Source organism: Soonwooa sp. (assembly GCF_032062245.1).
Classification (GTDB): domain Bacteria; phylum Bacteroidota; class Bacteroidia; order Flavobacteriales; family Weeksellaceae; genus Soonwooa.
Window position 1 is genome coordinate 1 of the sequence record NZ_DAMBQF010000020.1, and the last position, 47008, is coordinate 47008.

The 47008-nt window shown below is 34.9% G+C and carries 42 protein-coding genes; 26 read left to right on the plus strand and 16 right to left on the minus strand.

Translation table 11 applies throughout. From position 1 onward, the window contains the following. Window positions 1-278 precede the first annotated feature (278 nt). The 9 genes from RT037_RS09895 to RT037_RS09935 all read right to left on the minus strand — a co-directional run bounded on the left by RT037_RS09895 (window position 279) and on the right by RT037_RS09935 (window position 7002). The gene (locus tag RT037_RS09895) at window positions 279-1235 is read right to left on the minus strand and encodes a transporter (RefSeq protein WP_313030603.1); all 957 of its coding nucleotides are present in this window, start codon (window positions 1233-1235) and stop codon (window positions 279-281) included. Beyond that, the gene (locus RT037_RS09900; protein WP_313030605.1) at window positions 1235-2317 is read right to left on the minus strand and encodes a cytochrome-c peroxidase; all 1083 of its coding nucleotides are present in this window, start codon (window positions 2315-2317) and stop codon (window positions 1235-1237) included. Before RT037_RS09900 ends, RT037_RS09895 begins: the two co-directional genes overlap by 1 nt. Further along, window positions 2301-3131, minus strand: coding sequence for an MbnP family protein (locus RT037_RS09905; protein WP_313030606.1), 831 nt, complete (start codon window positions 3129-3131; stop codon window positions 2301-2303). Before RT037_RS09905 ends, RT037_RS09900 begins: the two co-directional genes overlap by 17 nt. Window positions 3132-3230: 99 nt before the next feature. After that, on the minus strand, window positions 3231-3599 hold the full coding sequence (locus tag RT037_RS09910) for a hypothetical protein (protein WP_313030607.1): 369 nt from the start codon (window positions 3597-3599) through the stop codon (window positions 3231-3233). Window position 3600: 1 nt separating this feature from the next. Then, window positions 3601-4290: an SCO family protein gene (locus RT037_RS09915; RefSeq protein ID WP_409529556.1), complete on the minus strand. Its 690-nt coding sequence runs from the start codon at window positions 4288-4290 to the stop codon at window positions 3601-3603. Beyond that, entirely contained in the window at window positions 4274-4543 is a 270-nt protein-coding gene (locus RT037_RS09920) for a YHS domain-containing protein (RefSeq protein WP_313030614.1), read from the minus strand. Before RT037_RS09920 ends, RT037_RS09915 begins: the two co-directional genes overlap by 17 nt. Before the next feature lie 49 nt (window positions 4544-4592). After that, a complete protein-coding gene (locus tag RT037_RS09925; RefSeq protein ID WP_313030618.1) occupies window positions 4593-4955 on the minus strand; it encodes a hypothetical protein in 363 nt (120 codons plus the stop codon). Between the two features lie 441 nt (window positions 4956-5396). Next, window positions 5397-6347, minus strand: coding sequence for an alpha/beta hydrolase (locus tag RT037_RS09930; protein ID WP_313030620.1), 951 nt, complete (start codon window positions 6345-6347; stop codon window positions 5397-5399). A 94-nt stretch (window positions 6348-6441) separates the two neighbouring features. Further along, entirely contained in the window at window positions 6442-7002 is a 561-nt protein-coding gene (locus RT037_RS09935) for a sugar O-acetyltransferase (RefSeq protein ID WP_312323875.1), read from the minus strand. A 138-nt stretch (window positions 7003-7140) separates the two neighbouring features. Between RT037_RS09935 and RT037_RS09940 the strand changes: the two genes are divergently transcribed. Continuing rightward, complete coding sequence (locus tag RT037_RS09940) at window positions 7141-7941, plus strand: helix-turn-helix domain-containing protein (protein WP_313030624.1); 801 nt, start codon at window positions 7141-7143, stop codon at window positions 7939-7941. Window positions 7942-8237: 296 nt separating this feature from the next. On the opposite strand, the gene metG is transcribed toward RT037_RS09940, so the two are convergent. Then, the gene (gene metG / locus RT037_RS09945) at window positions 8238-10271 is read right to left on the minus strand and encodes a methionine--tRNA ligase (RefSeq protein ID WP_313030627.1); all 2034 of its coding nucleotides are present in this window, start codon (window positions 10269-10271) and stop codon (window positions 8238-8240) included. A 419-nt stretch (window positions 10272-10690) separates the two neighbouring features. Between metG and RT037_RS09950 the strand changes: the two genes are divergently transcribed. The 11 genes from RT037_RS09950 (at window position 10691) to RT037_RS10000 (ending at window position 27547) form a co-directional block, all read left to right on the plus strand. Continuing rightward, window positions 10691-13378: a SusC/RagA family TonB-linked outer membrane protein gene (locus RT037_RS09950; RefSeq protein ID WP_313030701.1), complete on the plus strand. Its 2688-nt coding sequence runs from the start codon at window positions 10691-10693 to the stop codon at window positions 13376-13378. Window positions 13379-13393: 15 nt separating this feature from the next. Further along, entirely contained in the window at window positions 13394-14995 is a 1602-nt protein-coding gene (locus RT037_RS09955) for a RagB/SusD family nutrient uptake outer membrane protein (protein ID WP_313030630.1), read from the plus strand. Window positions 14996-15014: 19 nt separating this feature from the next. Further along, window positions 15015-16130: a SusE domain-containing protein gene (locus RT037_RS09960; protein ID WP_313030633.1), complete on the plus strand. Its 1116-nt coding sequence runs from the start codon at window positions 15015-15017 to the stop codon at window positions 16128-16130. Between the two features lie 89 nt (window positions 16131-16219). Then, complete coding sequence (locus RT037_RS09965; RefSeq protein WP_313030637.1) at window positions 16220-18379, plus strand: glycoside hydrolase family 97 protein; 2160 nt, start codon at window positions 16220-16222, stop codon at window positions 18377-18379. A gap of 163 nt (window positions 18380-18542) precedes the next feature. Beyond that, on the plus strand, window positions 18543-20393 hold the full coding sequence (locus RT037_RS09970; RefSeq protein ID WP_313030640.1) for a glycoside hydrolase family 13 protein: 1851 nt from the start codon (window positions 18543-18545) through the stop codon (window positions 20391-20393). Window positions 20394-20431: 38 nt separating this feature from the next. Further along, window positions 20432-20956: a nuclear transport factor 2 family protein gene (locus RT037_RS09975; protein WP_312322367.1), complete on the plus strand. Its 525-nt coding sequence runs from the start codon at window positions 20432-20434 to the stop codon at window positions 20954-20956. Between the two features lie 48 nt (window positions 20957-21004). After that, window positions 21005-22384 (plus strand): MFS transporter, encoded by a 1380-nt coding sequence (locus RT037_RS09980; RefSeq protein WP_312322368.1) that lies wholly within the window; start codon window positions 21005-21007, stop codon window positions 22382-22384. Between the two features lie 121 nt (window positions 22385-22505). Further along, entirely contained in the window at window positions 22506-23225 is a 720-nt protein-coding gene (locus RT037_RS09985) for a pirin family protein (protein WP_313030644.1), read from the plus strand. Window positions 23226-23334: 109 nt separating this feature from the next. Continuing rightward, window positions 23335-24573 (plus strand): phosphoribosylamine--glycine ligase, encoded by a 1239-nt coding sequence (gene purD, locus RT037_RS09990; protein ID WP_313030647.1) that lies wholly within the window; start codon window positions 23335-23337, stop codon window positions 24571-24573. A gap of 247 nt (window positions 24574-24820) precedes the next feature. Continuing rightward, window positions 24821-26350: a glutamine-hydrolyzing GMP synthase gene (gene guaA / locus RT037_RS09995; protein ID WP_313030649.1), complete on the plus strand. Its 1530-nt coding sequence runs from the start codon at window positions 24821-24823 to the stop codon at window positions 26348-26350. A 159-nt stretch (window positions 26351-26509) separates the two neighbouring features. Continuing rightward, complete coding sequence (locus RT037_RS10000) at window positions 26510-27547, plus strand: TerC family protein (RefSeq protein WP_313030651.1); 1038 nt, start codon at window positions 26510-26512, stop codon at window positions 27545-27547. Window positions 27548-27632: 85 nt separating this feature from the next. Here the strand turns inward: RT037_RS10000 and gcvT are convergent, their stop codons facing one another. After that, on the minus strand, window positions 27633-28712 hold the full coding sequence (gene gcvT, locus RT037_RS10005; RefSeq protein ID WP_313030654.1) for a glycine cleavage system aminomethyltransferase GcvT: 1080 nt from the start codon (window positions 28710-28712) through the stop codon (window positions 27633-27635). A 125-nt stretch (window positions 28713-28837) separates the two neighbouring features. On the opposite strand from gcvT, the gene RT037_RS10010 reads away from it, so the two are divergent. After that, window positions 28838-29188 (plus strand): MmcQ/YjbR family DNA-binding protein, encoded by a 351-nt coding sequence (locus tag RT037_RS10010; RefSeq protein ID WP_313030656.1) that lies wholly within the window; start codon window positions 28838-28840, stop codon window positions 29186-29188. Here the strand turns inward: RT037_RS10010 and RT037_RS10015 are convergent. Beyond that, window positions 29157-29630 (minus strand): hypothetical protein, encoded by a 474-nt coding sequence (locus tag RT037_RS10015; RefSeq protein WP_313030658.1) that lies wholly within the window; start codon window positions 29628-29630, stop codon window positions 29157-29159. The genes RT037_RS10010 and RT037_RS10015 overlap by 32 nt on opposite strands. Window positions 29631-29681: 51 nt before the next feature. Then, window positions 29682-30602 carry a bifunctional riboflavin kinase/FAD synthetase gene (locus tag RT037_RS10020; protein ID WP_313030704.1) on the minus strand — a complete coding sequence of 307 codons (921 nt, stop codon included), beginning with the start codon at window positions 30600-30602 and terminating at the stop codon, window positions 29682-29684. A gap of 181 nt (window positions 30603-30783) precedes the next feature. Here RT037_RS10020 and atpD point away from each other — a divergent pair, with 181 nt between their 5' ends. The 7 genes from atpD to rplT all read left to right on the plus strand — a co-directional run bounded on the left by atpD (window position 30784) and on the right by rplT (window position 37043). Beyond that, on the plus strand, window positions 30784-32292 hold the full coding sequence (atpD, locus tag RT037_RS10025) for a F0F1 ATP synthase subunit beta (protein WP_079665928.1): 1509 nt from the start codon (window positions 30784-30786) through the stop codon (window positions 32290-32292). Between the two features lie 83 nt (window positions 32293-32375). Next, window positions 32376-32657, plus strand: a complete 282-nt coding sequence (locus tag RT037_RS10030; protein ID WP_079665492.1) for a F0F1 ATP synthase subunit epsilon — start codon at window positions 32376-32378, stop codon at window positions 32655-32657. A 401-nt stretch (window positions 32658-33058) separates the two neighbouring features. Next, window positions 33059-34996 carry a threonine--tRNA ligase gene (gene thrS / locus RT037_RS10035; RefSeq protein WP_313030668.1) on the plus strand — a complete coding sequence of 646 codons (1938 nt, stop codon included), beginning with the start codon at window positions 33059-33061 and terminating at the stop codon, window positions 34994-34996. An 88-nt stretch (window positions 34997-35084) separates the two neighbouring features. Further along, window positions 35085-35615: a translation initiation factor IF-3 gene (gene infC, locus RT037_RS10040; protein WP_312323971.1), complete on the plus strand. Its 531-nt coding sequence runs from the start codon at window positions 35085-35087 to the stop codon at window positions 35613-35615. Between the two features lie 421 nt (window positions 35616-36036). After that, on the plus strand, window positions 36037-36258 hold the full coding sequence (locus RT037_RS10045; RefSeq protein WP_312323973.1) for a hypothetical protein: 222 nt from the start codon (window positions 36037-36039) through the stop codon (window positions 36256-36258). 124 nt (window positions 36259-36382) lie between these two features. Then, window positions 36383-36580 (plus strand): 50S ribosomal protein L35, encoded by a 198-nt coding sequence (rpmI, locus tag RT037_RS10050; protein ID WP_027384637.1) that lies wholly within the window; start codon window positions 36383-36385, stop codon window positions 36578-36580. A 118-nt stretch (window positions 36581-36698) separates the two neighbouring features. Next, window positions 36699-37043 (plus strand): 50S ribosomal protein L20, encoded by a 345-nt coding sequence (gene rplT / locus RT037_RS10055; protein WP_312323975.1) that lies wholly within the window; start codon window positions 36699-36701, stop codon window positions 37041-37043. An 84-nt stretch (window positions 37044-37127) separates the two neighbouring features. Here the strand turns inward: rplT and RT037_RS10060 are convergent, their stop codons facing one another. After that, on the minus strand, window positions 37128-37589 hold the full coding sequence (locus RT037_RS10060) for an FKBP-type peptidyl-prolyl cis-trans isomerase (RefSeq protein ID WP_313030674.1): 462 nt from the start codon (window positions 37587-37589) through the stop codon (window positions 37128-37130). 109 nt (window positions 37590-37698) lie between these two features. On the opposite strand from RT037_RS10060, the gene RT037_RS10065 reads away from it, so the two are divergent. From RT037_RS10065 to RT037_RS10090, 6 genes are all read left to right on the plus strand, one after another. Further along, a complete protein-coding gene (locus tag RT037_RS10065; protein ID WP_313030676.1) occupies window positions 37699-40179 on the plus strand; it encodes a hypothetical protein in 2481 nt (826 codons plus the stop codon). A 142-nt stretch (window positions 40180-40321) separates the two neighbouring features. Further along, the gene (gene lpdA / locus RT037_RS10070) at window positions 40322-41710 is read left to right on the plus strand and encodes a dihydrolipoyl dehydrogenase (protein WP_079665483.1); all 1389 of its coding nucleotides are present in this window, start codon (window positions 40322-40324) and stop codon (window positions 41708-41710) included. Between the two features lies 1 nt (window position 41711). After that, entirely contained in the window at window positions 41712-42302 is a 591-nt protein-coding gene (locus RT037_RS10075; RefSeq protein ID WP_313030682.1) for a hypothetical protein, read from the plus strand. Window positions 42303-42367: 65 nt separating this feature from the next. Continuing rightward, window positions 42368-43255, plus strand: a complete 888-nt coding sequence (locus RT037_RS10080) for a hypothetical protein (RefSeq protein WP_313030684.1) — start codon at window positions 42368-42370, stop codon at window positions 43253-43255. Window positions 43256-43267: 12 nt separating this feature from the next. Further along, window positions 43268-44302: a hypothetical protein gene (locus tag RT037_RS10085; protein WP_313030686.1), complete on the plus strand. Its 1035-nt coding sequence runs from the start codon at window positions 43268-43270 to the stop codon at window positions 44300-44302. Window positions 44303-44337: 35 nt separating this feature from the next. Next, the gene (locus RT037_RS10090) at window positions 44338-45138 is read left to right on the plus strand and encodes a patatin-like phospholipase family protein (protein ID WP_313030689.1); all 801 of its coding nucleotides are present in this window, start codon (window positions 44338-44340) and stop codon (window positions 45136-45138) included. Here the strand turns inward: RT037_RS10090 and RT037_RS10095 are convergent. Together RT037_RS10095 and RT037_RS10100 are read right to left on the minus strand one after the other, a co-directional pair. Then, window positions 45113-45901: a serine aminopeptidase domain-containing protein gene (locus tag RT037_RS10095; RefSeq protein WP_313030693.1), complete on the minus strand. Its 789-nt coding sequence runs from the start codon at window positions 45899-45901 to the stop codon at window positions 45113-45115. The genes RT037_RS10090 and RT037_RS10095 overlap by 26 nt on opposite strands. A 21-nt stretch (window positions 45902-45922) precedes the next feature. Beyond that, window positions 45923-46954, minus strand: a complete 1032-nt coding sequence (locus RT037_RS10100) for a M20/M25/M40 family metallo-hydrolase (RefSeq protein ID WP_313030697.1) — start codon at window positions 46952-46954, stop codon at window positions 45923-45925. Window positions 46955-47008: the final 54 nt, after the last annotated feature.

Here is a 47008-nt window from a genome sequence, read left to right on the forward strand (position 1 = left end):
TTTTCATTGTCTTAATTACGATTTAAAGTTAATTATTTTATACTTTTAAACCGTATTGTTTTCGGGGAAGCTTACAACACTACTTCTGATGTACTTGGCATAACTTTGTGTTTTTGAGGTTAATATATCAAATATACAAAATTTTGAGTATGATTAATACTATTTTAAGTAGGTTGGTTGTGGTAATTATTAGATGCTTGACACTTGTGATGTTGATAAAATAAAAGACACGAGTACTACTAAATTTACTCGTGTCTTATTGATATTAAAATGAAGATTTATAATCCAAAATTCACAAACAAAGAGAATCTTGATTTAGCTTCAATATCTCCACTAGCAAGGTTGGTGTAAGTGGGTAACATTAGTTCGCTTCCTATGCTGATTTTTTTATAGGAAACTTCAAAACCTAATTTGCCATATAGGGCACTTCCTGCTGTTCTTGGCATTATTTCGCCAAATTGTTTGTTCCAGTCGTAGACTTCGCCTTGCAAACCGAGTTTTCCACTAAAAATACTGTTTTCATTTCTCCATAAACTGTAGAATCCTGTAGCTGCGTAGTTCCATTGGTTTCCGAACTGATAATGTTTTTTGTTTTCGGTTTTGATGGTGTAATCGGTATTGAGCGTTAGAGCGAAAATATTTTTCTGAAATTTGTAACTCAATGCCAATTGATAATCCCAACTTCCTGTTCCGAGCTGAAAACTCGGATTAACGCCCGTAATTCCTTTTTCGCCAAATTTTCCAATAGGAATTTTCACTCCTAATCCTCCACTTAACTGGTGAAACGTATTTTTTGATTTTAAAATTTCATAAATTCCCATTACGCTTGCGTCTCCAATACCACTAATTTTGATGTCTCCTTGTTGGGTCTTCTTTTCGTGGAATTGGAATGGAAGACTTCCGTAAATACTTAATTTTTTTGTAACAGGAATTTTCCCCCACAATTGTAAAGTGTTGAAATATTGGTCTTGAGTAAGATCATTAACAAATAGATTTTCTTTGGCTTTGTAATGTTGTGCAAAATATTTGATTCCGATAAATTGTGGATTCAATAAAGACTCAAAGCCTGAAGAACCATTCCCAGCAGCACAACCGCAAGCATCACAGAAAAATTCTTCTGATTTGAAAAGTGTTGTGTATTGGGTTTCGTATTTTGGTATATAAATGCTGTCTTTTTTTGTTGCTAAAACAGGACTGTTTATTATAAAAAATAGTATTAAAATAAACTGCTTCATTATTCTGCAAATTTTGGGTTGGTTATAAAACTTTGGTCACTTAATGTTTTTAAAAAAGCAATGATGTATTGTTTGTCTTGGCTCGTCATTGGTATTCCGATATGACCATTTTGCTTCAACAGAGGATCAAGATTGGGTTGATTTTCAACATTATCGGTATAAAAATTAAGAACTGCTTCTAATGAATATAATCTGCCATCGTGCATATACGGCGCTGTATATTCTACATTTCTTAAACTAGGAACCCGAAATTTCATATTGTCGTTCCAATCTAATGTTACTCGGTATCGTCCTCTATCGTCTAATTGTGCATTGTAATACATCCCTGTGTTTCTGTAACTTTCATCAGTAAATAATTCTCCGGAATGACAACTTGCACATTTGTTCTGAAATAAGGCGTATCCTTGGCTTTCTTCATTAGTAAAAGTTGTAGTTCCTTTTTTCATTTGATCGTATTTGGAATTGGCAGAAACCATTGTTACCATAAATTGTGAAAGTGCTTTCAGAATTCGTTCTCCGGTAATGGTTTCGTCTCCAAATGCTGCTTTGAACATTTTTTTGTAGTTACTATCCGCATTTAGTTTTGCAATTGCTTCGGGAATTGAACTATCCATTTCGAAATCTGTAGTGATAGGAACTAAAGAACGTTCGTCCAAATTATGACTTACTCCGTCCCATGTGTAATTTTTGAGAAAAGCCATATTCTGGATAGGAGGAGCATTACGCAAACCAAGACGATTATCAATCCCATGACTGATGGTATGACCGTGATGTGTGAATGCATTTTCCTGAATGTGGCAAAATCCACAGGAAATAGTATTGTTGCGTGAAAGTTTTCCCTCGTAGAATAATTTTCTGCCAAGTTTAACACCATTTATAGTGACGGGATTTCCTGCAACGTCAAAAGACATTTCGGGGAAACCATTTGGTTTTTCCAAACTGTAGAGTTCGTCTTTTTCTATTGGAATTCCTTCGTATTCATCGGAACAGGAATACAGAAATACAACTATTACAAGAAAAATCCAAAGAGAGCGAATTTGCCCTCTTTTGGATTGTGATAATCTATTAATCATTATGAACATGGTCTACTTTGAACATTTTCGATACATTTTCGGTAACGTTTACCAAATGCACACTGCTTCCCATCGCCATATTATTGGCAGTGTCCAATGTTAAAGGAGTTTGCCCACTAAGATATTGGTTAAGGTCTGCAAGAATGTGAACTGATGGCGTAACATCTTTTGAAACTCTTGCTGTTGTAGGCAAGTCTAAGGTTATTTCACGATATAAATTTGGTGTTCCATTAGCATTTGGATCGCCCATATTTCCTGCGTGATTCATAAATTCGGTGTTTGGGGTTGGTGTTCCGTATTTTCCTTCAAATTTTGTGAAAATATATCCTGCAGCCCAAGACCAAGCCATTCCTTCGGTTTTTGCCGTTTGCCAAAATTCTCCTTGTCCTGATTGTCCCAATAAATAAGCTTGCGGACTGATTCCTAAACCGAATTTGATTTTTATATAATTTCCTTTTGCAATTTCTGTAAGGTTAAGATATACGACACCCGAAGCATCTGCATCGGATTGATCTACAATAAATGCCCCTTTGTCGGGATCGTTGTAATGATACTTGAATTCTCCACCGTTTTTATCAATTAGCGTAATGTTACTTATAATGTACTTTAAAGTTGAAAATTGGTGTTTTTGCCCGTTGCTTGACGTTTGTATAGTTTGCCCGAGAACAATTTGCCCAAGATTATTGAATCCGTTTTCAAATTTTACCTGGAGTTTTCCTGGTGTAGTGTCTTGAACATCGTCATCATCATTGTTACGACATGATGAAACAGAGAATAAAGTGATTGCTATAAGTAACAGAGATAAGAATTTATGACTTTTCATTTTTTAAATATTTAAGTTTTTGTTTAAATGATGAATTAATACGTGTAGTTTCTGCAGAACATTTTGTTCCACAGAATAATGATAAATGCGAAAAAAAACTTAAATAATTGGTGGTCTGAAAATGTGTTTCAGAAAGAGATAAGAATATTCTCTTTTGTAAATGTATAATGAATTGCCAGGAATTTCTTTTATTATAATTTTTACTTCCGAAATTATGGAAGGAAGATAAAAGTCGAGAATTTTTTGTGATTGATTTTTTGTTTTCGATAAAGGAGAGGGATCTTCCTGCGAAGATTTTGCCAATTCTTTACTCAAATAACACTTCCCGTTACAATGCAATTCCTGTTTGGTTTTGTTGATACAAAGAGTGGTTGAAATATATTCGTAATTAACAGCATAATCCATCAATGGCACTAAAGGTTTTAGCACCATATATAAAGCGAGGAATATGTTGAGAATGTATTTCACACTATTTTTTCAGAAGTTTTTGTATATCTTCTATCAGTTTTTCTCTATCAGGATGGTATTTTCCTCTTAGGTCTGTATTTTTACCTTCGGAATCAGAATAATTAAGTCCGGAATAGTAGAGAATAGGAATATTATTTGCGTTATATCTGCAACGAATATTTCCTTCTTTATCTATCAAAGCAATCATTCCGCTGTGATTCAGACTTTCTGCTTCGTCTTCTTTGTCGCCAACATAAATATTGAACTTATCTGCAATTTCTCCAATATAGTCTCTGTTTCCTGTAAGAAAATGCCAATTGTGAGAATTTGCTCCAACAAGTTTTGCGTGCTGTTTTAATACTTGTGAGGTATCGTTTTCGGGATCAATAGAAATAGAAATAATACCGAAATTAGGGTTGTTGATTTCGTCTTGAATGTATTTCATATTCTGATTCATTAACGGGCAAATCGTTGGACAACGGCTATAGAAAAACTCAACGAGATACACTTTTCCTAACATATCTTTATTGGAAATTTTTTTATCATTTTGGTTGGTAAGTTCAAAATCAGGAACTTTCATTACTGTGAATAAACTCTTCTTAAAATAAGAAAATCCAAAACCGATTAATACAAAAAGTAATGCGAAAATGACGATAGGAACAATGATTTTGTTTTTCGAATTATTCTGCTTCTTCTTATTTATTTTGGGCATATTTTGCATGATTTTTTTTAAATTCTTTTTTGCAATAATCACTACAGAATCCATATGTTTTTCCTTTGAAAACAGCCGTATCTTTAAGATATTCTGCGGTCTTCATCTGACAAATCGGGTCCAAAGCATTTACGACTTTTATACCTTTAAGATCTGTTTTAGGAGTCATTTTTTTTACCTGCTTTACTTTGGGTGTTTCTTGTGCGCACGAAATTGTTGATGCAAGTAGCGCCAACATAAAATGTTTTTTCATTTTATTAGATAATTTAATTAATAATGATGTTAAAAATCTGTATTATTAATTAGACTAAAGGTGGGTGAAAAATAGAAGAATTTAAATCAAAGTAATAAAAAGAAGGAATGTAATGTTTTACAACCTGTTTTGTTGATTTCACTTGTGAATTTACAATTATCAAAACATCTTTTATTAAAAAAGTGTCTATATGAATTGTTGATTTTGGAGTTTCTGATTTGGATGTATTATGCGTGTTTTTAGCTATTTCTTTTGTGAGATAACATTTCCCCTTACATAATAATTCGGGTTGGCTTTTATTTTCGCATAATTCTTTAGAAATATAATCATACCTAATTGCATAATCAATTATTGGCACTAAAGGTTTTAGTACCACATAAAAAATTAAAAATAGGTTAAGTATATATTTCATATTATTTACAACCCCAAAAATAGGGATTTTCTTAAAAACAGCGGGTGATAAAAATCAGCTCTTTTGCAAAATAAGAAGATGGTTAGCATTGGCTTTTTGCAAATGTGCTGATGAGCGTTGGCAAAAAAGGTGCTGGAAAAAGAATAAATTTTGGGTTGGGAAAAAGTTAGTCAATTTGTAATTCAGCTTTTGTTGAAATTTGATTTATGAAACCGCTTTGGCAGCACTGCATATAACGGAAAAAGTATTGGCGAAGTGCGGGTATAAAGATGACAAATCTTTAAACTTTGGATGCAAGTAGCAAAACCATTTTCCTTTTTGCTAAAATAAACATTTTGCAAAAAAGAAATGGATTTTGCGGATAAATTTACAAATATTTCTATTATAACATCACCCCGCATTTTAGCAATACGATGTAGCGGATGCCTTTTTTAAGGTATGTTATTTCAAGTTCGATTTAAAAAATGTTTCCAACTTGTCAAATGGAATTTTATCCAATTTGTCGTACAAATCCACGTGAACAGCATTTGGAATAATCATTAACTCTTTTGGTTCAGAAGCGTTGTTATATGCCGTTTCGCTAAAATAACGTGAGTGTGCATTTTCTCCTGTGATTAAAAGCATTGGTCTTGGCGAAATCTCTTTGATGTAAGTCAAAATTGGCATATTCATAAAGGATAGTGGAGTGGTCATTGTCCACGCATTTCCTGAATTTACAGAACGCTCGTGATAACCTCTTGGAGTCATATAATAGTCGTGATATTCAACTAAAAACTGTGCTTCGCCACCACTTAATTTGTTATATGGTGCTTGGTAGGCAGGTGTACCACTTTCTGCATCTTTCCAACGTTGTTCGCCTAACTGTTCCAATGTTTTGGTACGTTCTTCCAATGTTACCACATCATTGTAGCCTTTCGACATTACTCTTGTCATATCGTACATACTTGTTGTTGCAACTGCTTTTACTCGTTTGTCAATGGCGGTAGCGTTTAATGCAAAACCTGCCCAACCACAAATACCGATGATGCCTATTTTATTTCTATCAACGGTTTTCTGTATTCCAAGAAAATCTACTGCGGCACTAAAATCTTCTGTGCTGATGTCGGGTGATGCAACATTACGAGGTTCGCCACTACTTTCGCCTGTGTAAGATGGGTCAAAAGCCAGAGCGATAAAACCACGCTCTGCCATTTGATTAGCATACAATCCCGAAGATTGTTCTTTTACAGCTCCAAAAGGTCCGCTAATTGCCAATGCTGGTAAAAGCTGGCTTCCTACATTTTTCGGGATATACAAATCGCCTGAAAGTGTAATTCCATAACGATTTTTAAACGTTACTTTTTGGCGTGTTACTTTTTCACTTAATTGAAATGTATAGTGTTCGTTTGTCATTTTTTTTAAATTTGATAAGTTCTTTTGAGCAGATAACTGTCCTACAAATGCAAGCAGTAACATGATAATTATTGATTTTTTCATTTTATTAAAATTAAATTGATTTCAAAATTTTTGCTGGTATACCTCCAACAATGGTATTATCGGGTACATCTTTTGAAACAACTGAACCAGCTGCAACTATAGAATTTTCGCCAATAATAACGCCTTGCAAAATGGTTGCACCTGCGCCAATCCAAGCGTTCTTTTTAATGTAAATTGGTTTAGGAACTAATGCGTGTCTGTTTTTGGGTTCTATCGGGTGTCCCTCGGATAGCAAACTAACTTTCGGGGCAATCAATACATTATCTTCAATGGTAATTCCGCCTAAATCCAAAAAAGTGCAATCAAAGTTTATGAATACATTTTTCCCGATTTTGGTGTGCTTTCCATAGTTGATGTATAACGGTGTAAATACAGTTGTGCTTTCGTCAATTTCTGTATTGGTAATTTGACTTAATAAATTTCTTATTTCGTCTGAATTTGTTGCGTTGTTCATTTGATTCAAGATTTTTTTCGTTTCAAATGAGGCTTCTCGCAGTTTATACGCTTCTACATCATTAGTTGCGATGGTTTCGCCATTTCTTAATCTTTCAAAAATATCTATTGCTTTCATTTTTACTATTTTAATAGAGCAAAATTAATTACAATAAAGAACACATTTGTTACAAATAGTACTTCAATAATGTCAAATAATACCTATTTTAGTTTTTTGAAAAAATAGGTACAAATGGAATTGTTAAATCAACAGAAAGTGATTTTGCTTAAATCATTTGGAAGCGAAAACTTTCCGGAAGATTATCAAAATAAGTATCATACACATATCTATTGTCAGAGGGGAAAAATCAATTTTATGTTTAACAATAGATCTATGGAAGCCCAAAAAGGAGAATTTGTTTTTTGGCTTGCTGAGAGTGAAATTGCTGATTTGTGTTTTTCCAAAAGTTTTATGGCGACAATTCTTTTTGTGGAAAAAGATTTGTTATCTAACAATTTTCCCAACCTCAATATAGGCATTGACGCTATTATTCATCACAAAACAAATCCAATTTTGTTTGCAGACAAAAAAAATAAAGACCGAATTTTAAAAAATTTTCAATTACTCTATTTAAAATCGCTTGAAATTCAAAATCGTTTTTTTGATGAAGTATTGAAACTTCAGATGCAACTTTTTATTTTAGAAATGTGGGATATATTTATCGATCAATTGGAAAGAAGAAATCGAAGTTTACAGAGCGGAACTCTTTTTGAGCGGTTTACTCATTTAATAGAAATGCATTGTATGCAAAACCGTGAAGTAAAATTTTATAGTAACCAACTGAATATTTCTCCAAAATATCTAAACCAAATTTGTAAAACAAATACGGGTATTAGTGCATCGAAATGGATACAACGTTACGCCAAAGACCGAATTGTATTGTTGTTAGAAAACAAAAGCTTGAATATTTCTGAAATATCTGATCAAATGGGGTTTTCTAGCCATTCTTTTTTTACAAGGTACGTGAAAAAAGTTTTAGGAATTAGTCCAAGTGAGTTTAGAAATCGTGTGAATTAGTTTATGTAGTCTGTTTTTTTAGGGTTTTCTCTAACCCTGGAATTAGAGAAATAAAACCCAGAATACTCCAAAATATCAAAAGAACACAAATTCAATGTATCATTTTGTAGGTGTGGTTTTGATGACTTTCAGTATATTCTGCAAAGAGTTGATCGATTTTTCTCATGTCGTTTAGTTTTCGAAAATTTACAATTAATAAAAAAGTTCCCAAAACAAAGCGTTTCGGGAACTTTTAAATATTTATACTAAGAAAATTAGAATTTTGATTCTCGGTTCTAGAATCTTGTATCTAAATCCTATCCAACATCAATCCCATTTTCCACAGAATCATCTGGCGTAACGAAAGAAAGCTTTGCATCAGGTTTTGAAGTCAACAATAGCATTCCTTGAGATTCAATTCCACGGATTTTTCTTGGCGCTAAATTCACTAAAACCATTACTTGCTTTCCGATTAATTCTTCGGGTGAAAAACTTTCCGCAATTCCTGAAACCACTGTTCTTACATCGATTCCTGTATCCACTTTGAGTTTCAATAATTTATCAGCTTTTTCTACTTTTTCAGCTTCTAAAATAGTTCCGATTCTAAGATCAATTTTACTGAAATCATCAAAAGAAATCTCTTCTTTCATAGGTTTTGCGTTAGGATTTGTTTTTTTATTATTTTGTTTTGTATTCTCTAGTTTTTGGATTTGTGCTTCAATCACATCATCTTCAATTTTGGAGAAAAGAAGTGAAGCTTCATTGATTTTGTGTCCGCTTTCGATAAGAACTTTCGCGTTTTCGACATCGTTCCAATTCATTTTTTGAACATTAAACATATTCAATAATTTCTCTGAACTGAAAGGCATAAACGGTTCACACAATTGCGCTAAACCAACCGCAATCTGAGCGCCTACAAATAATGATTGAGCTGCTTTTTCTGGATTATCTTTAATGGTTTTCCAAGGTTCTTCAGTTTGAAGATATTGATTCCCGAAACGAGCCAAATTCATTAAAGCTGTTAAAGCATTTCTAAACTCAAATTTTTCTAAAAATTCGTGAATTTCTTTCGCAGATTTCGAAACTTCATTTAATTCAGTAGCGTTTACCTCACCGTTTGGAACAACACCATCGTAATATTTATGAATTAAAACCACAACTCTATTGATAAAGTTCCCGAAAATCCCCACCAATTCTGAATTGTTTTTGGTTTGGAAATCTTTCCAAGTGAAGTTGTTATCCTTAGTTTCTGGAGCAGAAGAAAGCAATGCATAACGCAAAACATCTTGCTGACCTGGGAATTCCTCAACATATTCATTTGCCCAAACTGCCCAATTTCTTGAAGTCGAAATTTTATCGTTTTCAAGATTCAAAAATTCAAAAGCAGGAACATTTGTTGGCATAATGTAATCGCCGTGAGCCTTCATCATTGCAGGGAAAATAATGCAATGAAATACAATATTATCCTTTCCAATAAAGTGAATTAAATCTGATTCTGGGTTTTGCCAATAATCTTTCCAGTTTTTGCCGTTTTTCTCCGCCCATTGTTGCGTGAAAGAAATATATCCAATCGGTGCATCAAACCAAACGTATAGTACCTTCCCATCGGCATCTGGAAGCGGAACAGGAACACCCCAATTCAAATCTCTGGTCATGGCACGAGGTTTCAAACCATCATTCAACCAAGATTTTACTTGTCCGTAAACATTGGGTTTCCAATCGTTTTTATGACCTTCGATAATCCATTCATTTAGGAAGTTTTCGTAGTCATTCAAAGGAAGATACCAGTTTTTTGTGGGTTTCAAAACAGGAATATTACCACTCAACATCGATTTTGGATTAATCAATTCCGATGGTGAAAGTGTAGAACCACATTTCTCGCATTGGTCACCGTAAGCATTGTCGTTGCCGCAATTCGGGCAAGTTCCAACGATGTAACGGTCTGCTAAAAATTCATTCGCTTGTTCATCAAAATATTGTTCTGAAACTTCTTCTGTAAACTTTCCGTTATCGTACAAAGTTTTGAAGAAATCTTGACTAACTTCATAATGCTTTTTGTCCGTTGTTCTTGAATATTCATCAAAAGAAATTCCCAAATCTGAGAACGATTTTTTAATGATTTCATGGTATTGATCAACGATATCTTGAGGTGTAACGCCTTCTTTTTTTGCGCGAATCGTGATGGGAATTCCGTGTTCATCGGAACCACAAATAAAAGCAACATCGTTACCTAATCTTCTCTCGAATCTTGCATAAACATCCGCAGGAATGTAAACTCCCGCCAAATGCCCTATATGAACTGGTCCGTTTGCATAAGGCAAAGCCGCCGTAATCAGTTTTTTGTTTGACATTAAGTATAATTATAATTACTGCAAAAATAAGGAATTATTAGCTTAAAATTTTAGTTAAAATGGAGTTTCTTTTGGGTTCATTTTTTTAAATCGATGATATTAAATTGTCATTTTAAGATTTTTTTTGTTAAACGATTGTTTATGAAACTCATTTTATTAGCTTGAAAAATACTATGTATTAAATAATTATTTCATAATTTTAGGTGTGTTTTATTAGGTTTTAAGTGTGTTTATTCTAGAATTTTAATGAATTATAAAAAAAAAGTGAAGATTTACTTTTGGATATAGTTTTTTTTATAACTTTCTATGCTTAATTTTTCTTAAGTATTTGTTAAGTGAGTGTTAATTTAAAATATACATACGTGAAAGAAAACAAATTTATTCTGAAGATAGCGCCATTCTTCCTATTAGCTGGTAGTATGTTGCATGCCCAACAAAGTGATAGTCTTAAAACTAAGAATATCGAAGAGGTTGTCGTTATTGGTTATGGTAAGCAAAAAAAGTCTGATGTTACAGGTTCGATTACCTCTGTAACGGCAAAAGACTTTAATGGTGGTGCAACAACTGCGGGTCAACTTATCCAAGGGAAGACTCCAGGGGTACAGATTGTAAGCAATAGTGGTGCGCCAGGTGCGGGTACAGCAATTCGAGTAAGAGGTACTTCGTCACTTAATGGTAATAACTCACCATTGATTGTTATTGACGGCGTTCCACAAGATTTTGTTGGTGTTAATGGTATTTCGGATCCATTGTCTTTGGTTAATCCTAATGATATCGAATCGTTTGATATCTTGAAGGATGCTTCTGCAACTGCTATCTATGGTAACAGGGCCTCAAATGGGGTTATCTTGATTACGACTAAAAAAGGTAGCGCAGGAAAATTCAAAGTTAATTTTTCTAGTGTTGCTTCGGTATCAACAAAAATGGGAGAGGTTGATGTATTATCTGCGGATGAGTTCCGTAGTTTTGTAAATGCTCATGCTTCAGATGCTTACAAAGCAAAATTAGGAAATGCTAATACTAATTGGCAGGATCTTATCTATCAAGAAGCTTGGGGAACAGATAATAATGTTGCTTTCTCAGGTGGAATTAAATCGCTTCCGTATCGTTTGTCTATTGGTTATAATGAGCAAAATGGTATTGTGAGAACAAACTCTTTCAAGAGAACTGCGGTTGGTCTTAATTTAAATCCAAAATTTTTGGATAACCACCTAAGTGTTAATGTTAATGCTAAAGGAACATTTACTGATAACCGTTTTGTAGATGGTGGTGTCATTAAGTCTGCAACGTATTTTGATCCTACTCAACCAATCTATTCTGGTAATAGTAAATATGGGGGATACTATGAGTGGCTTTTAAATGGAGATTTGAATGTTAATGCCAATTCGAATCCACTTGGAATTATCCACGGTATTCGTGATATTTCATCTGCTTGGAGAGGTTTGGGAAATATTCAGTTAGATTATAAATTCCATTTTTTACCAGAATTACACTTTAATGTTAATGCTGGTTACGACTATACTAAAAGTGAAGGTCAAAAAAATACAAGCGCTTTGTATAAGCCTGGATTTAACGATAAGGGAAGTAACAACTATTACTCAATGGAGAAAAAAAATAAGTTGTTAGAAACTTATTTTAATTATGTAAAATCAATTTCTGCAATTAATACAAGTGTTGATTTGACAGCAGGTTATTCTTATCAAGACTTCCGAACAATTATACCAGGTGCTGTTACTTACAAAGGAGTAGAGCCTTTTGAAACCCATAATAATGATTTTGAAACTCAAAATACTTTATTATCATTCTACGCGAGAGGAATTTTCACAATTGCGAATCGTTATGTAATTTCTGCATCTATTAGACGCGACGGATCTTCAAGATTCTTTAACGGTACAAGAGATAATGTTTGGGGTAACTTCCCAGGAGCTTCGATAGCATGGAAACTTAATGAAGAAAGTTTTCTAAGAGATGTCTCTGCTATTAGTACTTTAAAATTACGTGCTGGTTGGGGGAAGACTGGACAACAAGAGCTTCCAGGATTAGATGGTAATAGACCTAATAATTATCCAGCATTTGCAGCTTATAGCCCTAGTAATACTGGTGCTTACTACCAATTCGGGAATCAATTTTATTACATGTTCCGACCTACTAATTATAATCCAAATTTAACATGGGAAACTACTGTTTCTAAAAATATTGGTTTGGATTATGGTTTTATGAATAACAGAATTTCTGGTTCGATCGATCTATTTCAAAAAGATACTAAGGATTTACTAGTTTACGTAACAACGGCTGCTGGTGGATTGAGTAATGCTAACTGGATGAATGTCGGTAACATGGAAAATAAAGGTATCGAAGCGAGTATTAATTTAATACCAATCAAAAAAGAAAACATTACGTGGGAACTTAACTTTAATGCAACACATTACAAGCCAATTGTAACAAATCTTTTGGACAGAACGGATGATTCATTTAATATTCCAATTGGAGGAATCGAAGGTGGTTCTGGTAACACAATACAAGCTCATGCAGTTGGTTATGCCCCTAATTCATTCTGGGTTTATCAACAAGTTTACGACAGCAATGGCAAAGCATTAGATGGTGTATTTGTTGACAGAAATAATGATGGTAAGATAGATGCTTTTGATAAGTATTATTATAAATCGACAACGCCTGATGCGATTTTAGGTTTCTCAACAAAATTAAAAGTTAAAAATTGGGACTTCGGACTTAGTGCTAGAGCGGTATTGGGTAATTATGTTTACAATAATATGGCATCTAACAGTTCATTACAATCTGCTTCAACTAACGAATATTTACAAAACGTATATCACACAGCTCCTGTTAATGGATTTGCCGTTCCTCAATATTTCTCAGATACTTATGTAGAGAATGCTTCATTCTTAAGATTAGATAATCTTAATATTGGTTACAACTTCGGTGAAATTTTCTCTAAAGGTAGTAACCTAAGAGTTTACGGTATGGCACAAAATGTTTTCGTAATCACGAAATATAGCGGTGTAGATCCTGAAGTATTTGGTGGGATTGATAATGGTTATTACCAAATGCCGAGAGTGTATTCAGTAGGATTTAACTTTCAATTTTAATTAAAACAATTTAAGATGAAAACTAAACAACTTAAATATAAAAAACTATTCTTCTCAGCTGCAGTTTTGGCTTTGCTTACAACAACATCTTGTATTAAAGATTTAGAAAGAGAGCCAATTACAGATGTGACTTCTGCAAGTGTTTTCAAAGATTTTGCAAATTATCCAACCGCTTTGGCAAAACTTTATGGTGGTCTTGCAATGGGAGGACAAGTAAGTGGAGATGGAGGAACCTATCCAGATTCTGACATTAGTGGTATTAATGGCGGTTTTTCTCAATATACACGCTTGATGTATACGCTCAATGTTATTACAACTGATGAAGCTGTTATTGGTTGGAATGACGGTAACCTCCATACGATGCACAAAATGACTTGGGATTCTTCCAATGAGTTTGTTGCGGCGATGTATTACAGATTGTACACCGAGATTGCTTTTTGTAATGAGTTTCTACGTAATGTTACGGATGAAAAACTTGCAGCAAATGGCATTACGGGCGACAATTTAACAGAGGCTAAATTCATGAGAGCTGAAGCTAAATTCTTAAGAGCGCAGTCTTATCTGCATGCTTTGGATATGTTTGGTAATGTGCCTTTTGTTAAAGAGGACTACTTACCAGGCTCCGCATCTGGACCTCAAAGAATTGAGCGTAAAGAGCTTTTCAAATATGTGGAGGCAGAATTGTTAGATTGCGCTAATAACCTCAAAAATCCAAGATCTAATCAATATGGTCGTGCAGATAAAGCGGCGGCTTGGGCTGTTTTGGCTAGATTGTATCTTAATGCAAAAGTATATTCTGGTACAGAAAGAAATAATGATGTTATCACCTATACCAACAAAGTTATTGAAGCAGGTTATGCTTTAAAATCTGATTATGCATCATTATTTTTAGCTGATAATAACGTTGGTAATTCTGAAGCTATTTTTACAGTTAATTTCGATGGTGTTAATACACAAACTAATGGTGGAACCACTTACATGGTGTGTGCAGCTGTTGGTGGAAAAATGCCAGCTGCTGATTTCGGAATCAACGGAGGTTGGGGTGGTATCCGTACTACTAAAGCTTTTGTTGGACTCTTCCCTTCAAATGGTTCTGACAAGAGAGGTCGTTTTTATACCAATGATCAAAATCTAGAAATTAACGATTTAGGTTCATTTAATGATGGTTATGCTTTTATTAAATATAAGAATGTTAAAAGTGATGGTACAGCTGGATCAAGCAAAAGCTGGGTAGAAGCCGATATCCCATTATACAGATTGGCAGATATCTACCTAATGTATGCTGAGGCTACACTTCGTGGCGGGAATGGCGATATGAGCAAGGCGGTTTCTTATGTTAATAAACTTCGTGAAAGAGCTTATGGTAATACGTCTGGCAATGTATCTAGTATTAACCTAGATTTTATCCTAGACGAAAGAGCTAGAGAGCTTAGTTGGGAGATGACAAGACGTTCGGATTTGATTCGTTTTGGTAAATTCACTACAGGAGCTTATCTATGGCCTTGGAAAGGGAATGTAAAAGATGGTAGAGCAGTTGAAGATTACAGAAATCTTTTCCCAATCCCAGTTAAGGATATTATTGCGAATCCTAACCTTGTACAAAACCCAGGTTATTAATCTTAATTGTTTTTAAATAATGAAAAATATATATAAAATATTATTCGTAGGACTTGTAGTAGCATTGCTTTGGTCATGTGAGAAAAATGATGACTTTGCTACTGCTAACAATTTGACAGCGCCAACACTTAAAGCTTCAAAAGATAATGTAGTGTTACTCCAAGCGCAAGATGCTGACGAAGCAGTGACATTTTCTTATACCAATGCAACTTACTCTGTTAATGTTGTTCCTACTTATGAATTAGAATTTGCAGTTGCTGGCACTAATTTCAAAAATTCTAAATCAGTTGGTGTTGATTCTAACAAAAAAGTATTTACTGTTAAGGATCTTAATACATTAGTTTCTGGCATTGTCCCTCAAGAGGTTGCAACCAAATGTGATGTAAGACTTAATTCTATTTTAGGAAATAATGTGGTTAGCTCACAACCTATTGCTGTGACGATTACTACTTACAAACCTAATCCTGATAATGTGTATCCTAAAATTTATGTTCCTGGTAATTATGCCGGAGCGAGTGGTTATATAGATTGGACACCTACTAATGGTGGATCACCAAATCTTTTCTCTCCTAAAAAGAATGATGTATATTACGGTTTTGTATTTATGAATAATGCTGAACCAGAATTTAAGTTTACTTACGCTGAAAAAGGTTGGGATGATAATAAAGGCGATACTGCAAAACCAAATACTTTTGCAACTTTGAAAGCTAATGGAGAAAATATCCAGCCAACTACAGGAGCAGGAACTTATTATATCAAAGTAGATTGGACTGGTAACACCTATTCAATTAAAAAAATGGATATGGGTATCATTGGTGATGCAACACCGCAAGGTTGGGATTCTGATGTTAAATTAAATTTCAATAAAACGACTCACAAATTTGAAATAACCATGGCTTTAGAAGGAGGGAAACCTTTTAAATTTAGAAATGATTCTTCATGGGGTGTTAAAATTCAACCAACTGGCAAGGACGATCAAGAGCTTGCTTCAGGAGCAGAATATGCGACTTATGTTAGTTCAGAAGGTACAGTGTCAGATGATGCTAGTTACAAAGTAGCTACAACAGGTACTTACAAGATAGAGTTAGATCTTCATAACTCAGCAAATTATACAATTAAAGTTACAAAACAATAGTTTGCAGCTTTAGATTAACCAAAAAAAGTGTTGCATTACCGCAGCACTTTTTTTATATTTATTAGTTTTTAGAAATTAAAAAGAAAATTATGCGGAAAATTAGCTTTGGGATAATATGTTTTTCAATGATGTTTACTGGACTTACAGCGCAATCGCTAAAGTCACCAGATGGACAATTCGAAATGAATTTCAGTCTCAAAAATGGAGTGCCTTTTTATAATCTTAAATATAAAGGGGAAACGGTTCTTGAAGATTCAAAATTAGGTTTAAGACTTTTCAAAGATTCAAATATCAAATTCAATACAGATCTCAGCAATGCCAATGACAAAGCGCAAGATCTTAACTACGGTTTCGAAAAAGTATCAGACAAAAGAGATTCTAAAAACGAAACTTGGCAACCAATTCTTGGCGAAAAGAAAAACTACATCAACAACTATAACGAGCTTGCAGTAAGCCTTAACCAAAAAGCAACAGACCGAAATATCGTTATTAAATTTCGATTATTTAACGATGGTTTAGGCTTTAGATATGAGTTTCCGCAACAGAAGAATCTCAATTATTTTGTGGTGAAAGAGGAAGATTCGGATTTCGATTTTCCAACAGATATGAAGGCTTGGTGGATTGCGGGCGATTACGATTCGCAAGAGTATCAATATCAAACTTCCAATGTCTCAGAAATTCCAGCAAAATGGGCAACAAGTTACGATAGCAATGCATCACAAACGCCAGTTAAAGATGCTGTACAATCACCTTTAATGCTGAAAAAAGAAGGAAAACAACCACTTTATGTTAACCTTGGCGAAGCAGCACTTATCGATTACCCAGCCTCGCACCTTGAGGTTGATGCTAAGAATTTTAAATTTAAAACACATCTTACGCCAGATGGACAAGCCGCAAAAGGCTATATCCAAACACCTTTTAACACACCATGGAGAACTGTAATCGTTTCTAACAAAGCAGAAGAAGTTTTAGATTCAAAAATGATGTTCAACCTTAACGAACCTACCAAGTATAAAGATACTTCTTACATCAAACCTACAAAATACATGGGCGTTTGGTGGGAAATGATTATTGGTAAATCACAATGGGCATATTCGACAGCGGATAATGTACATTTAGGAAAAACAGATTTTAAAACTTTAACGCCAAACGGAAAACACGCAGCTAACAATACGAAGGTTAAAGAATACATCGATTTCGCTTCTGCTAACGGTTTTGATGCTTTACTTATCGAAGGTTGGAACGAAGGTTGGGAAGATTGGTTTGGACATTCTAAAGAATTTGTTTTCGATTTTGTGAGCCCTTATCCAGATTTCGATATCAAAATGCTGAACGATTATGCGCACAGCAAAAACATAAAATTGATGATGCATCACGAGACTTCTGGTTCAGCGACCAATTACGAATTGTGGGCAGATAAAGCCTTCCAATTGATGAATAAATACGATTATCCGTCTGTAAAGACAGGCTATGTTGGTAATATTATTCCGCGTGGCGAGCACCATTACAGCCAATGGATGATCAACCATTATCGCCGAATTGCGGAGAAAGCTAACGATTACAAAATTATGGTTAACTCGCACGAATCTGTTCGTCCAACGGGTTTGTCAAGAACTTATCCTAACTGGATTGCCGCAGAAGCCGCTCGCGGAACCGAGTTCGACGCATTCGGAGGTAACAATCCAGACCATCATACGATTTTGCCATTTACAAGATTTATGGGCGGTCCGATGGATTATACACCAGGTATTTTCCAAACCAAATTGGATTATTACTTCCCGAACGATACACGTTTTGTGAAAACAACTTTGGTGAAGCAGTTGGCATTGTATGTTGTGATGTATTCGCCTTTGCAGATGGCGGCAGACCTTCCTGAGAATTACGCAAAACACATGGACGCTTTTCAGTTTATCAAAGATGTGGCAGCAGATTGGGACGATTCCAAAATTTTGGGAGCAGAACCTGGCGATTTTATCGTGACAGCGCGTAAAGCAAAAGCCACAGACAATTGGTTTGTTGGTGGGATTACAGATGAAAACAAACGAAATTTTGATCTTGATTTTTCATTCTTAGATAAAGGCAAAAAGTACGAAGCTATTTTCTACGAAGATGATGCTGATGCCGATTACGTAAATAATCCACAAGCTTACAAAATCACGAAAAAAGTTATTACAAGCAAAGACAAAATCAAAATGAACATGGTGCGAAGTGGCGGTTTTGCCATTAGCATTAAGCCAGTTTCAAAATAATTAAGAAATCCGATTTGCAAAAGTCGGATTCTTATAATTTTTTTTTGGAGCTATTCCCGCTTTCCGCACTCGCTGTTGTAGCCAAGGCTTTTGCCAAGCTTTACAACGAGCTCAAACAATTGCTACAATCGGGGCTAGTGACTACTACATAAACAATTACTAAATGAAAAAAATATTTACTGCACTTAGCATTTCCGTGGCGACCTTATATTTTGGCCAGATAAAAAAGGTCGAGCCTGCTTTTTGGTGGAAAGGCATGAAGAATCCCGAACTTCAGATTTTAGTCTACGGAAAAGACATTGCAAAAAATGAAATCGAACTTTCGGACAATGTTCAAATCAAAAAAATTACAAAAACCGAAAATCCAAACTACGTTTTTGTAACGGTTAACACCAACGAAATCAACGTTCCGAAATTTAATATCAATTTAAAAAACGGAAAAAAACTCATCAATTCTTATACTTATGAGTTGAAAAATAGAGCAACTAATTCCGCGAATAGAGATTCATTTTCCTCAAAAGATGTATTCTATTTACTAATGCCAGACCGTTTCGCTAATGGTGATCCAAAAAATGATAATACCAAAGACACCTTTGACAAAGCCAATCGACAAGATAAAGACGGTCGTCATGGTGGCGATATTGCTGGCATTATCAAGAACTTAGACTATCTTAATGAGCTTGGTGTCACAACGATTTGGAGCACGCCACTTTTGGAAGATAACGAGCCAAAAACTTCGTATCATGGTTATGCGCAAAGCGATTATTACAGAATCGATCCGCGTTATGGTTCCAACGAAGATTATAAAAAGTTAGGTGACGAACTTCACAAACGTGACATGAAGTTGGTGATGGATTATGTCACCAATCATTGGGGTTCTAAACATTGGTTAATAAAAGATTTGCCAGCAAAAGATTGGATTCATTACTGGAAGGAAGGCGAGAAGGAAAACGGTTTCAAAAGAAGTAACTACCGAATGACCTCTCAGTTTGATACCAATGCTTCGAAAATTGATGCTGAAAATTGTATGGATGGCTGGTTCGATACCACAATGCCAGACATGAATCAAAGTAATCCTTTGGTTTTAAATTATATGGTTCAGAATGCGATTTGGTGGATCGAATATGCAGGATTGGACGGTCTTCGCGTAGATACTTATTCTTACAATGACAAAAAAGGAATTGCAGAATGGACAAAAAGAATCACCGACGAATATCCAAATTTTAATATTGTAGGCGAAGTTTGGATGCATGACCAAGCTCAAATGTCGTATTGGCAAAAAGACAGTAAGATCGCCGCAATTCAGAATTACAATTCTCATTTGCCGTCGGTGATGGATTTTACCTTACACGACGCTATTGGACAGGTTTTCAAAGAAGAATCGGGCTGGGATTCTGGGATGCAAAAAGTCTATGATAATTTTACAAACGATTTCCTTTATCCCAATATTGATAATATTTTAGTTTTTGCTGAAAACCACGATACACAAAGGTTTAATGAGCTTTATCCAGATTTCAAAGATTATCAATTAGCAATGAGTTTGTTGATGACAATCCGTGGAATTCCTCAAATCTATTACGGCTCCGAAATCGGTATGAAAGGTGATAAAAACAAAGGCGACGGCGATATCCGACGAGACTTTCCTGGTGGTTGGTCTGGTGACGCCAACAATGCGTTTACATCTGCTAGAAGAACTGCTGACCAAAGTAAGTATTTTGATTTTACAAAGAAATTACTGAACTGGAGAAAAACGCAAAACGTGATTCACACTGGGAAAACTTTACATTATGTTCCGGAAAATAATGTCTATGTTTATTTCCGTTATGATAATAAAAAGCGTGTTATGGTTATTTTAAACAATAACAAACTTGATCAAAAATTGGATTTAAGACGCTTTTCTGAAGGTCTTGATAAATTTACAAAAGGAAAAGATATTCTTTCTAACACCGAAATATCTTTGTCAGGAAACCTTGAAGTTAAAGGAAAATCCGCAATGATTTTAGAATTAAATTAGTTTTAAAGCCGATGAGGTTTAACCCAAATAACTTAATTATGAAGCACAAGATTTTTTATTTCGTTCTGTTAATAAGTTTGTTTTCGTTTCAAAACATCAATGCGCAGAAGAAAGGATTTTATGAAAATGTTCAGAAGAAAAACATCAATAAGTTGTTAGACGATTTCAACCTGTTTGCGGCACAAGCTGATTATGACAAATATTTTGCGTGTTTCGCAGAAGAGTCAACTTTTATCGGGACGGACGCAACGGAAGTTTGGAACAAGAAAGAATTTATGGCTTGGGCAAAACCTTTTTTTGATTCAAAAAAAACTTGGAATTTCACATCTTTAAAGCGAAATATATACTTCAGTGAAGATGGTAATTATGCTTGGTTTGATGAGGTTTTGGACACACAAATGAAAATTTGTCGTGGATCAGGCGTTTTAGAAAAGATAAAAGGACAGTGGAAAGTCAAGCAATATGTATTGTCGATGACGATTCCGAATGATGTTACTAACGAGGTTATCAAAGTTAAAGCGCCGATAGAAGAGGTTTTAATTCAGGCTTTGAAAGCGAAATAAATTTACACAATAAAAGTACATCGAACATTTTAAAACAATATTTAAAAAATGGCAAAAAAAATAAAACCAAATCTCTCCATGGCTCAGATTATCAACATGAGTATGGGATTTTTGGGAATACAAATGGCGTTCGGACTACAAAACGGAAATGCCAGTCGCATCTTACAAAATCTAGGTGCCGATGTTGATAAGTTATCATTTTTCTGGTTGGTAGCGCCTATTACAGGACTTATTGTTCAACCGATTATTGGACACATGGGCGATAATACTTGGAGCCCATTGGGACGTCGAAAGCCTTATTTTTTAATAGGCGCAATTTTGTGTGCTCTTGGTTTGGTTTTACTACCAAATTCGGCTTCTGCGACAACTTTTTTTGCGGCCAATGTTTTACTTCTTGCAGTTGTTTTCCTAGCAATAATGGACGTTTCTGTCAATATCGCAATGGAGCCTTTTCGGGCTTTGGTTGGTGATATGTTGCCAAAACATCAAGCGACTATTGGCTTCTCGGTACAGACTATTTTAATTGGGATTGGTGCAGTTATCGGATCAGATTTGCCGCGTTGGTTAACCAAGTTAGGCGTTTCGAATGTTGCTGAAAAAGGTCAAGTTGCAGATAATGTGATCTACGCATTTTATATTGGTGCGGCGGTGTTGTTAGTTTCCATTATTTATACCATCATTTCTACTAAAGAATATTCGCCGGAAGAATTCGCTTCTTTTGAAAACGATGACATTGTGCCAGAAAAATCCAAATTTTCTGATATGTTCCGTGATTTTGCGAAAATTCCAAACCAAATGAAAAAATTAGGAATTGTTCAATTCTTCTCATGGTTTGCGTTGTTTACGATGTGGGTTTATACTACGAGTGCTTTGGCAACACATCATTTCGGACTTTCACCTAATGATACGTCATCGCAAGCCTTTAATGATGCTGGAGATACGACGGGTTATTTGTTTGGATTGTACAACTTATTCGCCATTCCGTTTGCGTTTTTGTTAACACCCATTGCAAAAAGAATAGGGAAGAAGAACACACATGCAATTGCTTTGTTGGCAGGAGGATTTGGCTTGATCTCGTTTTATTTCATACAAGATGTCAAGATGCTTTGGATATCGATGTTAGGTTTAGGATTCGCATGGGCCAGTATTTTAGCAATGCCTTACGCCATGTTGATAGAAAGTATTCCGCAACGAAAAATGGGCGTGTACATGGGGATTTTTAATTTCTTTATTGTATTACCACAGATTATCAACGGATTTTTTGGAGGACCAATTGTCAAGAAATTTTTTAATAATTATGCAGTCGATTATATTGTAGTTGGCGGTGCGTGTATGGTTTTAGGAGGTTTAATTACGTTTTTCCTAATTAAGGAAGAAAAAGAAACACCTAAAGAAATAGAACAAGAAATAGAGCAAGTTCATTTTTAAAAATTTTAAAACTAAAAATTAAAGAAAAGTCAGCGTAATGTTGACTTTTTTCTTTTTTATCACACGTCAATGTAGAGGCTGATTTTTTTGCAGAAATTTGTCCTAACAAAATAGAATTATTATGAAAACAATATTTTATAAAGCAGATAGCAGAGGTTACGCCGATCATGGTTGGTTAAAAAGTAGCCATACATTTAGTTTCGCAAATTATTATAATCCAGAACGTATGAACTTCGGTGTGCTTCGCGTTATCAACGATGACTTCGTAGAAGGCGGAATGGGATTTGGTCGTCATCCGCACCGTGATATGGAGATTATTTCAATCCCGTTAGAAGGAAAATTGAAACATGGTGACAACATGGGAAGTGTTGGCGTTGTGGAGAAAGGTGACATCCAAGTGATGTCAGCAGGGACAGGTGTTATGCACAGCGAAGAAAACGGTAGTGATACCGAAGCTGTTAAATTTTTACAAATTTGGGTAATTCCTAATAAGCAAGATGTTACGCCACGTTATGATGAACTTAATTTTGAAGAAAAGTTAGTTCCGAATCAATTATTGCAGATTTTGTCTCCTAATGCCGATGACGATGGCGTTTGGATTCACCAAGATGCCTGGTTCAATTGGGGAAAATTCACAGAAGATACAACGGTTGATTACAAATTCCATAAAGAAGGAAACGGACTTTATGTTTTCGTTTTGGAAGGTGGCGCAATAGTTGATGCGCAACAATTAGACAGACGCGATGCTATTGGTATTTGGGATACCAGCAACGTCGAGTTAAAATTCCAAAAAGGCACAGAAGTCTTATTAATGGAAGTCCCAATGGATTTACCACAATAATTTTAAGAAATATTTAAGCCTTGTAATTTAATTATTATGAGGCTTTTTTGCCGAAAAAGTATTATTTTTGGCAGAATAAATTTATAATAGTAAAATAACAAATAACACAATGAGAGTACTTATCGTTGGAAACGGAGGTCGTGAATCTGCAATTGCACAAAAACTTAGTGAAGATCAGCGTATTACAAAAATGTATTTTGCACATGGTAATGCTACGACAGAGCAATTAGGAGAAAACATTTACGAAAAAGATATTGATAAACTTAAGCATTTTGCTATCCAACATAAAGTAGACATGACAATTGTAGGGCCAGAGGCTCCTCTTGTTGATGGTCTTGTTGATGAGTTCAAAAATGCTGACTTATGTGTTTTTGGTCCATCCAAAAAGGCGGCTTCTTTAGAAGGTTCAAAAGCTTTTTCTAAAAAATTCATGCAGACTTATAACATCAAAACTGCGAGAGCAAAGACATTTGATGCTTATAACGAAGCGGTAGAATATATAAAAGACGAAAAATATCCTTTAGTTATCAAAGCAAGTGGACTTGCTGGTGGCAAAGGTGTTGTAATTTGTGAGAACGAACAAGAGGCAGAAGCAACCTTGCACGATTTCATGATCAAAAGAATCTTTGGTGATGCGGGTATCCAAGTGGTAATCGAAGAACATCTTAAAGGTTTCGAAGCGTCAATTATCGCATTTTCGAATGGCGAAAAATTATTCCCTTGCATCTCTGCGAAAGATTACAAAAAAGTAGGTAACGGCGACAAAGGTGCTAACACAGGCGGTATGGGATCTGTGGCGCCAAGTCCAGAATATACTGCGGAGCACCAAGCTGACTTCGAAAAAAATATCCTTGCACCAACTGTGGAAGGTCTTAAGAAGGAAGGTCTTAGCTTCAAAGGATTTATTTTCTTTGGATTGATGGTGACCAAAAACGGAACTTACCTTTTAGAATACAACATGAGATTGGGCGATCCAGAAACACAAGTTTTGTTACCACTTTTGGAGAACAAATTGTTGGACGTTATCCAAGATTGTATTGACGGTAAAGATGTTGAGCTAAAATTCAAAAATCAAAAAGCAGTTTGTCTGGTAATGTGTTCTGGCGGTTATCCGAAGAACTTCGAGACAGGTTTCGAAATCCGTGGTACCGAGAAAGTTAAACACAGCCAAGTGCTTTTCGCTGGTGCCAGAATGCAAGGTGACAAGATCCTTTCGGATGGTGGACGTGTGCTTAACATCGTGGCGACGGGCGACACTTACGAGGAGGCTCGAAAAAAAGTCTACGAAGATGCCGTACCAGTTGACTTCGACTATGGCTTTTATAGAGACGATATTGGCAAATTCTAAATACAGAATGAGAGATATTGGGCAACCAATGTCTCTTTTTATTTGGAGCTAATCCCGCTTTTCGTTGCAATCTTTTTGGATGCCAAAGCTTTAGGCCATTTCATCCAAAAAGGATTTACACTGCAATCGGGGCTAGTTTACAAAATACCGCCAAACTAAAACTTAGTTTGATACATACTATCAAGTTAAATCGACAAAGTTTAGAAAAACCTAAAAATAAAATTATTTCAAAACAATTATAAAACCTATGCAAAACGGAATTATCATATTAGACTTCGGTTCGCAATACAATCAACTTATTGGTCGTCGTATTCGCGAGATGGAAGTCTATTCAGAAATCATCCCATTCAACACACCTTTAGAAGACATCTTAGCCAAACAACCAAAAGGAATTATCCTTTCTGGAGGACCAAGTTCTGTTAATGCAGAAGATGCCAATCTAGTGGAGAAAGCTTTGTTCGATCAAGGTGTTCCAGTTTTTGGGATTTGTTATGGTATGCAGTTAACGGCACATCTTTTAGGTGGAAAAGTTGACAAAGGTCAAAAAGGCGAGTACGGAAAAGCGAATTTAGAAATCCTAAAAGAAAATGCTTTGCTTAGCGGCGTTTCTCAAAATTCTGTTGTGTGGATGAGTCACTTCGACGAAGTTTCTGCTTTACCAGAAGGTTTTGAACTTAATGCTAAATCTGGCGTTATCGCAGGAATTTCAAATCCTGAAAAAAATATTTACGGCGTACAATTCCATCCAGAAGTTTCGCATAGCGAAGAAGGAGGAAAGATGTTGGAGAATTTTGTTTTCAACATCTGTAAAGCTGAAAAAAACTGGAAATTAACCAGTTATATCGATACAACTGTTGCTACGATTAAAGAAAAAGTTGGCGACCAAAAAGTAATTCTTGGTTTATCTGGTGGAGTAGATTCTTCTGTTGCTGCGGTTTTAATCCAAAAAGCAATTGGCGATCAATTGACTTGTATTTTTGTAGATACAGGACTTTTGAGAAAAGACGAAGCCAAAAAAGTAATGGAAAATTACGGTGAGCATTTTAATATGAACATCAAGTTGGTGGATGCTGCCGATCGTTTCCTATCAAAATTGGCTGGTGTTGATGATCCAGAACAAAAACGAAAAATTATCGGTAACGAATTTATCACCGTTTTCGATGAAGAATCTCACAAAATAGAAGGTGCAAAATTCTTAGCACAAGGAACAATCTATCCAGATGTTATCGAATCTCAGTCTGTAAAAGGACCTTCAGCAGTTATCAAATCGCATCATAATGTTGGTGGTCTTCCAGAAGATATGGACTTCGAATTGTTGGAGCCACTGCGTGAGCTTTTCAAAGACGAAGTTAGAAAAGTGGGTGAGGAACTTGGTATTCCGCATCATTTGGTGTACCGTCATCCGTTCCCAGGTCCTGGTTTAGGAATCCGAGTTTTGGGCGCTGTGGATGCTGAGAAAGTTAGAATCTTGCAAGAAGCTGACGATATTTTTATTGAAGAACTTTACAAAAATGATCTTTACGAAAAAGTTTCTCAGGCATTTGTTGTGTTGCTTCCAGTAAAATCTGTTGGTGTGATGGGCGATGAGAGAACTTATGAATATACAGCAGTTGTGAGATCAGCGAATACGATTGACTTTATGACCGCAACTTGGAGTCGACTTCCTTACGAATTTTTGGATACGGTGTCTAGCCGAATTATCAACGAAGTGCGTGGGATTAACCGTGTGGCCTATGATATTTCGAGCAAACCACCTGCAACCATCGAGTGGGAATAAAAAAACATGATAAAACTCTTAGATTTTTTCTAAGAGTTTTTTGTTATTGTATAATTTTTGCAAGACCTCAAAGATTTTCAAAAAACTAAACCTAGGCATCTTATTTATGTCTAATTTTGTAATCTTAAAATATAGCTAAAAATAAATTTCTTTAAAACAATGCATCATCCACACCAAAGCATAATGGAATTGCATCCCGGATTAATCTGGGGATTTGCAGTGGTCGTACTTATTATGCTATTGCTCGATTTGGGCATCTTTAATAAAAAAGCGCATGTTGTATCTTCCAAAGAAGCAACGACGTGGTCCATCGTTTGGATCTCTCTAGCGATGATATTTTCGGGCGTTGTCTATTGGGTTTTCAACCAAGATGCAGGTGGCCACAAACTTGCAATCGAAAAATTTACAGAATTCCAGGCGGCGTATTGGATAGAGAAAGCCTTGTCTGTTGATAACTTGTTCGTATTTATCATGGTTTTCAACTTCTTTAGAGTTCCGAAACATCTTCATCATAAAGTTTTATTCTGGGGAATTATTGGTGCTTTAGTCTTCCGCGCGATATTTATTTTTGCAGGCGTTGAGATCATTAATATGACGTATTTGCCAGAGTTTAAACTGTTTGGTCACATGGTGAAAATAAATGCTGTTATGACTATTTTCGGATTTTTCTTGGTGTATTCTGGGATTAAATCTTGGGGCGGACATAATCACGACGACGATTCGGCGGAGGATTTTGCGGATAATGCTGGTGCACGATTGGTTAAAAAATTCTATAAAGTTTCTAAAACTTATGATGGTGACAAGTTTTTCACCATCGAAAATGGTATTAAAATGGCGACGCCTTTGTTAGTTGTTGTCGCGGTTATTGAGTTCACCGATGTTATTTTTGCAGTGGATTCTATCCCTGCGATTTTTGCAATTTCGGATGATCCATTTATACTTTATACCTCTAATATTTTTGCGATTTTGGGACTGCGTTCGTTATACTTTTTACTAGCGAATTTTATCTATATGTTCAGCAAATTGTCTTATGGTTTAGCAATTATTTTAGCCTTTATCGGTGTTAAAATGATTATTGCACCTTGGCTTCATATTCCATCGCCTGTTTCTTTAGGAATTGTTGGTGGTATATTGGTGATTGCTGTTGGCTTATCATTATTGTTTCCAGACAAGCCAAAACATGGCGATTCTCATTGATTAGAAAATTGAGTTATATACAAAAATCGCCGGTTCTGAAATTTCAGAATCGGCGATTTTATTATTTATAAAAACTTACTTATTGCTAAACGAAAGGTGTTTTAACAACTTTAGCAGGAATGTTTTTGTTTCTAACCTGGATGAAAATTTCTGTACCAACTTTATTGTGTGATTTGTCAACATAAGCAAGACCAATTCCAATTTTTTTCATTGGTGATTGTGTACCAGAAGTTACTTTTCCGATAACATTAGTGTCGGCATCTACCACAGCATAATCGTGTCTTGGCACGCCTTTGTCAGTTAGCTCGAACCCAACTAACTTTCTCGTAACACCTTCTTCTTTTTGTTTTGAAAAGATTTCTTTTGATATAAAATCTTTATCAAATTTAGTAATCCAACCAAGACCAGCTTCTATAGGAGATGTTGTGTCGTCGATGTCGTTACCATAAAGACAGAATCCTTTTTCCAGTCTCAAAGTATCTCTAGCAGCCAATCCGCAAGGTAGAATCGCAAACTCTTCACCAGCTTCGATTACAGCGTTCCAAAGTGTTTCAGCGTTTTCATTTTTAAAATAAATTTCGAAACCTCCAGATCCTGTGTAACCTGTATTAGAAATAATCACATCACTAACTCCGGCAACTGTACCTACTGTAAAGTGATAGTAAGGAATCTCCGAAAGATTAACCTCAGTCAATCTTTGTAAAGTTTCAACAGCTTTCGGACCTTGGATTGCTAGCAACGACATATCGTCAGAAGCGTTCGTCATTGTCGCACCAATCTCCGCATTGTATTTAGAAATATGATTCCAGTCTTTATCGATGTTAGAAGCATTAACTACAACGAAGTACTTTTCGTCATTCATTTTGTAGATAATAAGGTCGTCAACAATACCGCCAGTTTCGTTAGGAAGACACGTGTATTGCGCTTTTCCGTCTTCTAAAGTGTCCAAATTGTTGGTTGTAACCTTTTGTAAAAGTGCTTTAGCCTGAGGACCTTCCACAAAAAATTGTCCCATGTGTGACACATCAAAAAGTCCCACTTTCTCGCGCACCGCGAAATGTTCTTCTGTAACGCCAGAATATTGTACAGGCATATCAAATCCTGCGAACGGAACCATCTTTGCACCCAAAGCTACATGCTTGTCGTATAATGCTGTTTTTTTCATTTTTAAGTTCTAAAATTCGTGATACGCAAAGCTAATGATTTGTATGCTGAAAATAAAGTTTTTTAGACAGCATTTACTATATCAATTATTTAACTTTGATATTATTGTATTTAAATAAGAAAGTTATGAATTCCGAAGAAATAAGAGATTACTGTTTACTAAAGAAAGGCGTTGAAGAAAGTTTCCCTTTTGACAAAGAGACTTTGGTTTTTAAGGTTGGAAACAAAATGTTTGCGCTTATGTCTTTGGAACGTCAACCTACAAGTCTCAACCTAAAGGCTGATCCCGATTGGAGTCTTAAACTTCGGGAAGAGTATTGGCAAATTGTCCCAGGTTATCATATGAACAAAGTCCATTGGAATACGGTAAATGTTGACGGTCTAAAGCCTAATTTAATCAAAGAATTAATTGACCATTCTTATGATTTGATTTTTGCGTCTTTAACTAAAAAAGTACGCGAAGAAATTTTACTTTAAAACCTTTGAAAGAATCGTAAAAAGTATCTTGTCCAAGCAAAAAATTAAGTCCAAGTGCAAAACCTTGGAAGTCTTTACTTTTATTAAAACCAAAACTATATCCCAAATCCAGGTGTCCGAAATTGAAAATATTGATGCCAAGACTCGGTCTTAGATTTTTTGAACTTAAAGATACTTGATACATAAATGCAGAATCTCTTCCTACAACTTGGTTAAAATGAATTTCGGGAACAACTCCAAATTTGTGATTAACGGAAGTTAAATAAGTCCCAGCACCAACATTAACTGCAGGTTTTCGTGTGTCTGAAATTCGATAGTCGACGCCTGCAAATCCTGCATTTTTACCAATATAATTGTAGCCAACGTTAAGGGCGAAACCTTGAGCTTTGCAAAAACTTCCAGCAAAAATTTTAATTAAAAGAAAAAAAATCTTGATTTTCATGTTTTTTATTACAAATAAAAACATTTGAAATTAAATCGCTTAATTAAAAATTTAAAAATCAAATTCTTGTGTTAATTTTTTATCTAAATCTAACTTTTCTATTAATTTTTCTAAACCTTCGAATTTAATTTCGTCGTGTAAAAAATCACGGAATTTTACTGTAATTATTTTGTCGTAAATATCTTTATCAAAATCTAGAATATAAACTTCGCTACTCAGCTTATCACCATTAACAGTAGGATTGGTGCCAATACTCAGCATACCTTTATAGAATTGATTTTCAATCCAAACTTCAACAATGTAAGCGCCTTTCTTAGGAAGAAGTTTACCTTCAGCGACTTCAATATTTGCGGTTGGATAACCAATGGTTCTACCAATTTTTTTACCGTGAATCACTTTTCCCGATAACATATAAGGATAGCCAAGCATTTCGTTAGCTTCTTTGATGTTAGCTTCTGCTAGAGCGGTTCTTATTTGGGTTGAGCTAATATGTTGGTGGTGAAAATCGACTGGTCCTAGTTGTTCAACTTCAAAATCTAATTCGGTGGAAAGTTGTTTTAATAAACCAAAATTTCCGCTTTTATTTTTGCCAAACGTATGATCGTAACCAATTATTAAGTGCTTGACATTGAGTTTTTTAATTAAAATTTCGCGACAAAAATTTTCGCCCGTTAAATTCCGAAAATCTTCATCAAAAGTTTTTAAAAACAAATTTTGAATGCCTGCTTGATTTAGAAGTTCAATTTTTTCATCCAAAGTATTTAATAATAAAACTTCATCTTGCGGATTTATCACTTTGCGGGGATGCGGCCAAAAAGTAAGAATGCCTGATTCTAGATTCTTTTCAGAAGCAATTTTATTAAGTTTTTCGATGATAGAAAAATGCCCACGATGCACACCATCGAACATGCCTAATGAAAGCGCTAGAGGTGTATTACTATTATAATGATCTAAATCTTGGTTGATTTTCAAAACTAAAAAATTTTGGATAAGACTTTTAATTAAAACTTCGACGAAGTTAATTTTTTGGACTTTCAAAAATAGAATTTTAAGAAGTCAATCTTATTTTATGCAAATATGATAAAAATCTTTATTTGTGACAATGCAGATATACAAAGTTTTATTATCTTTGTGCGCAAGAAAAAATTTAGTAATGGCAAACCAAATTAAAGGAAAGATTTCACAAATTATTGGACCAGTTATCGACGTGGTTTTTAATGATGCTGAAGAATTACCAAGAATATATGACGCTCTAGAAGTTGTTAAAACTGATGGACCTAACCTAGTACTCGAAGTTGAGCAACACATCGGCGAAGATACTGTAAGATGTATCGCGATGGACGCAACAGATGGTCTACAAAGAGGACAAGATGTTGTAGGTACAGGAAAACAAATCACTATGCCAATTGGTGATGCAGTTAACGGTAGAGTATTCAACGTAGTAGGAGATGCTATCGATGGTCTTTCTAATCTTTCTAAAGATGGTGGATTGCCAATTCACAGAGAAGCTCCGAAGTTTGATCAATTATCAACTTCATCAGAAGTTTTATTTACAGGTATCAAAGTAATCGACCTCATCGAGCCTTATGCAAAAGGTGGTAAAATTGGATTATTTGGTGGTGCTGGTGTAGGTAAAACTGTATTGATTCAGGAATTAATTAACAATATCGCTAAAGGACACGGTGGTCTTTCTGTATTCGCAGGAGTAGGAGAAAGAACAAGAGAAGGTAATGACCTTGTACGTGAGATGCTTGAGTCTGGTATTATTAAATATGGTGACGAGTTCATGCACTCTATGGAAAATGGAGGATGGGATTTGTCAAAAGTAGATACAGAATTAATGAAAGATTCTAAAGCTGCTTTCGTATTCGGACAGATGAACGAGCCGCCAGGAGCAAGAGCTAGAGTAGCACTTTCTGGTCTTACATTAGCAGAATATTATAGAGATGGTGGAGAAACAGGACAAGGTAGAGATGTATTGTTCTTCGTAGATAATATCTTCCGTTTTACACAGGCTGGTTCAGAAGTGTCTGCACTTCTTGGTCGTATGCCATCTGCGGTAGGTTACCAACCAACTTTGGCGTCAGAAATGGGTGCGATGCAGGAGAGAATTACTTCAACTAAAAACGGATCTATTACATCTGTACAGGCGGTTTACGTACCTGCGGATGACTTAACTGACCCGGCTCCGGCTACAACCTTCGCTCACTTAGATGCAACAACTGTATTAGATAGAAAAATTGCTTCATTAGGTATTTATCCAGCGGTAGATCCATTGGCTTCTACTTCTAGAATCTTAGCGCCAGAAATTATTGGTGACGAGCATTACAATTGTGCACAAAGAGTTAAAGAAATCTTACAAAGATATAAAGCATTACAAGATATCATCGCGATTCTTGGTATGGAAGAACTTTCTGAAGAAGATAAATTGTCAGTATACCGTGCTAGAAAAGTGCAAAGATTCTTATCTCAGCCTTTCCACGTTGCAGAGCAGTTTACAGGTATCCCAGGTGTATTAGTAGATATCAAAAATACAATTAAAGGATTTAACATGATTATCGATGGTGAGTTAGATCACCTACCAGAAGCAGCTTTCAACCTTAAAGGTTCTATCGAAGAAGCTATCGAAGCTGGTGAGAAAATGTTAGCGGAGAATAAATAATTAGACACAAGATCTCAGATACAAGACACAAGACTTAGTTTGTCTGTAATCTGAAATCTGAAATCTTTAAATCTAAATTAAAAATGACAATTAAAATTATAACTCCAGAATATGTAGTATTTGAAGGTCAAGTTGACTCAATTTTATTACCAGGTAAACAAGGTGAGTTTCAGATTTTCAAAAACCACGCGGCTATTGTTTCGGCTTTAGTTAATGGTCAAGTTAAAATCTACACAGATAGTGTTCCAGAAAAATATTCTAAATATTTCACTAAGGAGAACGAAGCAAAATCTGCATACTCGTTCGCAATTAGAAGTGGTGTTCTAGAATTCAATAACGATAAAGGAATTATCTTAGCAGAATAAGATTAATTTTTTACAGATATTAAAAAAGCTTTCCAATAAATTGGGAAGCTTTTTTTGGATTATTATTTTTAATGGAAGTGTTTTGGCAGATTGATGGTTTTACTTTATACTAAGCCTAACTTCGAGTAACTGAGCATGATGAAGTGTATTGATAAGTGAAGAATTAAAAGTTCTTGATATGATTTTTCCAAAAGCTAAGCAGACTGATGTTTTTTTTATACTAATTTTAAATAATTTAATCATAACCCATCTATTCGATTTTGATGAATTCAGAATTTATTAGACGTTTTTATTCTTATTCAATTTTAAAAACTTTGCGTTTAATCTCAATCTGCTTGGCAATTCCCTTGTTAAATAACTGAAAAAAACACTAAATTTGTACTTTAATTTTTTATATCATTATGCTTAAAATTACGCTTCCTGATGGCAGCATCAGAGAATTTGAAGGAGCAGTATCTCCACTAGAAGTTGCACAAAGTATCAGTGATGGGTTAACTAGAAATACCATCTCTGCGGTCGTTAACGGCAAACAGACAGAAGTCGACACGCCTATAACCGAGGATTCTACCGTGCAATTATTGACGTGGAATGATGATATGGGAAAGAAAGCTTTTTGGCATTCATCAGCGCATCTTTTGGCACAAGCTATTATGGAATATTATCCAGATGCAAAGCTGACAATTGGTCCTGCGATTGCTAATGGATTCTATTATGATGTAGATTTCGGTGATCATCCACTTTCTGAAAAGGATTTCGAAAGACTTGAGAAAAAGATTTTAGAAAACGCAAAAAAGAATTCGACTTTTAATTTAAGAGAAGTTTCAAAAGCTGATGCGCTTAAAGAATATGCAGACAATCCTTTCAAAACTGAATTGATTGAAAACTTACAAGACGGCGAAATCACTTTTGTGACACACGATAACTTTACAGACCTTTGTCGTGGTGGACACATCCCGTCAACTGGGATTGTGAAAGCTGTAAAAATCCTTATTGCTGCTGGTGCATACTGGAGAGGCGATGAGAAGAATAAGCAGTTAACAAGAGTTTATGGTATTTCGTTTCCAAAGCAAAAAGAACTTACAGAATACCTTGAAAGATTAGAAGAAGCAAAGCGTCGTGACCACAGAAAATTAGGTAAAGAGATGGGGATTTTTACATTCTCAGAAAAAGTTGGAGCTGGTCTTCCACTTTGGTTACCAAAAGGAGCGATGCTTAGAAAGAAGTTAGAACATTTCTTATCAGCTGCACAGAAGAAACAAGGTTACGAATTTGTAGTTTCTCCACATATTGGGCACAAAGATTTATATGTAACTTCTGGACATTACGAAAAGTATGGTGCAGATAGTTTCCAACCAATCAAAACTCCAAACGAAGGTGAAGAGTTTTTATTAAAACCAATGAACTGCCCTCACCACTGTGAGATTTACAAAGCGCAACAATGGTCTTATAGAGATCTTCCGAAACGTTATGCAGAGTTTGGTACAGTATATCGTTACGAGCAGTCTGGTGAGCTTCACGGCTTGACGAGGGTTCGTGGATTTACACAAGATGATGCGCATTTATTCTGTATGCCAGACCAATTGAATGAAGAATTTGAGAAAGTAATCGATTTAGTATTGTATGTTTTCGGTTCTTTAGGATTTGAGGATTTTACAGCTCAGATTTCATTAAGAGATCCAGAAAATAAGCAAAAATATATCGGTAGTGACGAAAATTGGGACAAAGCTGAAAGTGCAATCATCAATGCAGCAAAAGCTAAAGGACTTAAAACTGTAACCGAATATGGTGAAGCGGCTTTCTATGGTCCGAAACTTGATTTTATGGTGAAGGATGCTTTGGGTAGAAGCTGGCAGTTAGGTACAATCCAAGTAGATTATAACCTTCCAGAAAGATTCGATCTTTGGTATACAGGTAGCGATAACGAAAAACACAGACCAGTGATGATTCACAGAGCACCATTTGGTTCTATGGAGCGTTTTATCGCAATTTTGCTAGAGAATACTGCAGGAGATTTCCCATTGTGGTTGGCGCCAGATCAATTCATCATTCTTCCAATTAGTGAAAAATATGTAGACTATGCTAAAAAAGTTTCACAATTGTTAGAAAATCACGATATTAGCGGTCTAATTGACGAAAGAAACGAAAAGACTGGTAAAAAGATTCGTGATGCCGAATTAAACAAGATTCCTTTCATGCTTGTCGTTGGTGAAAACGAAGCTGGAAATAACACAGTTTCGGTGAGAAGAAGAGGCGAGGGCGACCTTGGGGAAATGAAGATTGATGATTTTATCAGTTATTTTAAAACTGAAAGCCAAAAAGGTATCAAGTCTTTTGATTAATTTTAAAAATTCAAAAGATTAAAAATAAATAATATTAACATAAAATTTTAAGACAATAGCACTAAGAAGAAACAACAGTAGAGGCCCGATGCGTCGTCCAGTACAGGAGGACTTGCATCAGATTAATGGTAAAATCCGAGCAAAAGAAGTTCGTCTAGTTGGCGATAATGTGGAGCCCGGTGTATATCCTTTAGCTAAAGCCCAACAGATTGCAGATGATCAAGAATTAGATCTTGTTGTAATCTCAGACAAGTCAGAACCTTATATTGCGAGAGTTCTGGATTATAAAAAATTCCTTTACGAACAAAAGAAAAAACAAAAAGAACTTAAAGCTAAGCAAGTTAAAGTTGTTGTTAAAGAGATTCGTTTTGGTCCTCAAACCGATGAGCACGATTACGAATTCAAGAAAAAACACGCTGAGAAATTCTTAGAAGAAGGTTCTAAATTGAAAACTTATGTGTTCTTCAAAGGACGTTCAATCATTTTTAAAGACCAAGGCGAGATTTTACTTTTAAAATTGGCTCAAGAACTAGAGCACGTTGGTAAAGTAGATCAATTGCCTAAGTTAGAAGGTAAAAGAATGATTATGATGATGAGCCCTAAAAAGCCAGCTAAATAAACAATCAAAATAGTGAAACTATTATTTTTGAATTTCATCACTATTATTAAATAAAAAAGAGACTTTTCGAAGTCTCTTTTTTTTGTTTCTATGTTTTAATTAAAAATAATACAGGTTTTTATGTTTTGAATGTATCATTTTATATTTTTGATGAAATTATTAAAATACAAACAGATGAAAAGCGTATTTAAGTTTATTTTTTTATTCGATGATTTTATTCAGTGTATTCAATTGTAAAGATCGTGATGAAATAATACGAGGTACGATCATCAATGTCAAATTTGATTACAATGTTTTAAAAGATGGAAAATTTATTTTTGATGATCCTAGTTTTAAAATAGAGAATATAAGAATTCTTTATTTAAGGGATGGTAAATGGACAGAATATTACCAAGGTAATTTGGATACTGCCTATGGCTAGATGTTTTACGAAAAAGACAATCATAATTATATAAGATTATTTCCTTATGATTATGGTAAAGATGGTCATGAGACTTTCAAAATAAAATATGATGACACTGTAACTGACGAAATAAAGGCGGAATTTACTTATTGGAAAAATGGAGAGTCACTTAGTAAGTTGTGGTATAATGGGAAAGAATTTCTCAATCCCACAAGTTCTAACTTCACAATTGAAAAATAAGTTTATTATTTTACACTAAAGGTTAGCATTGCTAATAGTCTTTTAGTATTTTTCAATATCATATTTTTGTTGTATATTTGCAAACTTGAAATGATATTGATAACAAAATATAAAACGCAGAACAATGCCAAAATTAAAAACTAAATCAGGTGCTAAAAAGCGTTTTGCTCTTACTGGTACTGGTAAGATCAAAAGAAAAAATGCTTTCAAAAGCCACATCTTAACAAAGAAAGAAACTAAACAAAAGAGAAATCTTACGCAAACTTCTTACGTTGCAGCTGTGGACACTAAGAGTGTTTTACGTCAATTAGCTATTAAGTAGTTTTTATTAACCAATATTCGGTTTTTAAGAATTCAACAAATTCAAAAAATTTAACCCTGAAACGGCGCACATAAGAGCAATAACATTGCCGCCCTTTTCAAAAAAAACAATTTACATTATGCCAAGATCAGTTAACGCTGTAGCGTCTAGAGCGCGCAGAAAAAAAGTAATGAAGCAGGCTAAAGGTTTTTTCGGTAGAAGAAAAAATGTTTGGACTGTAGCTAAAAACGCCGTGGAAAAAGCAATGCAATATGCTTACCGCGGTAGAAAAGAGAAGAAAAGAAATTTCAGAGCACTTTGGATTACTCGTATCAATGCGGGTGCTAGAGAGCACGGGATGTCTTACTCTCAATTTATGGGAGCTCTTAAGAAAAACAACATCGAGCTTAACAGAAAAGTTCTTGCTGACTTAGCAATGAATCATCCAGAAGCTTTCAAAGCTGTTGTAGATCAAGTAAAATAATTAATCATTTTTGTTATCAATATAAAACCTGAACTTTTGTTCAGGTTTTTTTATTTTTTATAAATTTTATAGCACAAAATTTTACTATTTAATCCCAATTAATTCAACTTCGAAAATTAAGGTTGAGTTTGGTCCAATTTCTTTTGAAATTTGTTGATCGCCGTAAGCTAAATGTGGTGGAATAACGAATTTCCACTTGCTACCTGTTGACATCAATTGCAAACCTTCTGTCCAACCAGAAATCACGCGGTTAAGCGGAAAACTTGCAGGCTTATTTCTTTGTACAGAGCTATCAAACACTTCGCCAGTTATTGTTGTACCATGATAATGGCAAATAACCGTATCACGAGCTTCAGGACTTCTACCTTCAGATTCGGTCATAACTTGGTATTGCAAGCCACTTTCCAAAGTGATAACACCTTCTTCTTTTCCGAATTCTTCTTGGAAAGCTTTACCTTCTTTTAGGTTTTTCTCTGCTAAAGCTTTTTTCTTTTTTGATAATAAATCAGCAATTCCCATTTTATAAATTTTTACAAATTTAAGCATTTAGAATTTTTAACATTGTTAAAAACTTGATTTTATAACTTCATTAACTAAAGAAGTAGTGTAGAATTCGATATATATATTTATTTTCGCAACATCTTAACGCAAGAATATGATTAAAAAAATATACACTTTATTCCTTATTTGCTTTGCAGTATTCGCATTTTCGCAATCGACGATTAAAGTAACTACAGCTGGAAAAACTGCACCATTGGCACAAGCTTCAGTCTATTGTAATAACAAATTGTTGGGAATTACTGATATCCACGGAAGTTTAAATTTTAAAACTAAATGTGATAAAGTCACTGTTAAACATCAACATTACGAAGATGCTGATGTGGTTGTTGACAAAATTATGGAAATCTCTCTAGAGAAAGAAGAATCTAATGTCAACAAGATAGAAGGGGTTGTTGTTAATGATAAAAGCGATGCTAGAGCACTTGCGATTTTGGATAAAGTCAATAGCAATTTTAAAAATAATTCACCGAAGAGTTTAGAATCTTACGAGTTTAAATCTTACGAAAAAATGTCTTTTGATTTTGATGAAGATTCTGTTAAAATCTACCAAAATTATATGGCTAAACGAAAAGATTCGTTGAACGCACTTCCTGTTAAAGATTTGAAACAAACTAAAAAAGAGAAGAAGGATTCTTTAATGGATAAAGATTTTGAAAATGTCATGATTGACAGCAAACTTTTCCTTTGGGAGCGTGCTAATCAATACTTATATTCAGAAAAATTCGGGGAGAAAATCAATGTTTTGGACAATCGTATTTCTGGACTTAAAGAGCCTATTTATCAACTTTTAGTCATGCGATCTAACCGAAATAAAATACCAAAAGAAATTCTTCCGGAGAACAGAAATCTTTACAGATATTATTTAACGGATTCAATCGAGATTGATGGACGCGAGAATTACGTGATTCGCTTCCGAGAAGTTGGCACCAAAACGCAACCTAACCGCCGAAAATACAATGGTTACCTCTATATCGACCAGCAAAGTTTTGCGGTCAAAAAAATCGAAAGTAATAGTAAAAATAGAAATGATGGAAGCGTAACTTCTGTTTGGATACCAATTAATAACAAATGGTTTCTACAAAAAGAAAATCTAAAATTAAGAGCGGGAAGTCAGTCATTTGATAATACAGATAAAAAACCTGAAATTAAAGACGACATGACGGCGGAAGAAAAGCGGGCAGAAAGACGAAAGTTGATGACACGTTTCGGGAATTATGTCTATATGAAAGTCGATTATTTCGATTTTAAAACGCCTGTAGATTTCACTGCTAAAGACTTCAAAGGTTATACAATGACGGTAAAAAATACGGATGGAAGTCTTCTTGATAAATACCGTACAGATAGTTTAACACCTCGTGAAAAGCTGACTTATGTAAAAGTCGACAGTCTTGGACAGAAGTACAATGTTGACAAAAAAGCAAGTCTTGTTAGTAACCTTATGCGTGGCAGAATTCGCCTTGGGATGGTCGATGTCGATCCTTTTGGTAGCAACTATAACCGTTACGAAGGCATTAGATTGGCTGTTCATGGCAAGTTGAACGAAAATTTTAACAAATACATTTCGCCAGATGCTTATGTTGCTTATGGTTTCAAAGATTCAAAATTTAAATATGGCGTTGGTGTCGATGTTAAAACGACCTTGAATTATAATTCATTTTTCCGTGCAGAATATTATGATGATGTAGAATCTTCAGGGCGATTTAGTCAAAATCTTTGGAGTTTTAAAATGCAGTTTATGAATTCTGGCGTGGATTTACAAAATGATAAATTCTACCGTTTCCAAGGTGGAAAATTGAGTTACGAAGTCGATCTTAATAATGCGTTGACGATGCGACTTTCTGCAAAACGCCAAAATGAAGAAGCGAAATTTGATTATTTCTACAATAATGAAAATCGTTTGTTCAAGAATTTTTCAACGATGTTAACTTTAAAATATTCTCCGAATTCTCAAAATATCATGACGCCGTCGGGTAAGTTGACTTATGATCAAAAGTTCCCTGAAGTTTATTTTAATTTTGAACAAGGTATGAAAACTTTGGGCGGTGAGTTTAACTATTCTCGTGCGGATGTCCTGTTGACGCATCAATTCTCTACTAAATTGGGTAGAACTGGCGTTAGATTATACGGTGGTTTGATGACGGGCGATGCTCCGATTTGGCATCATTTCCAAATGGGCGGTTTGGATTCTTCTAATAACGATAGCTTTTTCTCGCATTTCAATTTGACGACTTATTTAGGTTTTGCAACCATGGAAGCGGGCAAATATTTTAATGATAAATTCATGGGATATTACTTTACACACCGTATTCCTTGGTATTTTAAAAGTTTTGGAAGAAATACGTCAAGTTTTGATTTGGTATACAAAGGGACAATCGGTGATATGAAGAATATGGGGCAACATCAATTTAATTATAATAAACTAGATCATTTATACCAAGAAGTTGGAGTGGAGTATAATAATTTTTTGAGTACAGGATTTAATTTAGGTTTATTTTACAGAGTTGGACATTATTCAACCAACAAATTCAGTGAAAATTTTGCAATTCAGTTAAAGCTTAAATTTTTAGGTTTTTAACTTAAAGTACTTTTAATAAAGACTTTTGTTGAGTTTTATTAAATTATGATTTCAGTGAAAAATTAATAAAAAAAGTACATTAAAATTAATTTGAACACAAAAAGAAAAAAATCCTTATTTTTGATAAAAATTTTTAGATCTAATGAAATACGATATTATTGTCATCGGTAGTGGACCTGGAGGATATGTTACAGCGATTAGAGCTGCACAATTAGGTTTCAAAACAGCAATTGTTGAGAAAGAAAATCTTGGAGGTATCTGCCTTAACTGGGGATGTATTCCAACAAAAGCTTTGTTGAAATCTGCACAAGTTTTCAAATATATCAACCATGCAGAAGAGTACGGACTTAATAAAGTTGATGCTACTTTCGAATTCCCGAACGTAGTAAAAAGAAGTCGCGGTGTTGCTGAAAAAATGAGCAAAGGTATCGAGTTTTTGATGCGTAAAAATAAAATCGATGTGATCATGGGCGCTGCTAAAGTGAAGAAAGATCGCAAAATCGACGTTACAGATAAAGACGGAAAAGTTACAGAATATAGCGCAGATAACATCATTCTAGCGACTGGTGCAAGATCTAGAGAACTTCCTAATCTTCCACAAGATGGCGTTAAAGTGATCGGTTACAGACAAGCTTTGGCGCTTCCAGAACAACCAAAATCTATGATTGTTGTTGGGTCTGGCGCAATTGGAGTGGAGTTCGCTTACTTCTATGCAACAATGGGTACTAAAGTTACTGTTGTAGAATTTATGCCAAACATTGTTCCTGTAGAAGACGAAGAAGTTTCTAAACATTTAGAAAAATCTTTGAAAAAAGCTGGTATCGAGGTGATGACAAACGCTTCTGTAGAATCTGTTGATACTTCTGGCGCTGGTGTTAAAGCTAACGTAAAAACTGCAAACGGAAATATCACATTAGAAGCTGACGTTCTTCTTTCGGCTGTTGGTATTGCTGCTAACATCGAGAACATCGGTCTAGAAGAAGTTGGTATCCAAACAGATAAAGGTAGAGTTTTGGTTAATGAATGGTACCAAACTTCAGTGCCTGGATATTACGCAATTGGTGATATTATCCCAACTCAGGCTTTGGCGCACGTTGCTTCTGCGGAAGGTATTACTTGCGTTGAAAAAATTAAAGGTCTTCACGTTGAGAAAATCAACTATGGCAACATCCCTGGATGTACATATTGTTTACCAGAAATCGCTTCTGTTGGTTTGACAGAAAAGCAAGCTAAAGAAAAAGGTTATGAACTTAAAGTTGGTAAATTCCCGTTCTCAGCAAGTGGAAAAGCGACTGCCAATGGTGATACAGACGGATTTGTAAAGGTAATTTTTGACGCTAAATATGGGGAATGGTTAGGTTGCCACATGATTGGTACAGGTGTTACAGAAATGATTGCTGAGGCGGTTGTTGCTCGTAATCTTGAGACGACAGGTCATGAGGTTCTTAAATCTATTCACCCTCACCCAACATTATCGGAGGCGGTAATGGAAGCTGTAGCTGCAGCTTATGGTGAGGTTATTCATATTTAATATGCGTTTATTATTAGGATTCTTACTATTAGTAAGTAGTTTGTCATTTGCGCAAAAAAAAATTCAGTACAAAGACTATCATTTACCAGTGAAATATGTTCTTAAAAAATCAAGTGATACAGTTAATACTAGAATTGTAGCGCAATGGGCTTTTAAGAAAAATTATTTTTATCCAAGTACAGTAATTAGTAGATTGTATTTTTTAGATAGTTATGGAAAAAAATCAATTGTAAAAGAGTCGCAACTTAATTATATAGAAATAACAGACTTTGATGGTAGCATAAAGAAGTTTACAAACTCTGAGCGTTTTCCATCTTTGAAGTCGGATAAAGATTTGCTTTTGGTTTTGCATGAAGGCACAAAAACAGGCTATTATGTAGACTTTTTTGTAGCAAGCATTTATGGTAATGTCGGTGCAACCGAATATATTATAGATGAAAATGGAACTGCAATTAGTTCTAATTTATTGTCAGGAAGAGAAAAAAAACTCAAAGAACTATTTGCAAAATATCCTGACCTACTTTCTAAAGTTGATTTTGTTAAAACTCGTGAGGACATGATTAATCTTCTTGAGGAGTATGATAAAAAATAATTAATTTTTAAAATATTAAATGCTGTATCTTGTATAAGATGCAGCATTTTTTTATTTTAGTGCTGATGAAAAAAATTCTATTGATTTCAGCAATTGGCTTATTCTGTATTCAGAATGTGTCGGCTCAAGAAAAAATGTCAAAAGATGATCGCGAAAACTTGGCGCGACAACAATTTGACGACGGCGAATATCAAAAATCCTTAACTAATTATGATATTCTTTTAAAAGATGATGAGAATAATGCAAGGTATCTTAATGGTAGAGGATTAGCCTATTTTCGATTAGGAAATTACGCAAAGGCAAAACAAAATTTTGCAATGGCAACTTTGTTTTCTGAGAAAGATGCAACGATTTGGTCTAATCTAAGTGCGGCTTATAACAATCTCAACGAAAACGAAAAGGCTTACGAAACCTCAGTCAAAGCTTTGCGTTATGGTAAATCTGCTTTAACAGTTTTTAATGCGGCATCTAATGCTAATAATGTCGAAAGACTTGACGAAGCGCTTTCTATTCTAGATAATGCAGGCGAGTTTAGAACAAATTCGATGGAAGATTTGTACGCCAGAGTTTACTCCAAAAAAAATGACTACAATAACAGCATTAAGCATTTCGAAGTTTTCTTTAAGAATTTTAATGATAATGATAAAATGACATTCAATATTTTATCAGAAAAAAGATCCTACTTTTTCGCTTTGATGGGAAAATTAGCTGACGAAGCAGCAACTACTCAACCAAAAGAAAATGCTTTACTAAAAGAACTTTTCGAAGAATTAGCAAATAATACAGGTTACGAATTTGATTCTAATTTTCCGTTACATTCTAGTTATGAGATGATTAGAGCAATTAAAAAGAATTGGGCTTATAAAGATTATTTTTTAGAATTTGTAAAATTGATAAAAGATAAAGATAAGGCCTACATTTTGCTAAACGAACTAAATGACACACAGAACTAAAAATAAAACTTAATGGAAGAACAAAATACACAAAACTCTAACGAAACTAATCAACCAACACAACCAACAACACCTTCTAAAACGCCCACTCAACAAGAAGATTTGCAAAAGAAGAACAAACAACTTTACTACATTATTGGAGGTCTTGCAGTTCTTTTACTTGCTGGATTAGTTTACTTTTTCGTAAGTAAAAAAGATTCTAAAAAACCTGAAGTAGTTAGCGCTGGTGTCAAAATGCCTGCAGATAGTGCTAAAGTAGATTCTGCAAGAACTACGGCTGGCTTACCAGAAGGTTACGAAGGTGAGGAAGGCGAGTACGAGCCTTACACAGAGAATTATGTTATTGCAAAAGATGCCAATCTTCGCGACGCTCCTAATGCACAAAACTCAAATATTGCTGGTAATCTAAAATTTGGACAAAGACTTTTTGTTGACAATCAATACGAAAACCCAAGCTTCGCGAAAGTTTATATGGAAAAACCTATTAAAAATGTAGTATCTCAACCTTATTATATGTTGAAATCTAATGTCGTTGAATATTATAATTTTGATGATTTCAAAAAAGCATTTTCTTTAGGAAAATTTTCAGAGTTAGAAGCTCGTGTTAAGCGACTTATTTTGGATAATAAATACAATGATGGGACACCTTACAGCGTAACTCAGAATGCTGATCGTGCTAAGAATACTATTGCATACGGCGATTTCGATGGTGATGGACAAGCGGACGTTGCGGTTATCTTAGACAATAACGAGAAGCAAAGCTCAAGATTATTGATTATCTGTACTAACCAGAATTCTAAAGAACCATATTTGGCTTACGCAGAAAATTATTCTGATAAGATGAGATTAAGCTCTTTCAAAAAGAAAGCATTAATTTATATGAATACTGACAACCTTACTCCTTCGCCTATTGATGGGGTTTTGCTAAACAGTGAAAATGGTAAATTGGTAATTCTGTATGATAAAAATAACCAAAAATACAGAACTTACTACCAAGAAGAATATGCAAGTGCAACTGCTGAAGCAGCTTACGACAGTGCAGATTAATTTTAAGTTTTAAATAAAATAATGCGGTAGAAAATATGTCGAAATACAAAACAGGTTTGGTACTTTCAGGTGGCGGAACAAGAGGTCTTGCACACGCGGGAGCCATAAAGTTTCTAAATGAAATTGGTATTGATGTTGATATTCTGGCGTGCTGTAGCGCAGGTTCTATAGTTGGAAGTTTATATGCAGCTGGACGAAATCCTGACGAAATTTTAGATTTTTTTAAGTCGGTATATTTTTTCAATTGGAAGCATTTTACTTTTAATAAACCGGGTTTTGTATCATCACAATTGTTCACGCATTATCTCGATCCGATTTTTGGAGATTCCAAAATTGGCGGCCTCAAAAAAGAAATTCGGATGATTGCTACTGACCTTATCAGCGGCGAACAAAAGATTTTTGATAAACAAACAAAAGTAGTTGATGCGATTATTGCATCCTCGTCTATTCCTGGCATCGCCACACCTTATATAGTTGGTGATGCCATGTATAGCGACGGTGGTGTTCTCAATAATTTTCCTGCAGATATTATCCTTAGCGAATGTGAAAATATGATTGGCATCTATGTGACGCCAATTCAGGATGTTAAAATGAGTGATCTTAACTCAATCCGAGCTATTACGACAAGGGCTTATGATCTGCTTTCTCACCGAACAGAAATCCACAAATTTGCTTACTGCGACTGGTTTATAACTTCAAAAAAACTGGCACAGTATGGCACTTTTGAACGTAAACCTTCTCGGCTTGAAGAGATTTTTAATATCGGTTACGAAAGTGCAAAAAAAAGCTTCTACGATCAAGAGGAAGATTTTACTTCACTGTTTTTAAAAACTTAGTCAAAGGCTTCCAATATTCTTCGGCATCAGGAAAGTTGCTACTTAATGTAACTTCGCCGTGATAACCTTCCCAATTAGTTGGTAAAAAATCTTGTTTTTTAGTTGATTTTACATTGTTGAAAATTTCAATCCAATGTGACTTTTCATCTTTTGCAGATGACACAAAAGTTGGGATGTTGACATCTTTTGCAAAATCAGCAATTGTTTTGTTTTCGATTTTAAAATATTCTCCAGGCGAAAAAGTCACCAAAGCTGCATAATCTTGAGGATGTTTGCTAACACTATAAAAGCCTAAAGAAGCAGAGTAGGAACTCCCAAAATAGATGACTTTTTTAGCATTTAGATTCTTTTTTGCATAGTCGTATGCCGCTTCAATGTCAGAAACACTATTTTCGAATTGGATTGGCAGATTTTTAGAATTTGCTTCCGCAAAACTTTCATTAAGGACATTTCCAAATTTGTAACCAGAACGCAGATCTACAGCCAAAACATTAAAACCTAAAGCCACCAATCTCGGTGCAATATCTCGATAAACACCACGACTAGAACCTGCTTGATGAAAAGCTAAAATAAGTGGTGCGTTTTTAGAATTTGCATCGTAATAATCTGCATAAACTCTTATTTTACCGTCTTTTGAAGGAAAGCTGATGCTTTTAAAATTAAAATTATTTTGAGAAATATTAGCTAGATTTTTTGGATGGTTTTCACATGAAGTCGTCAATACGCCAAGTCCAAGTAATGATAATACGATTAGCTTTTTCATTTTTTTTAAATTTTATTCTGCTTACTTCCAATATTGATCGACCATGTAGATTAATTGTGTTATAACAGTCGCGCCTAAAAGAAGCTCACGACGATTAACTTTTTCGAAAGTATCTTCTTCTGTGTGATGAATGTCAAAATAACGCTGCGAATCTGGTACAAGTCCAGCAAGATCAGTTCCAGTGTTTTTCATAGGACCAATGTCCGTCCCAGCATAAGTTTCGGTAAAGTCATAGATGCCATACGGAAGGAATAGATCTTTCCAAGATTTAATAATATTACGTTTATCCTCAGACATATCGAGTCCAAAACCTCTTGGTGAAAAACCGCCGTTGTCGCTTTCGATTCCGAAAATGTTTTTTTCACCTTTGTTTACGATGGCTTTTGCATAAGCGGCTCCACCTTTAACACCATTTTCTTCGTTAGCAAAGCAAACTACACGGATCGTATTTTTATTGGGTAAATTTAATTTTTTAAAAGTTCTCAAAGCCTCGATTGATTGTACAATTCCGGCGCCGTCATCATGTGCACCTTCACCAACATCCCAAGAGTCAAGATGTCCACCAACAACTATCACATTTTTGGATTCCTTACCTGTGATCTCGCCGATGACATTGTAAGATTTAACATCAGCTTTCATTGTGCAATTAGAATTAATCTTCGCCGAAAGTTTATTTGTTTTAGCAAGATTCGCTAACTCTATCGCAGATTTTGGACCGATGGCAATAGCTGGAATTTTCTCAACGCCATCCTCATATTTCATCGCGCCTGTGTGCGGAAGATCATCATAAGCTGAACTTATTGACCGAATAATAACCGCTTTGCCTCCTTTTTTTGCAACTTCTGCAGCTGCAACACGTCTCACAGTACCTGCTTTTCCATACGCATGCATTGTTTTAATAAATTCTTGAGGAAATTCATTATTAAAAAGGACAATTTTCCCCTTAATTTCTTCCGCTGGTACTTTATTAAAATCTTCTAAACTGTTAAAAACAAGCAAGTCCCCAACCAAATCTTTTCCTTTTGTTCCTTCAGAATTACCAAGAGAAAGCATTTGGTGGTCTCAAATTGCTAGTGCAACTTTTGTTTTTGTAAAAGTATTATTTTT

Coding starts and splice junctions, on each gene's coding strand:
- RT037_RS09895 (WP_313030603.1), bottom strand. CDS start 1,235: ATGAAGCAGTTTATTTTAATACTATTTTTTATAATAAACAGTCCTGTT.
- RT037_RS09900 (WP_313030605.1), bottom strand. CDS start 2,317: ATGTTCATAATGATTAATAGATTATCACAATCCAAAAGAGGGCAAATT.
- RT037_RS09905 (WP_313030606.1), bottom strand. CDS start 3,131: ATGAAAAGTCATAAATTCTTATCTCTGTTACTTATAGCAATCACTTTA.
- RT037_RS09915 (WP_409529556.1), bottom strand. CDS start 4,290: ATGCCCAAAATAAATAAGAAGAAGCAGAATAATTCGAAAAACAAAATC.
- RT037_RS09920 (WP_313030614.1), bottom strand. CDS start 4,543: ATGAAAAAACATTTTATGTTGGCGCTACTTGCATCAACAATTTCGTGC.
- RT037_RS09925 (WP_313030618.1), bottom strand. CDS start 4,955: ATGAAATATATACTTAACCTATTTTTAATTTTTTATGTGGTACTAAAA.
- RT037_RS09930 (WP_313030620.1), bottom strand. CDS start 6,347: ATGACAAACGAACACTATACATTTCAATTAAGTGAAAAAGTAACACGC.
- RT037_RS09935 (WP_312323875.1), bottom strand. CDS start 7,002: ATGAAAGCAATAGATATTTTTGAAAGATTAAGAAATGGCGAAACCATC.
- metG (WP_313030627.1), bottom strand. CDS start 10,271: ATGTCAAACAAAAAACTGATTACGGCGGCTTTGCCTTATGCAAACGGA.
- RT037_RS09950 (WP_313030701.1), top strand. CDS start 10,691: ATGTTGCATGCCCAACAAAGTGATAGTCTTAAAACTAAGAATATCGAA.
- RT037_RS09955 (WP_313030630.1), top strand. CDS start 13,394: ATGAAAACTAAACAACTTAAATATAAAAAACTATTCTTCTCAGCTGCA.
- RT037_RS09960 (WP_313030633.1), top strand. CDS start 15,015: ATGAAAAATATATATAAAATATTATTCGTAGGACTTGTAGTAGCATTG.
- RT037_RS09965 (WP_313030637.1), top strand. CDS start 16,220: ATGCGGAAAATTAGCTTTGGGATAATATGTTTTTCAATGATGTTTACT.
- RT037_RS09970 (WP_313030640.1), top strand. CDS start 18,543: ATGAAAAAAATATTTACTGCACTTAGCATTTCCGTGGCGACCTTATAT.
- RT037_RS09975 (WP_312322367.1), top strand. CDS start 20,432: ATGAAGCACAAGATTTTTTATTTCGTTCTGTTAATAAGTTTGTTTTCG.
- RT037_RS09980 (WP_312322368.1), top strand. CDS start 21,005: ATGGCAAAAAAAATAAAACCAAATCTCTCCATGGCTCAGATTATCAAC.
- RT037_RS09985 (WP_313030644.1), top strand. CDS start 22,506: ATGAAAACAATATTTTATAAAGCAGATAGCAGAGGTTACGCCGATCAT.
- purD (WP_313030647.1), top strand. CDS start 23,335: ATGAGAGTACTTATCGTTGGAAACGGAGGTCGTGAATCTGCAATTGCA.
- guaA (WP_313030649.1), top strand. CDS start 24,821: ATGCAAAACGGAATTATCATATTAGACTTCGGTTCGCAATACAATCAA.
- RT037_RS10000 (WP_313030651.1), top strand. CDS start 26,510: ATGCATCATCCACACCAAAGCATAATGGAATTGCATCCCGGATTAATC.
- gcvT (WP_313030654.1), bottom strand. CDS start 28,712: ATGAAAAAAACAGCATTATACGACAAGCATGTAGCTTTGGGTGCAAAG.
- RT037_RS10010 (WP_313030656.1), top strand. CDS start 28,838: ATGAATTCCGAAGAAATAAGAGATTACTGTTTACTAAAGAAAGGCGTT.
- RT037_RS10015 (WP_313030658.1), bottom strand. CDS start 29,630: ATGAAAATCAAGATTTTTTTTCTTTTAATTAAAATTTTTGCTGGAAGT.
- atpD (WP_079665928.1), top strand. CDS start 30,784: ATGGCAAACCAAATTAAAGGAAAGATTTCACAAATTATTGGACCAGTT.
- RT037_RS10030 (WP_079665492.1), top strand. CDS start 32,376: ATGACAATTAAAATTATAACTCCAGAATATGTAGTATTTGAAGGTCAA.
- thrS (WP_313030668.1), top strand. CDS start 33,059: ATGCTTAAAATTACGCTTCCTGATGGCAGCATCAGAGAATTTGAAGGA.
- infC (WP_312323971.1), top strand. CDS start 35,085: ATGCGTCGTCCAGTACAGGAGGACTTGCATCAGATTAATGGTAAAATC.
- RT037_RS10045 (WP_312323973.1), top strand. CDS start 36,037: ATGTTTTACGAAAAAGACAATCATAATTATATAAGATTATTTCCTTAT.
- rpmI (WP_027384637.1), top strand. CDS start 36,383: ATGCCAAAATTAAAAACTAAATCAGGTGCTAAAAAGCGTTTTGCTCTT.
- rplT (WP_312323975.1), top strand. CDS start 36,699: ATGCCAAGATCAGTTAACGCTGTAGCGTCTAGAGCGCGCAGAAAAAAA.
- RT037_RS10060 (WP_313030674.1), bottom strand. CDS start 37,589: ATGCTTAAATTTGTAAAAATTTATAAAATGGGAATTGCTGATTTATTA.
- RT037_RS10065 (WP_313030676.1), top strand. CDS start 37,699: ATGATTAAAAAAATATACACTTTATTCCTTATTTGCTTTGCAGTATTC.
- lpdA (WP_079665483.1), top strand. CDS start 40,322: ATGAAATACGATATTATTGTCATCGGTAGTGGACCTGGAGGATATGTT.
- RT037_RS10075 (WP_313030682.1), top strand. CDS start 41,712: ATGCGTTTATTATTAGGATTCTTACTATTAGTAAGTAGTTTGTCATTT.
- RT037_RS10080 (WP_313030684.1), top strand. CDS start 42,368: ATGAAAAAAATTCTATTGATTTCAGCAATTGGCTTATTCTGTATTCAG.
- RT037_RS10085 (WP_313030686.1), top strand. CDS start 43,268: ATGGAAGAACAAAATACACAAAACTCTAACGAAACTAATCAACCAACA.
- RT037_RS10090 (WP_313030689.1), top strand. CDS start 44,338: ATGTCGAAATACAAAACAGGTTTGGTACTTTCAGGTGGCGGAACAAGA.
- RT037_RS10095 (WP_313030693.1), bottom strand. CDS start 45,901: ATGAAAAAGCTAATCGTATTATCATTACTTGGACTTGGCGTATTGACG.
- RT037_RS10100 (WP_313030697.1), bottom strand. CDS start 46,954: ATGCTTTCTCTTGGTAATTCTGAAGGAACAAAAGGAAAAGATTTGGTT.